Below are 56,439 nucleotides of genomic sequence, written 5' to 3'. Positions count from 1 at the left end.
CTCCAGCAGCGCCAGCCGCTCCGCGTTGTCGGCCACCGCCTCCGCGCACGCGCGCAGCACGGCCGCCCGCTGGAAGCCGGTCAGCCCGCCCCACTCGCCGTCGAACGCCGCCCGCGCCGAGCCGACCGCGGCATCCACGTCCTCGGGGCCGCCGTCGGCCAGCCGCGCCCACGGCTGCCCGGTGTACGGGTTCACCGACTCGAAGGTCCGCCCCGACAGCGCGTCGACGCTCGTGCCGTCGATGAACAGCCGGAACTCCTCGAGCGCCATCGCCGTCCCCCTAGGTCGTCCCCGTCCCGTCGTGCGAGTGCGTGTGGCCCCCGTGCGCGTGGCCCCCGGGCGCGTGGCCCCCGTGCGCATGGCCCGGCACCGGGTCACCCGCCCGCAGCGGCGCCCCGTGGTAGCGGCCCTCGTGCGCGATGATCGGCCGGCGGTCCCCGGCCAGCTCCGGGTACTTCTCCTCGAGCTTCTGCCGTGCACCCCAGTCCCGGCGCAGCTGCCCGAGGTACTCCCGGTTGCCCTCGTAGGTGCCGCGCCAGGTCTGCGGCATGAGCTCCATCGGCCGGCCGGCGTCGGCCGACCCGCCCAGCGTCACCCGCGACGGCACCTTGACCGCCTCGGCGCCGCAGGGGCAGACCGCATCGGCCCCCGACGACAAGGACGCCATGGCCTCGAAGCGGTGACCCGCCGTGCAGCGGTAGTCGTAGAGCGGCATCGCCGTCACCAGTTGGAGATCGACTTGGCGAAGATGCCGGCGATCGCGTCCTCGTCCACCGGACGCGGGCAGGTCGCCAGCAGCCGCTGCTGCTTCATCGTCCCCGGCACCAGGTCGGGGATGTCGGCCTCGGTGTAGCCCACCGCCCCGATGCCGTTCGGGATGCCGATGTCGCGCATCAGCTCGGTCAGCACCGTCGGCAGCTGCTCGCGCGGGTCGTTGAGCGTGTCCCGGTCGGGCGCCATCAGCGCCGCCGCCTTGAGGTGCCGCTCCGGCGCGGACTCGAAGCTGAACCGGAACGCCTCCGGCGCCGTCAGCGACACCGACATGCCGTGCGGCACCATCGGCTCGTCCTGCGGGTAGCCCGGCGGCCGGTAGTCCTTGACCATGCCGGCGATCGGGTAGGCGTTGGCGTGCGGGATGTGCACCCCGGAGTTGCCGAAGCCCATGCCCGCGAACGTCGCCGCCGCCATCATGTCCGACCGCGCCTGCAGGTCGTCGCCCTGGTGCACGGCCTTGCGGAACGACCGCGCCAGCAGCGTCATCGACTTCTCGCACCACAGGTCCGAGACCGGGTTCGACCCGCAGTAGGTCACCCGCTCCTCGGCCTTCTTCCGGTCGAAGCTCTCGTACCAGCGCGCGGTGTAGCTCTCCAGCGCGTGGCAGACGATGTCCATCCCCGCGGACGCGGTCACCTCCGGCGGCAGCGACAGCGACAGCAGCGGGTCGACGACGGCCAGCGTCGGGCGCAGCCGCCAGTGGCTGATCCCCGTCTTCACCTTCATCGAGAGGATGTCGAGCACGCACATCGCGGTGCTCTCCGACCCGGTCCCGGCCGTCGTGGGGACGGCGATCAGCGGCTTGAGCTGCCCCTTCGGCGCGCGGGCCTGGCCGATCGGCTTGTTGATGTAGTCCATGAGCTCACCGCCGTCGGTGGTGAGCAGGTTGACCGCCTTGGCGGTGTCGATGGCCGACCCGCCGCCGACGGCGACGAACCCGTCCCACGGCCCCTGCGCCCGCGCGTAGCCGGCCGCCTTGTCCATGCTCTCGTCGGTCGGCTCGACGTGGACGCCGTCGAAGATCTCCGAGCGGATGCCGTACTTGGTCAGCGAGTCGGCGATCCGCTGCGGCAGCCCGGCGGAGTGCACGTTCGCGTCGGTGATGATCAGCACCCGCTCGACGCCGTACTGCGAGATGTCGAAGCCGATCTCGTCCACCGCGCCCGGGCCGAACTTCAGCGGTGTCGCGCCCCAGGTGAAGATCGTCTCCTCGGTGCGCCCGGTGTCCTCGCTCATCGGTAGCTGCCCTCCGGCGCCGTCCGCAGCTCGTGGATCTGCTGGGCGTCGTGGCCGAAGACGACCGTCGCGTCGGTCTCCTCGGCGATCCCGCGGATCTTCTCCACCGAGCTGTAGAACTGCTCGAGGTTGTTCACGATCGCCGCGGGCACGGTCGGCGGGCCGTAGCTGGCGCCCATGTAGACGGCGTCGGCGGTGAAGATCATCGTGCCGGTCTCGGGCAGGTCGACCCGCATCGACATGCTGCCCGGCGTGTGCCCCGGGGTCTGGATGAACGAGACGCCCGGCAGGAAGTCCTCCGTGTCACCCGAGACCGTCTCGAAGGTCAGCCCCTCGTAGTCGGCCTTGAGGTGCGCGCCGTTGAACGGGCCGTCGAAGGCGTGGCACCACTCGAGCTCCTTGTCGCTGCAGACCAGCTTCGCGTTCGTGTCCTTGAACATCTGCGCGTTGCCCGCGTGGTCGAAGTGCAGGTGCGAGAAGACGACGTAGTCGAGGTCGCCGGGGCCGAGGCCCAGCTGCTTGAGCCGGGAGTCGAGGTACTCGTCCTCGGAGACCTTGTCGTAGGGGAAGAACTCCTGCAGACCGGTCGGCGCCCAGCGCTCCTCCCAGTCGCGCGGGCAGCTGGTGTCCCACAGCAGCCGGCCGTCGGGGGTGTCGACGAGGACGCAGTGCGTGGGGCAGTCGATCCACTCGGCCGGTTGGTCCTTCGTCGTCCTGGTCCGCATCGCCCGGCCGGGGGCCAGGAGCAGCCAGGTGAGGTCGGTGCTCATCGCGCCGCACGGCAGGATGCTGACGGTCGTTCCCGTGGCCATGGCTGCTCCCTCGTTGGAGGCGGTGGGTGGGGGCGCTACCGACGACCGGGCCGCGCACCTCCCTGTCCACGGCGGCGGGCCCGGGAGCGGAGCACGTCCCGCACCCTTCGCCTGGGGTGATCGCGGTGTCAAGCGCGACGGTTGCACCGACGTTGCATCCCGCTAGCGGCGGCGCCGTCCGACGAGGAGGTAGGCCAGCGGGACGGCGCCCAGCGAGCCGACCACGGACACGGCGGTGGCCCAGATCCACTTCCGCCCGCGGATCTCCGCCGCCGGCCGACGCCGCAGGTCTGCCAGCGCGATGATCTTCAGCCCCCACTCGACGGCGCCGCCGAGCAGGATCAGCCTGCGCGTGCGCTGGTCGAGCTCGCTCCACCGCCGTCCGGCCATCACCGGCTCCTCTCCCGCATGCTCGTGCTCTGCCCACCATGCTGGGCAGAGCACGAGCTTCCAGGGAAGGGCATCGCGCCGGCCCGGCCGGGCGGCGGAGACTGGCGGACGACGCAGCGTCGCGGACCGAGGAGCGAGCACATGAGCCTGACGGCGGCCCGGGCCGGGACCACCACCGACGACGTCCTGCGGCAGATCGAGCAGCGGGTGCTGTGGCTGGCCACGGCGATCGTCGACCACGCCAACCGCGTCCGGCCGAACCCGACCGGCCTCAAGGTCGGCGGCCACCAGGCCTCCAGCGCCTCGATGGTCACGATCATGACGTCGCTGTGGCTCGAGCAGCTGCGCGCCGACGACCGGGTCAGCGTGAAGCCGCACGCCTCGCCGGTGCTGCACGCGCTGGAGTACCTGCTCGGCCAGCTCGACCGGAAGTACCTGACCAGCCTGCGCGAGTTCGGCGGCCTGCAGTCCTACCCGTCGCGGCTCAAGGACCCGGTGCCGGCCGACTACTCGACGGGGTCGGTGGGCATCGGCGCGACGGCGCCGATCTGGGGCGCGATCGCCCGCCGGTACGTCAACACCCAGCTCGGCGCCGGCGGCACCGGCCGGCAGTGGTCGCTGGTCGGGGACGCCGAGCTCGACGAGGGCGCCGTCTGGGAGGCGGTGCTCGACCCGATGGTGGCCGAGCTCGGCGAGGTCAACTGGATCGTCGACTTCAACCGGCAGTCGCTGGACCGCGTCGTCCCGACCATGGGCACCAACCGGCTGCAGGGCATGTTCACCGCCGCCGGCTGGCAGGTGCTCACCGTCAAATACGGCCGGCTGCTCGAGGAGCTGTTCACCCGCACCGGCGGTGGCGCCCTGCGCGACCGGATCGACGCCATGTCCAACCCCGAGTACCAGCGCATGCTGCGGCGCACCGCCGAGGAGGTCCGCGCGCACCTGCCCGGCGACGGTCCTGGCGCCGCCGACATCGCCGGGCTCATCGCCGACGTCCCGGACGACGACCTCGTCGCCGCCGTCCGCAACCTCGGCGGGCACGACCTCTCCGCGCTGCGGGAGGCGTTCGCGCAGATCGACGACACCCGGCCGACCGTCGTCATCGCCTACACGCTCAAGGGCTACGGGCTGGCGATCGAGGGCCATCCGCAGAACCACTCCGCGCTGCTGACCGAGGACCAGCTCAAGGCGCTGGCCGGCGACCTCGGCGTCGACCCGGCCGACCCGTGGGCCGGGTTCGACCCGTCCAGTGATGCCGGGCAGCTGCTCGCCGAGGTGGCCGCGCGGCTCACCCGGGTGCCACCGGTCGCGGTGAAGGCACCCGAGGTGCCGACCGACCTGGGCCGGACGCCGCACGGGGTGGGGACGACGCAGGCCGCGCTCGGCCGCACGCTGCTCGACCTCAACCGCGCCGCGCCCGACGTCGGCCACCGCGTGGTGACCGTGAGCCCCGACGTGTCCTCCTCGACCAACCTCGGTGGCTGGGTGAACAAGGTGGGCGTCTGGTCCCACGAGGCGCGGCAGGACTGGTTCGCCGACGACGCCGAGACGATCCTGCACTGGCGGGAGAAGCCCTCGGGCCAGCACATCGAGCTAGGCATCGCGGAGACCAACCTGGTCGGCGCGATCGGCGAGCTCGGCGCCACCTGGTCACGGTGGGGGCAGCCGCTGCTGCCGATCGGCGTCCTCTACGACCCGTTCGTCGAGCGGGCGCTCGAGCCGTGGTCGTTCGGCATCTACGCCGGCGGGCAGTCGATCCTGGTGGGGACGCCGTCGGGCGTGACGCTGGCGCCGGAGGGCGGGGCGCACCAGTCGATCAAGACGCCCTCGATCGGGTTGGAGCAGCCGGGCTGCGTCTCCTACGAGCCGGCGTTCGCGCAGGACACCGAGTGGTGCCTGCTCGCGGCGCTCGGTCGGCTCGGGAAGCCGGGCGGCTCGTCGGCCTATCTGCGGCTGTCGACCCGGCCGGTCGACCAGTCGCTGGCGCAGATCCCGGAGGACCCGGCCGCCCGCGAGCGGCGCCGGAAGCAGGTGGTCGCCGGGGCCTGCCCCCGCTGGAGCGATCACGACGTGTCCGACCCCGGGGTCACGCTCGTCGCCATGGGTGCGGTGGTGCCGGAGGCGCTGGCTGCCGCCGAGCGGCTGGAGCGGCTCGGCTTCGCCGCCGACGTGGTCATCGTGACCTCGCCCGGGTTGCTGTTCCGGGCGCTGCAGGCCCGGCGGGGGCTGGACGACGGACCGACCTGGATCCTCGACGCCGCGTTCCCCGCCGACCGGGCGCGGCCGATGGTCACCGTCCTCGACGGCCACCCGCACACGCTGGCCTTCCTCGCCGGCGTGCGGAACGTGCCGGCCGCGCACCTCGGCGTGACGCAGTTCGGGCAGAGCGGCGACCTGGCGTCGGTGCACCGGCTGCACGGCCTGGACACCGAGACGATCGTCGGCGCCGCGCTGGACCTCGTGGACTGAGGGGCCCGGCGGGAGGAGCCTGACCGGGCATGAGCGCCCCTCCGAGCGACCTGGGCGAGCGGCTCGCCGCGCTGGCCGGCATGCGTCCCTGGTGGCCGCTGGTCGAGCCGTCACCCCGGTGGGTCCGCGTCCGCCTCGGCGGCGAGCTGGTGGCCGACTCCCGCCGCGCGCTGCTGCACGTGCAGTACGGGCCGGGGGAGGTGCCGCGCAGCTTCCTGCCGACCTACTACCTGCCGCCGGATGACGTCGCGCCCGGCGTGCTGGTCGACCGGCGGGACGACGGCGGGCTCACCACCTGGACGGTGCAGGCCGGCGGGCAGCGGGCCGAGGACGCCGCATGGGCGCACCGGGCGCCGCCCGCACCGCTGGCTGCGCTGCGCGACCTGGTCACCTTCTCCTGGGGCGGCGGCCTGACCTGGTTCGAGGAGGACGAGCCGCTGCTGGCCCACGCCCGCGACCCGCACAAGCGCGTCGACGTCGTCCCGAGCTCGCGGCACGTGCGCGTCGAGGTGGACGGCACGCTGCTGGCGCAGAGCCGCCGTCCGCTGCTGCTGTTCGAGACGTCCCTGCCGACCCGCTACTACCTGCCGCGCGACGACGTCCGGGTCGAGCTGTGGCGCAGCCCCACGCGGACGACCTGCCCGTACAAGGGCGTGGCCAGCTGGTGGTCGGTGCGCGTGGGGGACCGGGAGCTCGAGGACGTCGCGTGGAGCTATCCGACGCCGGTGCCCGAGAACCCGCGGATCGCCGGGCTGATCTGCTTCCGCAACGAGCACGTCGACCTGGTCGTCGACGGCGAGCGGCTGGCGCGGCCGCTCACCCCTTGGTCCTGACGGCCTGGTTATCGTCGGCGCTCGTGCCGGAGCTCGACCGCCTCGTCCCCGCCGCCGGGGAGCCGCTGACCCGTCCCGCCCGCTTCGTCGCGCGCACGCTCGACCGGCGCTGGCAGCTGCCGCCGGCGACCAGCGCCATCCGCGTGGTGCACGACGTCGACGTCCCGATGCGCGACGGCGCCGTCCTGCGGGCCGACGTCTACCTCCCCGACACCGACGGGCCGCACCCGACGGTGCTGCTGCGCTCGCCCTACGGCCGCACCGGCCAGCTGGCGACCAGCATGGCGACGCCGTACGCCGCCCGCGGCTACGCGGTCGCGCTGCAGAGCGTCCGCGGCACGTTCGGTTCCGGTGGCGAGTTCGAGCCGGTGGTCAACGAGGAGCACGACGGGCACGACACGGTGGCGTGGCTGCGCGAGCAGCCGTGGTTCGACGGCCGGCTGGCCACCCTCGGCCCCAGCTACCTCGCCTACACGCAGTGGGCGCTGGCTCTGGACCCGCCGCCGGAGCTCCAGGCGATGGTGCTGCACATCGGCCCGCACGACCTGGCCCAGGCCGGCATGCTCGACGGCGTCCCGCAGCTGCTCAACCTCGCCGTCTGGACCGAGCTCATCGCCCACCAGGAGCGGGTCGGCACGGTGCGCGGGATGGTCCGGCTGATGACGGCGGAGCGGCGGCTGGCCCCGCACCTGCGAGTCCTGCCGATCGAGGGCCTGGCGCAGCGGTTCGGCGGCAACCCGGCGCCCTGGTTCGACGAGTGGATCGACCACTTCGACCCGGCCGACCCGTACTGGGACCGCTACCGCGCGACCCCGGCCGTGCACTCCTCGACCGTGCCGGCGCTGCTCGTCGGCGGCTGGCAGGACTGGTTCCTCGAGCAGACGCTCTACCAGTACGCCGTCCTGCGCGACCGCGGCGTCGACGTCGCCATGACGATCGGACCGTGGGCGCACCTGACGCTCGACGCCCGGGTGGCCACCCGGGAGAGCCTCGCCTGGCTGCAGGCCCACCTCCCGGTGGGGGAGGCTCCGGCACCTGGGCGGCCCCGCGTGCGGGTCTACGTGACCGGCGAGAACCGCTGGCGCGAGCTGCCGGACTGGCCGCCGGCGACCGAGGACCGCACCTGGTACCTGGCCCCGGCCGGCGGGCTCACCGACGCTGCACCGACCCAGCCCGGCGCGGGCACGTTCGTCACGTACGACCCGATGGACCCGACGCCGTCGGTCGGCGGGCGGGTGCTCGCCCGGGGCGCCGGCCGCCGTGACAACCGGCGGCTGGAGGCGCGGCCCGACGTCCGCACGTTCACCACCGCGCCGCTGGAGGAGCCGGTCGAGCTGCTCGGCGGCGCGACCGTGCGGCTGTTCCTGTCGTCGGACAACCCGTACTCCGACGTGTTCGTGCGGCTGTGCGACGTCGACCCGCGCGGCCGGTCGGTCAACGTCACCGACCAGCTGGTGCGGCTGAACTCCGACGACGGCGCCCTCGAGCGGACCCTCGACGTGACGCTGCCCGACACGGCGCACCGCTTCCTCGCCGGGCACCGGGTGCGGCTGCAGGTCTCCGGCGGCGCGCACCCGCGCTACGCCCGCAACCTCGGCACCGGCGAGCCGATCGGCCGGGCCACCGAGGGCCGGCCGGTCACCCACCGGATCGGCCACGACGTCGCTTCGCCGTCCTCGGTCACGTTGCCGGTCGGGCGTTGATCATCGGCAGGTGGTTGCCGCCGCCGGCGTGGCGACCAGCCATCTGCCGATGATCGATCTGTCCGGCTCACGCGGTCGGAACGACGAAGGGGCAGCGCGGTCCGGGAGCCCGGGTCAGGTGCAGGTCGACCGTGGCCAGCGGCGCGTCGAGAAGTTCGGCCAGTGCCACATAAGTGGCGTCGTACGCGGTGACGCTGTCCCGAAGCTCGAGCACCCGGTCGAGGAGCGCCTCGTGGGCGTGACGGGAGACGGCGAGCGCTCGCAGGTCGGCGAGGAACGCCGCGCCGTCGGCCGCCGACAGACGTCCGGAGAGCACCCACCGCCGGATCGCTGCGGTGACCTCGACGTCGATCAGGTGCGGTGCGTGGGCGTCGTCGCGCGCCAGGAGTGCGCGAGCGCCGTCGCCCTCGTCACCGGCGACGAGGAGACCGGCGACGACGACGGACGCGTCGACGACGATCAACGCTCCGGCCGGTCGGCGTGCACGGTTCGCACCACTTCGGCCAGTGACACGTCCAGGCGCCGGGAAGCCGACCGGGCAAGGACCTCCGCAACCGGCGGGCGTGCGGCGACCCGCTCGAGTTCTCGCAGCACGTACTCCGACAGGGAGACCCCCGCCGCGGCTGCGCGGCGGCGGAGCTCGGCGTGCACGTCGTCGGGGACGTTACGGACCTGCAGCATCCTCGTCACCACCGGATCGTCGCATGTGATTCGCATGCTCTGGTCACGTCGATCGCGACCGGAGGAGGTCCCGGATGGTGACGACCTCACGGCGGCGCCGCGCCGTCAGGTACTCCGGGGAGCCGAGGGCATGGCTGCCGTACGGGTCCAGGCCGATGGCGCACAGCATCACGCTCGCGCGCTGGGACGGTGACGCGGTGGACGCCCCGAAGAACCGCATCAGCTCCTGGACCTGGAGCTTGGCAGGCCCCACGCTGTCGTTCGCCTTCGCCACGAGCCAGCAGACCGTGGCGGCCGCCGTCTCCGGCCGACCCTTGCGACGGAACACCACCGGATCGCCGGCTGCGACCGCCGCGAGCAGCCGCCGGCAGGCAGTCTGGTGTTCGACGTCGAACAACGTGTCGCAGCACCGATCGACCCAGTCCAGCACCTCCGACGAGGTCGGGTTCGCGTCGCGGAGGTCGTGCACTGGACGCCGAGCGGCGGCGGGCGTTCCTGGTGCGCTTCGGACGGCGGGACACGGGGGGACGCTAGATCGGTAGCAGGCCGGCGGCGGGAGGAAGGCACGCGCTGTGGACAGTCCCTTCGGCTGTGCACATCAGTCGCACCAGAACGGGCACGCGGACGACGTCGTTCGAGCGACGCCATCAGTCAGAGGACCTACGACCGTGTCCGCGAAGTGCCGTGCGGCCTAGCTTCAGCGGCCATCCACCACCTGGAGGTCCGCCATGGACGAGCCGTACCAGGGCGCCGACGACGTCCACGTCCTCCCCGCCAACCTCACCCTCCCGGGCATGGGCGTGCTGCCGATCAACGCCTACCTGCTGATGGCCGAGCAGCCGGTCCTCATCGACACCGGGCTGGCGATCGACGACGAGGACTTCGTCGCCGCGCTCACCTCCATCGTCGACCCGCACGACATCCGCTGGGTGTGGCTGACCCACGACGACGCCGACCACACCGGCAACCTGCAGCGGGTCATGGACCTGGCGCCGAACGCCACCCTGGTCACGCACGGCTTCGCCGCGCTGCGGATGTCGACGTGGTGGCCGGTTCCCCTGGACCGCGTGCACGCGATCCGCCCCGGCGACGAGATCTCGGCCGGCGACCGCACCCTCACCGCCGCCACGCCGCCGCTGTTCGACAACCCCATGTCGACGGGCGTGCTCGACCGGTCGACCGGCGCGCTGTTCAGCGTCGACGCCTTCGGCGCGATCCTCCCCGAGGCGACGCAGCACATCTCCGACGTGCCGCCCGAGGCCCTGGCCGGCGGCATGCTCGGCTGGGCGACGGCGGACTCGCCGTGGGCGCACCTGGTCGACCGGGTGCGCTTCGACGAGGTCCTCGGCCGGGTCCGCACCCTGGCGCCGTCGCGGATCTTCTCCTCGCACCTGCCGGCCGCGAGCGGGACGTCGCTGGAGGACTTCCTCGCCGTCCTCCAGCGGGTGCCGGACGCCGAACCGGACGTGCCGCCGGACTCCGAGCAGTTCACGCAGATGGTCGAGGCGATGACCGAGCTGCAGCGCCGGGGCGAGCCGGTCCCGACGTCCTGACCAGCGGTCAGCAGGTGGGTGCGGGCAGCCCGGTGAAGGCCCGCAGCGCTGTCAGGAACGGCTCCAGCCCGTCCGCACCGAGGACGACGGTGACGTGCTCGACCTCGCCGGGCTGCAGCCGGTCGGTCGCCTCGAGTGCGGTCGCCAGCTGCTCGGCCCGCTCCTGCTCCGCGGCCGGGTAGGTGAGGGCGGTCGGCGCTGGCGCGGCGGTCGTGACCGTGCCGACGACCAGCCCGGCCGCGGTGAGCAGCTGCGCCGTCTCCTCGCGCACCGCCGGATCGCCGATGGTGTCGACGACGTCGACGGTCAGCGGCTCGGGCGCCGGACACGTCGGGGTGGGGGTCGGCGTGGGCGACGGCGTCGGCGTCGGGGTGGGCGTCGGGGTGGGCGTCGGGGACGGCGTGGGTGAGGGAGTCGGCGTCGGGGACGGCGTTGGTGAGGGAGTCGGCGTCGGGCTCGGCGTTGGTGAGGGGGACGGCGTCGGCGTCGGAGTCGGCGTCTCCGTGGGCGTCGGCGTGGGCGTGGGAGTCGGCGTGGGAGTCGGGACCGGCCCCGGGTCAGCGGGAGCCGCGACCACCGGCGGCTCCTCGACCGGCGGCTCCTCGACCGGCGGTTCCGCTGCGGCCGGCGGGGGAGCGACCGAGACGGGCGGCAGCGGCGCCGGTGGCGGCTCCGTCGTCGGCAGGACCGGCGGCTCGCTCCCGGCGTAGGCGGCGGCCAGACCGAGCACCTTCGCCACGTAGGCGTCGGAGTGGTTGTAGGCGAACACCGCCTTGACCCGGCCCTCGGTCGACGTCAGGTCGCCGCCCGCCCGGCACAGGTACGCCGCGGCCGCGGCGGCCGCGTCGAAGATGTTGAACGGGTCCTCGGTGCCGTCGCCGTTGCCGTCGCGGCCGTACAGCGCCCACGTCGACGGGATGAACTGCATCGGCCCCACAGCGCGGTCGAGGGTGGCGTCGCCGTCGAAACGGCCGCCGTCGGTGTCGCGGATCAGCGCGACGCCGACCCCGTTGAGCGCGATGCCGACGATGGGTGGCGACGACAGCCCGTCGGTGTGCAGCTCGGCCCCGGCGAAGCGGCCGTGGTTGGACTCCACCCGCCCGATCGCGGCCAGCAGCGTCCAGTCGATGGTGCACGGGGCGCCCGCCGCGGCCTGCCGGTAGGCGCCGAGGGCGGTCGACGGGATGCCGCTGCCCGCCAGCGTGGAGGCGGTCAGGACGACGTCCTGCGGCGCCGGCTCCTCGGCGACCACGACCGGCTCGGGCGCGGGGGTCGCCGTGGCCGCTGCCGAGGTGCTGGTGGCGGAGCTGCTGGTGGCCGAGGTGCTCGTGGCGATGGCGGTCTCCCGCGACGCGGTCAGGTACGCAGAATCGGCCGGTGCCGGGGGAGCCGTGGGAGCCGCTGCGGGCGCGAGCCCCTGGGGGAGCGCGATCAGCGCGGCCACGGTCAGCCCGGCGGTCAGCACCGCCGACGCGTGCCGTACTCCCACGGGCTGCCCCTACCGCCGTCATCGGACCTGGCGGTGCCACTGAACCGCGCCCCTCCTGCCCCGCGGAAGGGGTGTCCGCGCGACGAGCGGGTGAACGGGGGTGAAAAACGAGGCCGTCGATCATCGGCAGGTGGCTGCCCGACACGCGGGAACGGGCAGCCACCCGCCGATGATCACGGGAGGAGCGTCAGACGATCCGGCGGGCGGTGTTGTAGTCCGGCATCGAGTCGACGTTCACGACGCTGACCGGCTTGCCGTAGGTGGACGAGTGCACCATCTGCCCGTTGCCGATGTAGATGCCGACGTGGCTGACCGAGCTGTAGAAGAACACCAGGTCACCGGGCTGCAGGTTGGCCCGGTCGACCGGGGCCCCCAGGGTCGACTGGGTGCGCGACGAGTGCGGCACGCTCACCCCGGCGGCCGCGTAGGCGTACTGGACCAGGCCGGAGCAGTCGAACGAGCTCGGCCCGGCGCCGCCCCAGGCGTAGGGCTTGCCCTGCTGGGCTAGCGCGGTGTCGACCGCAGTCTGCGCGGCGGCGTTGGGTGCGGCGACCGCAGCCGCGGTGGCAGTGGGAGCGGCCGGGGCCGCGGTGTTGGCCGAGGCGACGCCCGGGGTGAGGACGAGCCCCGCCGCAGCGGCGACGGCGAGGGCAGGACCGGTGAGGCGGCGTGCGAGAGACGTGTGTGCAGTCGTCATCGACGACGGGTTCTCCTTGTTCTCCGTGGCCGCCTACCGGGTTAGCTGACGGGTTCGGGCGGGAGAACCTGCCCGGCGCGACGTCGTCGTCGCGCTTCACCCCAGGACTGCGGTGGGTCCCCGGCCCGGGTGCCGGCGCGCGGCCGGCCGCCCGGTTCGGCGGCGTCCGAGCGGGTGTCCCCAGGGTTTCGGGGACGGGTGCGGCCCGGTCGGACGCGACGACGCTAGGAAGATCGCGGAGGAGGCGGCAAAGCGGGGACGACGGTGTACCCGGCGCCGGCCTGCCACCCGACACGCCTGCCCGACCACCGGCGACGCGGAAAGTCGGCCCGGGGACGCCCGGGAAAAGCGCAGGTCGGACGATCTCGGCCACGTCAGCGTGGCCGCACGCGGTGTAGGCGACCGCTGCCGGAGGGGCACCGTTTGGGGCCTGGCCGGCCGGGCACCGAAGCGTCATGACCCAGGGACCGCAGGGTGGCACCCGCAACGAGGACCAGGAGCAGGTGTCCGCCGCACCCGAGCAGTCGCCGCGCGCCGCGCAGGGCCCGATGTCGGGCGACGTCACCCGGGTGCCGGGCGACCAAGACGTCGAGGAGGGCGCCGACGCCAAGGCGCCGGGCATCTCCGACGCCACCGGCCCGACCGGCTAGAGCAACCCGTCGGGGTCGGCGAGGGCCGCACCGAGCTTCTCCTCGTCCGTTCGCGGCTTGAGCTTCTTCGTCCTGCCCTCCATCCAGGTGATGACGTCGTACACCCGGAGGGCGGTCACGTCGGTCGGCAGTCCGGCGTCTGCCCGGAGGCGCTCGAGGCGCTCGTGCAGACGACCGCCGTCCGCCTGCAGCTGTTCCCGAAGCGGCACCCACTGCGCGTCCCGGCAGTGGGTGACCTGCTCAACGATCGAGTCCTTCACGGGGATCAGCTGCGGACGCTTCCGTGCGAGCAGCTTGCTCGCGATGGTGCGCCCCACCCCCGGCAGCCCCTTCAACCGGTCGTAGAGGACCCAGGCCGGCCACCCCGGGACGATGTCCGCCGTCTCGTCGCGAAGGTCCCGGTCGATGCCCACCTCGTGCAGCAGGTCGGCGAATTCACCGCTCATCGAGCCCAAGAGCCGGTGCGCGGCCATCGGAGGGACGAACACAGAGAGGAAGCTGACCGCCACGAGGTCCTCGGCCGTGAAGCGGTAGGGGTCCTGCGGGCCGCCCCACCCGTCGAAGTACGAGCCGGTGAACCGCTGGCCGCCGTCGCGGCCGTAGTACCGCTTCAGGTGGCCGAGGGCCGTGGCGTCGTCGTCGGTCGTCAACGCCGTGGGCAGCTGATACTCGCGAGCAGCTCTCCGAGACCGCCGTGACCGTCTCACGGCGTGAGGTCCAGCGGCTCGCTCGTCGGCCGGACCGCCGGGTCCGTCCACGTCCGGATGGCGCGCGCCGTCCAGGGGACGACGTCGTCCAGACCGGCGGCCAGCGCCCGCGTGTAGCTCGGGACGTGGAGCGAGTGCTCCGCCTGGCCGCCCACCGCCAGCGTGAGCCTGATACGGGCCGACGATGCGGCGCCGAGCCGGTCGACGAGCGGGGTGCGGTAGGCCTGAGCCCAGACGAAGTAGTCGAGGCCTTGGAGGACGAACAGCGGGTCGGCGTTCTTCTCCACCTTCGTCTCCACGACCGCGATGTCGCCGTTCCCGTCGAGGCCGAGCAGGTCGATGAACCCACGGGCCCACGGCCTCGTGCTGTCCGTCGGGCGCCAGGCCGGCACCTCGCGCATGGCGTTCTGCTCGATGCCCACAACGGCCGGCACCCGGCGGATGGCCGCCTGCAGGAGGTGCTCGTCATCCCTGCGCACGAGCGGGTCCTCACCTGCGGCACGCTCCTCCACGGCGGCGTCGACCGCGGCCAGCACGTCGCCCAGCTCGGCCTGGGTCAGGGGGCCGGAGAGTTCCCAGGCGCGTGCGGCGCGCTCCTGGTCGCTGTAGTGGATGCCGGCGCGCACGCGGATCCCGGCGTCGGCGCGGGCCATGGAGAGCACGCGCTGACCCCGGTAGTGCCAGGAGCGCTCGTTCTGACGGTGGGCGGAGTCGAGCCGTGCGTCGGCGGTCAGCCGATCGACCAGATCTGCCACCCAGTCGGCGCGCTCACCGAGGTGGAGAGCCGTCGCCGCTCGCCGGAACTCCTGCTCCGGCGAGCGCCCCGCGATGGCGTCACCGATCCGGTCGACCGTCTCTCCGGGCGTCCGCTCGACGGCAGGTCCGGCGTGCCGGCCGTCGTGCAGCCAGAGCTTCGGTCGGACCGCCTCGCGCAGCCACGGGATGCGCTGCTGTGTGGCCGTGGCCATGTCGTGGGGTAGGGCGAGCAGCAGGCGTCGACCGCCCGCCCAGGCGAGGCCGTAGGCCAGGGCCAGCTCGACGCTGCGCTGCTCCTGCTCGCCGGCCACGAGCAGGTAGCGCTCGTCGTCCGCAAAGCAGGCGAACCTGGCCGAGCCGCTCTCCGTCCGGCTCAGCCGCGGGTCGATCGACGCGGCGATGTCGGCTGCGGGCCGGTCGTTGAAGGTGTCTCGCTCGAGGGCGACGGTGCTCATGGTGTTTCCGTTCAGATCAGCCAGGTGGCGACGCCGCCGTGGTGCGAGCAGGTGCCCCGCCGGTTGGCCGAGTACGAGTAGGTCCCGTCCTCGCAGATCGCGGTCGGACCACCGGTCTGCGGCACCTCGGTGGTGCCTCCGCCCCCGCCGGACGTGGAGGAACCACTGCTGGAGCCGCCGCCCGCAGCGGGCGCGGGGGCCGGTGCAGGCGCGGGTGGGGGAGCGGGCCGGGTCCAGCTGTACGCGCACGCGGCGTCGACCGTCCGGCCGGTCGCGTCGGTGAGGACGGCGTGGACGGTGAAGGAGCCGGCCGCTCGGTAGGTGTGCGAGAAGATCGCGCCGAGGTGCTGGTCGTCGTTGGTGTAGACGTCCCCGTCGCCGTAGTCGATGACGACCGTGAACGGCGCCGTCGCGGTGATCTGGTGCCCGAAGACCGGGGAGGCGTTCGTGCTGCCGGCCGGGCAGCTCATCGCCATGACCGGAGCGGGGGGCGCCGGAGCCACGGCTGCCGTGCTCGACGGCGCCGTCGTCCGGGGAGCCGGTGTGCTCCGCGGTGCGGGGGCGGACGAGGAGGGAGCCGCCGACGAGGTGGCCGACTGCTCGCTGGCGGTCGGCGTCGTCTCGGTGTCGCCGGACCCGATGCTGCCGATCAGGCCGAGCGCGAAGATGCCGCCGACCAGGCCGACGCCGAACTTCTTCTTCCTGTCCGGCCGGCCGCCGCCGGTCCGCTGGGACGTCGCCATCGCCGTTCCTCCTCGGGCGTGCCCCCGTGGCTGCCCGCGCAGAGTGTGCGGTCACTCTCACCGCAGAGCGCCGCACCGACGCCGCGGGGAACCGGAACTGTGACGGCCGTGACTCCGCCCGCCACATCCGCACCAGAGCTAGCGCATCCGGTCCAGGGCGGCGGTGAAGCTGGCGTTCCACAACCCCAGGTACGGCCAGCGGGACGCCACCCGCGCCGTCGCCTCGTCGGCCGAGAGGCCCTCGGTGCGGCGCAGCCACGCGCGCAGCACCAGCCCGGTCCGTGACGCCCCGCCGTGGCAGTGCACCAGCAGCCGCCGGCCCTCGGTGCGCAGCGCGGCCATGTCGGCCAGCACGTCCTCGAGGACCACGTCGAGCTCGGTGTTGAACTCGTCGTCGGCTAGGTAGGCCATCCGCTGGACCTGGTGCCCGAAGGGACGACCCACGCGGCACAGCGAGATCACCGCGAAGTAGGGGTCGCTGGACCGGGCGCCGTCCAGGTTGCCCGCCCAGATGCCCGGCAGCACCTCGCGCGGGCCGATCCGGGGGAGGACCCCGCCCTCGAACGGCCGGGGCTCCCGCCCGTCGAGCACCGGCGCGAGGTCCAGCAGCTCGTCCAGCCCGACCGGCCGGCCGTCGACCACGCCGTGCACCACCGACGACCAGCGCATCGGGATCCCGGCCATCCCGAACACCGCGCCGGCCAGCGCCCCCGCCGCCACCGCGTCCCCGCGGGCGTCGATCACCTGCCGCAGCACCCCGGCGAAGTCGGCGGCGGGCAGCGACACCGGCTCCCCGTCGAGCGCCCGGTACAGCCCCTCGGGCACCGGCAGCGGCCGCCGCGCCAGCAGCTCCTCGAACGCCGGCGTCAGCCGCCCGGGCGGATCGCCGGTCATCTCCGTCCGCGACCCGCGTGCCGGCACGGGGAACCGCCGGGAGAACTCACCGGCCGGCGCTCCCGCGAACGGGGCGGCCAGCGCGTCCCCGACCGCCGCGCCCACCAGTGCACCGGCCACGCGGTGCGACCGGTGCATCGGCGGCGTCACGGCCGCGACGGTACGTCAGCCGGCATCGGGGGCCCCTCGCGTTCCCGTTCAGGCCCGCGGACGCGGGCGGCCGGACCCGCGAGTCCCACCCGGCCCTGGTGGCCCGCCCGTGACCCCGTCGGCCACGGAGCGCTTCTCAGCCGTGGCACCGTGGGGTCGTGTCCACCGCAGTACCCGGCGACCGGGACCGACCGGTCGCGGCCCCGCCCCGCACCGCCGAGCACGCCCGGCTGGCCGAGTCCGCCGACATGGCCGCGCCCTGGCGCCAGTGGGGGCCGTACCTCGCCGGCCGCCAGTGGGGCACCGTCCGCGAGGACTACTCCGAGGACGGCGACGCCTGGGGCCACTTCCCCTTCGACCACGCGCACGCCCGCGCCTACCGCTGGGGCGAGGACGGCCTCGGCGGCATCTGCGACCGCTGGGGCTTCCTCAACTTCTCCGTCGCCCTCTGGAACGGCCGGGACCCGATCCTGAAGGAGCGGCTCTTCGGCCTGACCAACGCCGAGGGCAACCACGGCGAGGACGCCAAGGAGTACTGGTGGGCCGTCGACGGCACGCCCACGCACTCCTGGATGCAGTGGCTGTACCGCTACCCGCAGGCGGAGTTCCCCTACCGGCAGCTGCGCGAGGAGAACGCCAAGCGCTCGCGCCTCGAGCGCGAGTACGAGCTGGCCGACACCGGCGTGCTCGACGAGGACCGGTTCTTCGACGTCCGGGTCACCTACGCCAAGAACGCGCCGGACGACGTCTGCATCGTCGTCTCCGCCACCAACCACGGCCCCGACCCCGCGCCGCTGCACCTGCTGCCGCAGGTCTGGTTCCGCAACACCTGGTCGTGGGGCCGCGAGCACCGGCAGGGCACCCTCACCCAGCTGCTCGCCCCGACGCTCACGGCGAGCGGGCTGGAGGCCGTCGAGGCGGAGCACGGCTACCTCGGCCGGTACGTGCTCGCCGCCGAGGGCGCGCCCATGGTGCTGTGCTGCGACAACGAGACCAACGCCGTGGCGCTGTTCGGCGCCGGGCGCAACGCCAGCCGGTACCCGAAGGACGGGATCAACCGCTGCGTCGTCCACGGCGACCGGTCGGCGGTCAGCCCGTCGGACTCCGGCACCAAGGCCGCCTTCTGGTACCGGTGGGACGCCGTCGCGCCGGGGGAGACCGTGGAGGTCCGGCTGCGGCTCCGCCGGCAGGACCCGGACGACGACGTGTTCGGCGACGGCTTCGACGAGGTGCTGGCCACCCGCAGGGCCGAGGCGGACGACTTCTACGCGCACGTCATCCACGAGGGCGTGTCCGACGAGGACCGGCACGTGGCCCGCCGCGCCTACGCCGGCCTGCTGTGGACCAAGCAGCTCTACCGGCTCGACGTCTCCCAGTGGCTGGACGGCGACCCCGAGTCGCCGGCGCCGGAGTCGCGGCGCAAGCGCGGCCGGCGCAACACCGGCTGGCGGCACCTCGCCCTCGCCGACGTCATCTCCATGCCGGACGAGTGGGAGTACCCCTGGTTCGCCGCGTGGGACACCGCCTTCCACTGCATCCCCCTGGCGCACGTCGACCCCGACTTCGCCAAGGAGCAGCTGGTGCTGATGTGCCGCGAGTGGGCCATGCACCCCAACGGCCAGCTGCCGGCCTACGAGTGGGCGTTCGGCGACGTCAACCCGCCGGTGCACGCCTGGGCCGCGTGGCACGTCTACCGGATCGACGGCTACCGCGACCAGCAGTTCCTCATCCGGGTGTTCACCAAGCTGCTGATGAACTTCTCCTGGTGGGTCAACCGCAAGGACGCCGACGGCTCGAACGTCTTCGAGGGCGGCTTCCTCGGCATGGACAACATCGCGCTGTTCGACCGGTCGGCCCCGCTGCCGCCCGGCTACCGGCTGGAGCAGTCGGACGCGACCAGCTGGATGGCGTTCTACTGCCAGCAGATGTTCAAGATCGCCCTGGAGCTGTCCCGGTTCGACCAGGCGTGGGACGGGACGGCGACCAAGTTCTTCGAGCACTTCCTCTCCATCGCGCAGGCCATGAACACGTTCGGCTCGCACGAGGTGTCGCTGTGGCACGAGCAGGACGGCTTCTTCTACGACGTCCTCGTCGCGCCCGACGGCCGGGCGCAGCCGCTGCGGATCCGCTCGATGGTCGGGCTGCTGCCGATCCTCGGCGTCACCGAGGTGCCGGGCTGGATCGCCCGCGACGCCCCCGACCTGGCCAACCAGCTGCGCTGGCTGCAGCGCCGCCGGCCGCACCTGATCGGCCCGCTGCGCAGCCGGTCGGCTCCCGAGGGCCGCAAGATGGTGCTGTCGCTGGTCAGCCGCGAGCGGCTGCAGCGGATCCTGGAGCGGATGTTCGACCCGGAGGAGTTCCTCTCGCCCTACGGGATCCGCTCGCTGTCCAAGGCCACCGGCCAGGTGGTCGCCCGGTTGGGCGACCGCGAGTTCGGCATCGAGTACGAGCCGGGGGAGTCGCGCACCGGCCTGTTCGGCGGCAACTCCAACTGGCGCGGGCCGGTCTGGTTCCCGGTCAACGTGCTGCTCGCCGACAAGCTGCGCACGCTGGGCCGCTTCTACGGCGACGACTTCACCATCGAGATCCCGACCGGCTCGGGCAACCGCTGCACCCTGGTCGACGCCGCCGACCTGATCGACCACTCGCTGACCGCGCTCTTCCGGCCGGTCGAGGGCAAGCGCCCGGCCGACGGCAAGCGGATCGAGGCCGGCGACTCCCCGCTGTGGCGCGCGCACCCCACCTTCAGCGAGTACTTCGACGGCGACACCGGCGAGGGGCTGGGGGCCACGCACCAGACCGGCTGGACGGCGCTGGTCGCCCACCTGCTCAACCCGCGGCTGCCACCCGACCCGCGCTTCGCATAGGGGTTCGGCCGGTGCTCGTGCTCTGCCCAGCATGCTGGGCAGAGCACGAGCATCCGGGGACCAGGAGTGCCGGGGGGTCAGCCGGCGGGTTCCGTGACGACCGAGGGGACGCCGTCCTCCCAGGCGAGCTCGAGCACGTTCATCCCCCGGTAGGTGATACCGCCGTACCAGGAGTGGAAGACCAGCCGGTCGCCGTCGGCGGTGGCGACGACGTCCTGGCCGCCGGGGCCGATGTAGCGGCCGTCGCTGGCGTCGGTGGAGAACAGCGGCTCCTCCGACTTGGTGTACGGGCCGGTGACCGCGTCGGCCGTCGCGTAGCCGATCGCGTAGGTCTCGTCGCCGTAGCTGTTGGCCGAGTACAGCAGCACGTAGGTGCCGTCCCGGGCGACCAGCGTGGGCGCCTCGACCAGCTCGCCCTCCCACTCCAGGTCCTGCTTGACCAGCTGGACCGGCGGGCCGGCCAGGGTGAGCCCGTCGGCGCTCAGCGGCGCCAGGTAGAGCCAGGTGTCCAGGCCGCAGCAGTTGCCGTCGTTCTTCCACAGCAGGTACGGGGTGCCGTCGTCGTCGACGAAGGTGGAGGCGTCGATCGCCCCGCCCTGCTCCGCGGGGCAGACCAGCATGCTGTCGCCGACCACCTCGAACGGCCCCTCCGGCGCGGTCGACGTCGCCACCGCGATGCACTGGACCGCCGGGTCGAAGTTGGTCGTCGTCGTGTACATGACGAAGGTGTCGCCGAAGCGGCTCACCTCCGGCGCCCAGGTCTTGCCCGGGATCACCCAGGACGGCAGCGTCGGCAGCGCGTCGTCGGGCAGCGCCTCCCACGACTCGAGGTCGGTCGAGGTGGCCACCTGCACGTTCAGCGACGCGGTGTTGGTCGCGTACGCGTAGTAGGTGCCGTCCACGTCGAGGACGTCGGGATCGGGGAAGTCGTCGTCGAGCACCGGGTTGCCGTCGACCTCCGGTCCGGCCGAGGACGGCGACGCCGCCGAACCGGAGCCGCCGCTGTCGTCGGACCCGCCGCCGCAGCCGGTCAGCACCAGGAGGCCGACGGCCGCCAGGGCCAGCCGCCTCACGAGGCCGTCCCGAACCGGAACACGGTGGTCGTCGCGTACCGCTCGCCGGGGCGCAGCACCGTCGAGGGGAGCTCCGGCCGGTTGGGGGAGTCCGGCAGGTGCTGGGTCTCCAGGCACAGCCCGTCGCTCTGCCGGATCAGCCGGCCGCCCCGGCCGACCGCGCCGCCGTCGAGGAAGTTGCCCGAGTAGAACTGCACGCTCGGCTGGTCGGTCAGCACCTCCAGCACCCGCCCGGAGCCCGGGTCGGACAGCCGTGCGGCGAGCCGCAGCCCGTCCCCGTCGAGCACCCACGCGTGGTCGTAGCCCTGCGCCTTGACCAGCTGCTCGTGGGCCTCCCGCAGCCGGTCGCCGACCCGCCGCGGCGCGCGGAAGTCCAGCGGGGTGCCGTCGACCGGCTCGATGCCGGTGGGGATCAGCTCGTCGTCGACCGCGACGAACCGCGACGCCGCCAGCTCCAGCACGTGGTCCTCGACCGTGCCGCCGCGCCCCCCGAGGTTCCAGTAGGCGTGGTTGGTCAGGTTCACCACGGTCGGCCGGTCGGTGGTGGCCTCGTAGGACAGCGTCAGCCGGTCGTCGTCCAGCACGTAGGTGACGGTGGCGGTGAGCTCGCCGGGGAACCCCATGTCGCCGTCCGGGCTGGTCAGCGAGAGCGCCACCCCGCCGGGGACCTCCCGGGCCGACCACAGCTTCGAGTGGAACCCCTCGGGGCCCCCGTGCAGGCACGCCACCCCGTGGTTGGCGGGCAGCACGTGCTCGACGCCGTCGAGGGTGAACCGCGCGCCGGCGATCCGGTTGGCGTACCGGCCGGCCACCGCGCCGTGGTAGCTGCCGTCGGCCAGGTAGCCGGCGAGGTCGTCGAAGCCGAGGACGACGTCGGTGACCGTGCCGCCGGCGTCCGGCGCGCACACCGACTGCAGCACCGCGCCGTAGGTCAGGACGGCGACCTCGGCGCCGCCGGCGCGCAGCACGAACCGCTCCACCTCGCGACCGTCGGGCAGCGCGCCGAAGTGCTCGCGCTGCACCGTCACCCCTTCAGCCCGGACCGCGAGACGCCCTCGATGATGAACCGCTGCGCCCCGACGAACAGCGCCAGCACGGGCACGCTGGCGATCACCGCGCCGGCCATGAGCAGGTCGTAGCGCACGGCGTTGGCACTCTGCAGCGTCGCCAGGCCCGGCGGAAGCGTCTGCGACTCCGGGCTGAAGAGGACGTACACCGGCCAGAGGAAGTCGTTGTAGTTGGTCAGGAACGACAGCATGGCCAGGGTCACGAGCGCCGGGCGGGACAGCGGCAGCACGATCCGCCAGAAGACCTGCCACCGGTTCGCGCCGTCCAGCCGGGCGGCCTCCTCGAGTTCGACCGGCAGGCCGATGAAGAACTGCCGGAGGAAGAAGACCCCGAACGCCGAGGCCGCCGTGGGCACGATGATCGCCAGCAGCGTGTCCAGCCAGTACAGCTGCGCGACGATCAGGTAGTTCGGGATGATCAGGATGACCGGCGGCACGAACAGCGTGGCCACGATCATCCCGAAGACGATCTTCTTGCCCCGGAACTCCATCCGCGCCAGGGCGTAGGCCGCCAGCGCAGAGGTGGCCACCACGAGCAGCGCGTGCGCAGCGGCGGCGAGCATGCTGTTGGCGAACCAGCGCAGCACCGGTGTGTCACTGGCGCCCAGGACCGCCTCGTAGGCATCGGTGGTGAACGGGTTCGGGATCCAGGTCGGTGGAAGCGAGGCGGCCTCGCCCCGGGTCTTGAACGAGGTCACCAGCATGAAGACCAGCGGGCTGACGAACAGCAGTGCCAGGGCGATCATCACCACGTAGCGCAGCACCCGCCGGGTCTTGCGGCCGGCCGGCTCCGGCGGCCGGGACGGGCCCGTCGCGGCCGGTGCGGTGGTCCCCGGCGTGTGCACGGAGGTCGCCATGGGTCAGCCCCTTCCCTGCCGCAGCGCCAGCGGCGCCGCGCCCTTCGGCTTCTGCCGCTCGCGGAACAGCCAGAACACGGCGATGCTCAGCAGCACCAGGAACAGCGTGAGGACGTAGCTCATCGCCGACGCCGCGCCCATCTGGTAGTTGCGCAGCCCGGTCTCGGCGATCTGGTAGATCGCGGTCCGGGTCTCGGTGCCGGGCGCGCCACGGGTGATCAGGTACGACTGCCCGAACATGTTCGCCGAGGCGATGATCGTGACCATCGTGACGAACGACAGCACCGGACGCAGGCCCGGCAGGGTCACGTGGCGGAACTGCTGCCATCGGCTGGCGCCGTCCATCTCGGCCGCCTCGTAGAGCTCCCGGGGGATGTCCTGCAGCCCCGCCAGGTAGATGACGGCGTTGAAGCCCAGCGTCCACCACACCGTGACCCCGACCAGCGCCACCCAGGCGGGCGGCGTCGAGGTCGTCCAGGCGATGTCGTCGGGCAGGCCGAGCAGCCCGAGGTAGTAGTTGACCGGCCCGACGTTGCTGAGCAGGTAGCGCCACAGCACGGTGACGACCGCGACGCCGAGCACGTACGGGGCGAAGTAGACCGCCCGGAAGAGGTTCCGGCCGGGGAACTTCTTGTTCATCACCAGCGCGATGACCAGCGGCACCCCGAGCAGCAGGGGAACGCTGAACAGCGTGAAGATGCCGGTGGCCCGCATCGCGTTCCAGAACGGCTCGAAGGTCACCGAGCCGGGTGTGAACAGGTCGCCGTAGTTCTCGAAGCCCACGAACGGCCGGTTCGGGAGGGTGTAGTCGTAGCGGTGCAGGCTGATCCAGAACCCGTAGACGATCGGCACCAGCACGAACGTCACGAACAGGACCAGGTACGGCGCGAGGAAGAGCCAGGGTGCGGCTCCGACGCGGTTGATGCCCCGCCGCCGCGGCGCCCCGCCGCGGCGGGCGTCGGACACGCTGTCGCTGCGGGGCGCCGTGACGGTGGAGGCCATGGCTAGTCCCCGAACTGCTCGGCGTTGCGTTCCATCAGCTCGGTCGCCCGTTCTGCCGCGGAGCCGAGGGCATCGGCGGGCGCCGCCTCACCGAGGACTCCCTCCGCCACCGCGGGCTCGAGGGTCTCGGTCTGCACACCGCCGAGACCGGGCACCGGCGGCAGGAACCGCAGCGTCTCGATCTGCTCGGCGATGACCGCCTGCGGCAGGTCCTGGAACGCGCCCTCCCGCTGCGACGCCCGCGCCGGGATCTGGCCGGAACCGGCCCACTCCTCGGAGTGGTCGCTCATCCAGGCGATGAACACCTGGGCGGCCTGCGCCTTGTTCTCGTCGTCGGCCGCCTGGCGGCTGACGAAGAAGTGGTGGGAGCTGGACCACACCGCCTGCTCGTCACCGATGGTGGGCACGGGCGCGATGCCGTACGGGGTGCCGGACTCCTCGAGGTCGTTGATCTGCCAGATGCCGTCCCAGGTGATGGACGTCTGGCCGTTCTTGAAGGCGGTGTACTGGGCGTCGATGGCCACGTTCGCCGGGCTGAAGCCCTGGTCGACCATCGAGCGCTGCCATTCGAGCGCGGCCACGCCGGCCTCGGAGTCGTACTCGGCCGCAGTGCCGTCGTCGCCGTACGGCTGGCCGCCGTTCTGCCACGTGAGGGAGAGGAACATGAGGTGGGCCGGCCAGAGGGTGGGGACCCAGAACGGCTGCTGGAACCCGGCCGCCTGGAGCTTCGTCAACGCGTCCATGAACGACGCCTCGTCGGTCGGCGGCTCGGTGATGCCGGCGGCCGCGAAGTGCTCGGTGTTGTAGTACATGGCCAGCGAGTGGACGTCGAGCGGGATGCCGTAGCGCTGGCCGTCGTACTCGCCGGCCGCCCAGATGTCCTCGGTGAAGTCGTCCTCCGTCAGACCGATGCCCTCGGCGAGGTCGTCGAGCGGCACGATGATGTTGCGGGCCGCATGGGTGGACAGCTGTTCGACGTGCATGACGCCGACGTCCGGGCCCTGCCCGGCCTGCACCGCGGCCGGCACCCGCTGGTAGAAGTCGGCCCACTGGACCGTGTTCGTCTCGATCTTGATGTTCTCGTGCTCGGACTGGAACTGCTCGACGAGCTGCTCCATGTACGGACCGTCACCGCCGGTGAAGCCGTTCCAGTACGACAGCGTCACCTCCTCGCCGTCGTAGGTCTCGGTGAAATCGCCGAGGCCTTCCGCTGCCGCCCCGCCCCCGCCGGGCCCCTGGCCGCCGCCGCAGCCGGCCACCACCAGGGCGCCGGCGAATCCCGCGGCGAGCACCGCGGTCCGGGTCGTTCGTCTCATCTGTTCGCTCCTCGTCGTCGAGAACCGCTCGGTGGGGATGGGTCGGTGCTGGTCAGGAAGTCGTCGGGGTCAGTCGCAGGACGTTCCAGGAGGCCGGCGGCAGGCCGACGGTCAGCCGGCCGTCCTCGAGCCGGGCGCCCGCGCCGGTCCGGGGGACGACCCGGTCGGGGGCGTCGGCGGTGTTACGGGCGGCGAGGTCGTCGTCGGCCAGCACGGAGTGCTCGGCCACCTGCAGGGCGCCGAAACCGCGGACGTCGGCGGTCAGCGGCAGCGTCTCGGTGGTGCTGCGGTTGACCGCGAACAGGCAGAGGTCGCCGGTGTCGTCATCGAACGTGGCCGTCGCGTGCAGCGTGGGCACCTCGCCGAACCGCTCGGTCGGGTGCAGGGGGGTGTCCACGAGCAGGCGCAGCACCCGCCCGCGGGCCAGCCGCGCCGCCTGCGCGAACGGGTGGAAGATCGTCTGCCGCCACGCGCGGCCGCCGGGCTCGGTGAGGATCGGCGCGATGATGTTGACCAGCTGCGCCTGGCAGGCGATGGCCACCCGGTCGGCGTGGTTGAGCAGCGAGATGAGGTAGCTGCCGACGACGACGGCGTCGACCACCGAGTAGTTGTCCTCGATCAGCGGCCGCGCGTACTGCCAGTCGAGGTTGGTCTGCCCGACGAAGCGCTCCTGGTACCAGACGTTCCACTCGTCGAAGGCCAGCCGCAGCTTCTTGGGCGAGCGCAGCCGTGCCCCGACGTGGTCGGCGGTGGCGATGACCGCGTCGATGAACATGTCCATGTCGGTGGCGGTCGCCAGGAAGCTCGCGACGTCGTCCCCGTGCTGCTCGTAGTACGCGTGCAGCGAGATGTAGTCGACGACGCCGTAGGTGTGCTCGAGCACCGTCGCCTCCCAGGAGGCGAACGTCGGCATCCCGCTGTTGGAGCTGCCGACGGCGACCAGCTCGATCGACGGGTCGACCAGCCGCATCGCCTTGCCCGCCTCGGCGGCCACCCGGCCGTACTCGTGCGCGGTCTTCTGCCCGATCTGCCAGGGCCCGTCGAGCTCGTTGCCCAGGCACCACAGCTTGACGTCGTGCGGGTCCTTGACCCCGTGCGAGCGCCGCAGGTCCGACAGCGCCGTCCCGCCCGGGTGGTTGGTGTACTCGAGCAGGTCGCAGGCCTCGGCCACGCCGCGGGTGCCCAGGTTGACCGCCATCATCGGCTCCACGCCGGCGGTGCGGGCCCAGTGCATGAACTCGTTGAGGCCGACGCTGTTCGGCTCGATCGACCGCCAGGCCAGGTCGAGGCGCGTGGGCCGGTCCTCCACCGGGCCGACGCCGTCCTCCCACCGGTAGCTGGAGACGAAGTTGCCGCCCGGGTAGCGGACCACCGTGGGACCGAGCTCGCGGACCAGCTCGAGGACGTCGCCGCGGAAGCCGGACTCGTCGGCGGTGGGGTGGTCCGGCTCGTAGATGCCGGTGTAGACGCAGCGGCCCATGTGCTCCACGAAGGAGCCGAAGAGGCGACGGTCCACGTCGGCGAGGACGAACCGGGGGTCGAGGACGAGGGAGGCTCCGTCGTCGGTGGATCGTGCCTTCGGGGAGGTCATCTGGTGCGAACCGTCCGGGGGGAGAGAGCGGCGGTGGTCTCGGGGTCGGCGGGGTTTTGCATCGTTGTACACGGGCCGTGTGGCGACCGCCACAGCACCGTTACCGAGTGGTGACCTGACGCGAAAGGAGCCACGCGGTTCGGTTGGTCGCTACCCTTCCGCCGATGAACGGGGACCACTCGCGCGTGAGCCTCAAGCACGTCGCGGCCCGGGCCGGCGTGTCGGTCAAGACCGTCTCCAACGTCGTCAACGGCTACGTGCACGTGACCGACGAGACCCGCGCCCGGGTGCAGCAGGCGATCGACGAGCTGAACTACCGCCCCAACCTGGCGGCCCGCAACCTGCGGCAGGGCCGCTCCGACGTCATCGCGCTCGCCCTGCCCGAGATCGACGCGCCCTACTTCGCCGAGCTGGCGCGCTCGGTGATCAAGTGCGCCGAGGAGAAGGGCTGGACGGTGCTCATCGACCAGACCGACGGGCTGGTCGACCGGGAGCAGCTCGTGCTCGACGGCATCCGCGGGCGGCTCATCGACGGGCTCATCTTCAGCCCGATCGCCCTGGGCGCCGAGGAGCTGGGCCGGCGCCGGGACACCGTCCCGCTCGTCCTGCTGGGCGAGCGCGTGTACGACGGGCCGGCCGACCACGTCTCGATCGACAACGTCGCGGCCGCCCGCGTGGCCACCGAGCACCTCGTCGAGCTCGGCCGGCGGCGGATCGCCGCGATCGGCGACCAGCCGCAGCCGCAGTCGCAGACCGCGCACCTGCGGCTGCGCGGCTACCAGGAGGCCCTGGCCGGGAACGGGCTGACCGCGCCGCCGGAGCTGGTGGTCCGGGTGGACGCCTACCACCGGGCCGACGGCGCCGAGGCGGTGCGCCGCCTGATGACCCTGCCCGAGCCGCCGGACGCGCTGTTCTGCTTCAACGACCTGCTCGCCCTCGGTGCCCTGCGCGCGCTGCACGAGCTCGGCCTGCGGGTGCCGGAGGACGTCGCCGTCGTCGGCTGGGACGACGTGGAGGACAGCCGGTACAGCACGCCGACGCTGACGACGGTCAGCCCGGACAAGGCGCAGATCGCCGAGCTCGCGGTGGACTTCCTGGCGTCGCGGCTGGGCGCGGGGCGGGCGGAGCGGCCGCGCGAGGTGACCGCGCCGTTCACCCTCGCCGTCCGCGAGAGCACCGCCGGTCGCTGCTCGGTTTGACAGCCGCCCGTTACAACGTTGTGAAATGGTGGAGCGGCGTCGAACGAAGGGGTTCGCGATGACCACCACCTCAGCTCGGACCGGCTACGACCGCGCGGCGATCGAGCAGGCCCTGATGACCGACGGGATCACCGCCCTCAAGGGCGCGTTCTCGACCGAGTGGGCCGACCGCATGCGGGAGGACATCGAGGCGGCGTTCGAGGAGGCCGTCGACCGCGAGGGCGGCGCCGTCGGGCGCGGGCCGAACCGCTACTACGTCGAGATCCACCCCGAGCAGCTGCGCGGCTTCCTCGACATCGTCTCGCACCCGTGGTTCCGCACCGTCTGCGAGACCGCGCTCGGCCCCGACTACAAGGTGCTCGAGCTGGGCTTCGACATCCCCTTCGCCGGCGCGATGAACCAGCCGTGGCACCGCGACTTCCCGTCGCCGCCGGAGACCTACGAGGGCCGGCGGCTGACCTCGCTGGCGTTCAACCTCACCGCCGTCGACACCGCCGAGGACATGGGGCCGTTCGAGATCGCCCTCGGCACCCAGTTCGAGGCCGGCCTCGACTGGCACCACCAGATGTTCCCGCCGAAGAGCGAGTACCCCCGCTTCGAGTCCCTCGCCGTCCGCAAGTACCCGCAGCGCGGGGACATCTCCGCCCGCTCGGCGCTGACCGTGCACCGCGGGACGAAGAACGAGTCGCAGAAGGCGCGGCCGGTGCTGGTGGTCGGCGTGGACGCGCCGGGCGCCGGCCACGACGCGTTCCACGACATGGCGATGACCCAGGAGTACTTCGACTCGATCCCCGAGGACGTGCGCCGGCACCTGCTCGGCCGCGTGGTGGACCGGCTGGAGCCGATCGTCCAGCAGCACACCATCGAGGGTCTGGGGATGGGCGAGGCCTGAGGCCGGGCACCTCAGCGGCGGCGGCGCCTCGTCGCGGGCGGCGGGTCGTCGCCGAGCCGGCCTGCGGTCCGCGCCGCGATGCCGCGGGGCCAGCCGTCGTCGCGGGCCAGCAGCGCGAAGTTGCGGGCCACGATCGCCGAGATCTCCTCCGGCGGCAGGCCCGAGGGGAAGAGCACGCAGCGCAGCGCCAGCCCGTGCCCGGCCGCCTCGCTGGAGGCGACGGTGACCGCCAGCTTCTCCACCTGCCGCGCCGACATCTCCCGCGCGGCCGCGCGCAGCGCCGCCCGCGTCGGCTTCTCCGGCGTCAGCGGCGCCAGGGCGGGGAACCACTCGGCGTCGTAGCGCAGCAGCTGCACCAGCAGCTCCTCGTGCGCGGGGCTCCAGGTGGTCAGCGACCACTCCCGCAGCAGGGCCTCGCGCACCACCGGCCGCCGCGCCACCAGCCCGGCCAGCCCCTCGGCGTCGTCGGTCAGCCCGACCAGGGGGACGTCGTGGCCCAGCCCCAGCGCCTGCTCGACCAGCAGCCCGGCCTCGGCGCTGATCCGCGGCACCCGCCGCCCGCGGGCCAGCTCGCGGACGAACCCGGCGCACAGGTCGCCCTGGGTCAGCCCGGCGAAGTCCGTCGTCCGCCCCGGGCTGCCCTCGAACACCGCGCGGAGGACCGCGCCGGTCTCGGCCGCGCGCACGCCCGCGCGCGCCGCGGGATCGCGCGCCACCGCCGTCCGCAGCGCGGCCTCGACGGCGGGCGACTCCGCCGCGGCCACGGTGACCACCGACGCCGCCCGCGGCGACTGCAGCCACGCCCCGGCGGCCGGCGAGGCCAGGACGGCGACCAGCTGGGCGTCGGTGAGCGTGGCCGGGTCGAGCTCGCGCCACTCGTCGGCGAACAGCCAGGCGTCGAGCTCGTCGACCCGCGCCACGTCGTCGGGGCACAGGTCGCCCTTCGCGGCGGCCTCCAGCAGCGCCCGCGCGCGGGCGGCGTTCGCGGCGTCGACCGGCGGCTGCCGGTACGCCCCGACCAGCACCTGGACGGCGGCGGCGTCGCCCATCGTCTCGGCCGTCCCGACGTGCAGCGAGACGCTGTCGGCCAGCGCGCGCGGCAGCACGTCGAACACCACCGACGCCGCCGGCAGCCCCACCTGGCCGACGCCGGCCGCGAGCGCCGCGAGCACCGCGCCCACCGCCGGCACCAGCGCCTCAACCTCGTGCAGCGCCAGCACCGGCGCGAGGCGGCGGGCGCGCGGGACGGCGACCGGCGGGGCGTCGCGCGACGGCTCCGCCCCGGCGACCGAGGAGAGGAAGCCGCCGGAGCGGTGCAGCGCCAGCACGTCGCGCGGGGCCAGCGACGACCCGCCGTCCCACAGCAGCTGGACGACGTAGTTGCCGGCCCGCCCGAAGTCGTCGGACACCGCCGGCGCCTTGGAGTAGGCCAGCCGCCCGCCGGAGGCAGACAGCAGCCCGAACGCCTCGCCGTCCCCGGGCGGGCGGATCAGCGCCCCGAGCGACGAGCGCGACGTGCCCAGCGCGGCCGGCCAGTCCCGCGACATCGCGAACACCCCGAAGCCGGGCCCCTCGAGGGTCCGGCTGGCGGAGGTGTAGACGAGCTGCGGGCAGGCCGTCATGCGCGTGGCCATTCGGCCAGCGCGGACTCCAGCTCCAGCCCCTCCCGCGGGATGAACCGGTGGCGGGCGAGCAGCACCAGCAGCGGGTCGAGGACCCCGCGCGGCGCGATCGTCGGGTACCGCCCGCCGGTGGGCTCGGAGCCGGTGGCCGAGACGGCGTGCACCGTCGGGTCGGGCAGCCGGCCGAGCAGCGCCGTCAGCAGGTTGGACCCGCCGTTGGTCTCGAGGAAGTCGACCAGCCGGCCGGAGTTGACCCGAACCTCCTCGAACAACCGCGGCAGCCCGGCGGGGGAGAGCTCCGGGTCGCGCAGCGCGTCGGCGGGGAAGTCGGGCCGCCCCAGCAGCTTGTCGGCCTTGCTGAGGATCACCGAGGCCGAGACGTCGGAGAGGTAGGCGTCCTTCTTCAGCCCGCGCGCCGAGCGCAGCAGGTCGGCCAGGTTGACCAGCATCTGCGTCGGGCGGGCCAGCCCGATCGAGGACTCGCCGGGGTCGGCCGCCGACGCCAGCCCGGGGAACATGCCCGGCGACAGGACGACGACGATCGAGCTGGCGACGTAGAGGAACTTCCCGAACCGGCCGAGGTCCTCCTTGCGGTAGAGCTGCTCGCCGGAGGCGTCGAAGAAGACGACGTTGAGCGACCGCTCGGCCTCGCCGCGGGTCGACCGCCGGAACACCACCGTCAGCGGCTCCGGCGACTGGCCCTCCTCCAGCAGCAGCGGGGTGAGCGGCAGCTGCCGGTGGTCGACCAGCAGCGGTTGGCGGTAGTTCAGCTCGAACCGGTCGGCGCTCTCCTCGTCCATCTCCACGGAGATGTCCAGCGGTGCCAGCGCCCCGGCGTAGAGCTGGTCGAGCAGCACGGTGAGGTAGGTCGACTTCGACGCGCCGGTGAGCCCGACCAGCCCGACGACGACGGTCGGCCGCTCCAGGTAGTCCGGCGGCAGCCGGTGCCCGCGCGGGCAGACGGCGGTGAGCCGGCGGGCGTCGCCCATCGCCGCGCGGAACTCCGGCGACGGTCCCGGCCCGTTCGGCTCGGGGGCCTTGAACGCCTCGGTGAACCGCGACCAGCGCGTCCGCGTGGGCGGCGGCGGGGCCACCCGCTGGCCGGCCGAGTTCATCCACATCGGCTCGGTGAACCGCTCCAGGCAGCGGGGGCAGACGAAGGTCCTCGGCACGTCAGCGCACCGTCAGCAGGAAAATCGCGAGCGCGCTCAGCGCGAACAGCAGCAGCAGCACGCGCTGGCGCTGCAGGTAGCGGTGGCGCCGTGCCTCCAGCGCCTGCTGGGCCAGGGCCCGCTGGTACATGCCGGACACGAGACCTCCTCCTCAGAACACCACGTGGTACAGGCCGGCGAGCACCAGCCCGGTGACGGCGCCGAGCACCAGGACGACGGCGACGGCGATCGCGAAGCCGCTCGTGGTGTCGGCGATCGCCCGCTCCAGCCGGGAGAGGTGGTAGCGGGCGACGTCGAGCACCGAGGCGAGCGAGCGGAAGTCGCCGAAGCCGCTCTGCGGCGCCGGGATCTGCGAGGTCTGGTTCAGCCAGCGGGTGCTCGACTCCACGTCGCGGGCCAGCTCGGCCAGCGTCGGGCGGCGCTCGGGGGCGAACCGCAGCGCGTGCGTGACGCTGTCGAGCAGGTTCGACGGGACGGCGGAGAGGTCGATCCGGCCGGCCTTGAGCTCCAGCCAGTAGTCGGCGGGGGAGAGCTCGTCGTCCGGGTCGACCGGGTGCCGGCCGCCGGCGGCGTAGGCGATGACCATCGCCCAGCTGTAGACGTCGCTGGCCTCGGTCAGCGGCTGCCCCTGGAGCTGCTCGGGGCTGGCGAACAGCTTCGAGCCGAACCCGGCCATCGCCGTCGTCACCGTGCCGTCGGGCCGCTCGCCGCCGAGGTAGCGGCTGATGCCGAAGTCGACCAGGTGCACGCCGCGCTCGCTGATGATGATGTTGCCCGGCTTCACGTCGCGGTGGACGACCTTGGCCGCGTGCGCGTCGCGCAGCGCGCGCAGCAGGCCGATCGCGATCCGGCGCAGCTCCTCGGCGTTGAGCCCGCCGCGCTCGCGCTGGGCCAGGAACTCGTCGAGCGGGATGCCGCTGACGTACTCCTGCACGTAGTAGGGGCTGGCCGCCTCGAGGTCCTGGCCGACGATGCGGGCCACCCGCGGGCTCCTGATCCGGGCGGCGTTCTCGACCTCGCGGGCGAACCGGCGCCGGGTCAGCTCGCCGGCGCTGGCCGGCAGGCACTTCACGACGACCAGCGCGCCGCCCTCGTCGGTGCGCGCGACGAAGACGTCGGCGCCCTGGCCGCCGCGCGGCAGCCGGCACAGCACGGTGTACGGGCCGATCGCCGCCGGGTCGCCGGCCTCCAGCGGGTGGACCCGCCGGGTGCCGATGAGGGCGACCTCCTCGGTGGGGGGAAGTTCCTCTTCCACCACGGCGCCCTCCTCGCTGTCGGTCGCCCCCTTCACGCGCGGGAGCGGCTGCGCGGTTCCCGGACGGTACTTCGCGCGGCTGGGCGGGAGGGCCGCGGTCAATGCGGCAGGAGCTCCGTGCGCAGCTCGTGCGACTCGTCGGGGAGCCGGAACTCGTACCAGATCCGGGTGCCCCCGCCGGGCAGCGGCAGCACGGTCAGGTAGCGGGCGTCGTAGGCGGGCGCGGTGCCGAGCGGCCGCAGCCCCTCGGGCGCCGGGACGGCGAGGCCGGTCTGCTCGAACCAGTTCGCCTCGGCGGTCGGACGGCCGTCGTAGGCGACCCGGCCGTCGTCGAGGACCGCGGTCACCCGGGTGCCGCGCGCGTCCCAGCTGCCCGGCGTCGGCCGCAGCACCGTGCCGCGCCAGGTCCAGTCCAGACCGGCGGCGCTGGTGGCGTACGCGGTGGTCATGCGGTCCTCGGCGCCGGGGACGTCGAGCGGGTGGCAGCACAGCCAGGCCTCCCAGCGGCCGTCCCGCAGCCGCACGACCGGGTCCTTGACGCCCACGGTCGCCGGGTCGCCGGGGAAGGCCGGCCGCGGGGCGGCGTCGGGCAGCTCCTCCGGGGACGCCGCCTCGAGCAGGGCGACGGACCAGTGCTTGGTGCCGGGCGTCGCGGCCGACACCCACATCCGCCACCGGCCCCCGGGCGTGCGGACCAGCGCGGGGCGCTCCACCATCGCCGCGCCGAGCCGGGCCGGCTCGAGGACGGCGACGGTCGTCGGCCGGACGCCGTCGTCGCTGCGGGCGAGCACGTTCCGGTCACCTGCGTCGGAGCGCTCGCGGTAGGCGAGGACGAGCGAGCCGTCGGCGTCCCGCGCGACGGCGGCGGCGCCCGCCCACTGCTGCGGCCCGGCTCCGGGTGCCGGGACGACGGTCACGGCGGGGGTCGAGCCGGGGATCGGGAAGGTGGTCATGCCGCCACCCTGCCGAGCGGCAACGGCCCGGGACACCGGCAGGAACGCCGGTATGTCGGAACTTCCTGCCATCATGGCCGGGTGATCCGCGACGTGGTGGCGGTGGTCGGCGAGCGGGCGGCGGCCTTCGAGCTGGGCATCGCCTGCCAGGTGTTCGGCCTCGACCGTGCCGACGACGGCCTGCCGGTCTACGACTTCGCCCTCGCCGGCGCCCGCCCCGGCCCGGTGCCGACGACGTCGGGCTTCCCGCTGCACGTGCCGCACGGCCCCGACCGGCTGGCCGGCGCCGACCTGGTCGTCGTCCCGGCGTGGCCGCAGCTGACCACCCCGCCGGCGCCCGAGCTGGTCGACGCGCTGCGCGCGGCGGCCGAGCGCGGTGCCCGGCTGCTGTCCATCTGCAGCGGCGCGTTCCTCCTGGCCGCCGCCGGGCTGCTCGACGGCCGCCGCGCCGCCACCCACTGGCAGTTCGCCGACGCGCTGCGCCGCGCGCACCCGGCGGTGCGGGTCGACGCGGACGTGCTCTACGTCGAGGACGGCCCGGTGCTCAGCAGCGCGGGGGCGGCCGCCGGCATCGACGCCTGCCTGCACCTCGTCCGCCAGGAGCACGGCGCCGCGGTCGCCAACGCGCTGGCCCGGCGCATGGTGGTGCCCGCGCACCGGGCCGGCGGGCAGGCGCAGTTCGTGCAGGCCCCGGTGCCCGAGCCCGAGGACGACGGCGAGCTCGCCGGGCTGCTCGACTGGATCGACGCGCACGTCGCCGAGCCGCTGACCGTCGAGGCGCTCGCGGCGCGGGCGCTGATGTCGCCGCGCACCTTCGCCCGCCGCTTCCGGGCGGTCACCGGCACGACCCCGCACCGGCACCTGCTGCACCGGCGGCTGCGGCTGGCCGAGCAGCTGCTGGAGACCACCGACCTGCCGGTGGACGCGGTCGCCGGCCGCGTGGGCTTCGGCAGCGGCGACACGCTGCGCCACCACTTCGCCACCGGGCGGGGGATCGGCCCGGCCGAGTACCGCCGCGCCTTTCGACAGGTCGGGTGAACGCCGGTTCGCGGAACCGATGACCGGGCACAGGGCGTTGGGAGATCCGACATCCGCCGTGATCATGGGCGGGTGGCCGGCGCCGACGGCGTGTCGGTCAGCCACCTGCCGGTGATCAACGACAGCTCGAACGAGGAGAAGACGTGAAGCTGGTCCGCAGCGCCATCGTGGCGGCCGTCGCGAAGAAGGTCATCGACGAGGCCCGCAAGCCGCAGAACCAGGCGAAGATCAAGCAGTTCGTCGCCCAGATGCAGAACAAGAACGCGAAGAAGGGCAGCCGGGGCTACTGAGCGCCGTCCGCCGGCGGGGGCGGCACGACCGCGTCGAGGTCGTCCGGCGGGAAGCCCAGCGCTTCCCGCACCCGCCGGCGGGTGCGCAGCAGCTGCTCGGTCGACCACTCGTCGGCGAGCAGGCCCTCCGCGGCGGCCGCCTCGAGCAGGCCGGCGCCCAGCTCGGCCCAGCGGTGCGCCTGCCGCAGGTCGCCGGCCTCCTCGAAGTTCTCGGCCATGAACGTGTAGACGTCGGGGTCCTCCGGCCGCTCGCGCCGCAGCGCGTCGGCCAGCTGCCGGGCCTCCTCGACCTCGCCGGCCCGCAGGAGCGCGGCGTGCAGGTAGACCCGGGGATCGGGTGGCACGTGGCCGGCGGCGGCCGCGGCCCGGCGGTGCATCGCCAGCGCGCCGGCGGGATCGCCGGCCCGGTCCAGGTGCCACGCGGCCGCCGAGAGCAGCGCGGCCGGGCCGGCCTCCTCGTCGTCCTCCGGGTGCGGGGCCGCGGCCCAGCCGGCGAGGGTCTCCGCGGCCTCCCGGTGGGCCTCGGGCGTCCGCGCCACCACCTCCAGGCGCTCGATGTCGTCGGGCGTGAGCGGCTGCCGCATGTCCGAACCGTACGGAACCCGCGACCGTGGACGATGACGTGATGGAGCCGCAGACCCCCGGCGCTCCCGACGAGCGGACCGACCCGCCCGACCAGGAGCGCCTGCCGGTCCGCCGCCGCGTGCTGCCCGTCCTCGCCGCCGTCGGCCGCGGCCTGGCCCTGTGGGTGCTGCGGCTGCTCCTCCCGCTGGCCGGGGCGGCGGCGCTGCTGCACGCCTTCCCCTACCAGGCGACCGTGCAGGGCGTGCCCTTCAGCGTCGAGGGCAACCTGTTCGCCCGGCCGGGCCTCTCCGCCGACACCACGCTCGGCAGCTGGGAGTTCCCCGACCTCACCGGCGTCCCGGTCGGGGTGACGATCACCCCGCGGGACGTCGACCTGCTCGAGCTCACCCGTGCCGCCGGCGCCGACCGGGCCGGGTTCGTCGCCCGGCTGCGGGAGGACTTCACCGCGCAGGTCCCGCGGATCGCCGCCTGGCTCGTCACCGAGGTGCTCGTCGGCGTCCTGCTCGGCCTGCTGGTCGCCGCCACCGTGCACATGTCGCTGCGGTACCTGCGCGGGCGGCCGCGGCGGGAGCGCGAGCTTCGGCGGCTGGCGCTGCAGCTCGGCGGCGGGCTCGGCGTCGTCGTCCTGGTCGCGGCGTACGGCGTCCTCACCTACAACCCGCAGTGGGTCCAGCAGTCGCGGCTGACCGGCACCCTCGCCGCCGCCCAGCTGTTCCCCGACCAGCTCGCCCAGTACTACGAGGGCTCGAACAAGGCCTTCGACGTCCTCGGTTCGGTGCTCGGCATCCAGACCGAGCTGCAGCAGCAGATCGAGGACGAGCAGGCGCCCGAGACGGCGCTGCGGATCATGTTCATCTCCGACATGCACCTGTCGGCCAACTACCCGCTGGTGCAGGCCTACGCCAGCAGCTACGACGTCTCCCTGATCGTCAACACCGGCGACGAGTCGCTGTTCGGCACCGGCGTGGAGCTCACCCCCGGCTACCTCGACTCGGTGCGCGCGCTGGCCGCCCAGACCCCGATGCTCTGGATCGCCGGCAACCACGACTCGCCCGAGGTCGAGCAGACGATGCGCAGCATCCCGGGGGTGACCGTGCTGGGCAGCAAGGTCGCCACCGCCGACGGCTACGAGGTGCGGGGCAGCGTGGTCGAGGCCTTCGGGCTGACCATCGCCGGCATCCCCGACCCGCGCGTCTACGGCGGCCCCGGCGCCTTCGGCTCCGACGACCCCGACGTCACCGAGCCGCTCGAGCGGGAGGCGGTCGCCGGCGCGCTCGTCGACGTCGTCGGGTCCGAGGAGGACGGCGACGAGGGCGGGACGACGACCTCCTCCCCGGACGGTGCCGCGGAGGAACCGTTCTTCGACATCGTCGCCGTCCACGAGCCGGTGCAGGCCGACGAGGTGCGCGAGCTGCTGCCCGACGGGGTGCGGCAGACCAACGCCGGGCACGTGCACCGGCAGAACGAGCCCGGCGAGATCCAGCAGGACACCGTCATCGACCTGGTGGAGGGCTCGACCGGGGCCGGCGGGCTCAACGACATCGTGCGCGGCGACGAGCGCCCGCCGATCGAGTTCAGCATCGAGTCGGTCGCCCCCGACTGCCAGTTCACCCGCGTCGTGCGGTTCTCCATCGACTCGGCCTCCGCCGCCGGGGCCGCGCAGACCTTCGGCGACGACGTGACGACCTCGACGGTCTACTTCACGCCGCAGGAGATCGAGGAGGGCCGCACCTGCAGCCGGGAGATCGGGATCGGCGACGAGCGGCCGCTCTGAGCGATCAACGCCGGACCCGCTGTTACCGTCGCCGGCGTGCCGCGACGACCGGGAGGTCCCGCCGGCAGGCCGACGGGGCGCACGCTGTGGATCCGGCACGGGCTGCCGCACCCGGTGCTGCGCGTGGCCGTGCTCGTGGCGCTGCTCGCCGCGGTCTTCGGGATCCTGCGCGTCACCGACCAGCCGGGGCTGGCCGTCGCGCTCTACGGCCTGGTGCCCATCGTGCTGGGCGTCTACTGGTTCGCGCTGACCGGGGGGCTGCTGACCGCCGCGGTCGCGCTGGGCTGCTTCCTCGTCGACGAGTCGATGTCGCCGACGCCGTCGTTCTCCACCGCCGACGTCGTCGTGGCCACGGTCAACCGGGCGCTGGTCTTCTCCGGCGTGGCCGTGCTCGTGGCGGTGCTGCTCGAGCGGGAGCGCGGCATGGCCGCGCGGCTGCAGGCGCAGGAGGCCGAGCTCGCCGAGCTGGCCGCGCTGCGCGCGGTCCTGGTGCCCGCCGCGGTGCCGCCCCGCCCGCACCTCGACGTCGCCACCGCCTTCGCCCCGGCCGACGGGCCGGTGGCCGGGGACTTCTACCTGGTGACCGACGGGCCCGGCGGCTGCACCACCGTGGTGGTGGGGGACGTCGTCGGGCACGGCCTGGAGGCCGCCCGGGTGGCCGCCTTCGTGCGCGCGACCCTGGCCACCCTGGCGCACTTCACCGCCGATCCCGCGCAGCTGCTGCAGCTCGCCGACACGGCGCTCACCGAGCGCGGCGACCCCGAGCCGACCTTCGTGACGGCCGTGTGCGCCGTCCTCGACGGCGGGCCCGGGCACCGGCTGCGGTGGGCGGCCGCCGGCCACCCGGTGCCGTGGGCGCTGGACACCGGCGCGCCGCTGCCCGACGGCGCGCCGGGGGTGCCGCTGGGCGTCCGCACCGGCGAGCTCGGCGCGGCGACCGCGACCGCCGCGCTCGCGCCGGGCGCCGGCGTCCTGCTGTTCACCGACGGCCTGGTCGAGGGGCGGGCCGCCGGCTCCCGCGGGGCCGGGCTGTTCGGCGAGGAGCGGGCGCGGCAGGTCGTCCGCGACCACCCCGGGGCGTCGCCGCAGACGGTGGTGACGGCGCTGGTCGACTCGGTCACCGCCTTCGCCGGCGGGCACCTGGCCGACGACCTCTGCGTGGTCGCCCTCCGCTCGACGTAGGTCCTTCGGCCCCGGCGGGGTCGCCCTTGGGCCGGCGTCGCCGGGCCGCCTTCCTTCCTAGCGTCGCGGCATGCGCAGCGCACTGGTGGTCTACGAGTCCCTGTTCGGCGACGCCCGCGCGATCGCGACGGCGGTCGCGCGGGGCCTGTCGGAGACGATGCCGGCCGGTGTGGTCGCCGCCGACGCCGCCCCGGCGGAGGTGGGGCCCGAGGTGGCGCTGCTCGTCGTCGGCGGCCCGACGCACGGGTTCGGCATGCCGAAGCAGGCCACCCGCGAGGGCGCCGAGAAGCAGTACGGGGTGCACGTCGACGACCCCTCGACCGGGCTGCGGGAGTGGCTGGCGTCGGTCCGGCTGCCCGCGGGCGTCGCCGCGGTCGCCTTCGACACCCGCATGGACCACCCCAAGCTGCTGGTGACGATGGACCACGCCTCCCGGCAGGAGGAGAAGCTGCTCGAGCAGCGCGGGGCCGTGCTGCTCGCCGACGCCGAGCACTTCCGGGTCACCGACGCCCGCGGGCCGCTCGCCGAGGGCGAGGAGGCGCGGGCGCTGCGGTGGGGCGCGCAGCTCGGCCGGACGCTGAGCGAGCGGTTGACGCGGGCCTGACCTACCCCTGCCGCCACCGCAGCGGGCCGCCGCCGCGCGCGGTGCAGACCAGCGCGCGGCCCGCGGCGGTGACCGCGGTGGCGCCCTCGGTCGCGCACGGCCGACCCGGCTCGCCGGTCAGCACCACGTCGGCCACCGCGACCGCGGCCGGCTGCTGCGCGCCGGTCTGCGGGGCCTCGACCGGTGCGGGCGGCGCGGCGGGGGCCGGGCTCGTCGTCGGGGACGGCGCCGGGACGACGACCGGCAGGCCGCCGCGGCCGGTCGGCTCGGCCGGGGCGTCGGTGGCCACCCCCGGCGGCGCGGGCACGTCGCGTTCGGCGCCGGCCGGCGTGGCCGCGGTCAGGCCGCCGACGAGCGCGACCCCGAGCCCGGCGGCGGCCACGAGGCCGGCCGCCCACCGGCCGGGCCGCACGGCCTCGACGGGGGCGGGGTGCTCCGTCCAGCGCATGCACTGACGGTAAGCACGCGGTATCACACAGTCCCGGCTGCCGCGCCCCCGACCGCTCAGGTCGGGACGCGTGGGGCGCGTGGGACGACCCGCAGGTGCCTCGTCGGGCTAGAGCTCCGAGCAGGTGAGCAGGCCCGCCTCGTCCGGGGTGAGGCGGCCGGCGGCGAGCGCGGCCTCGAGCGCGGCCTCGAGCACCGGCGTGACCGTGGGCGTGCGCCGTCTGCAGCCGAACACCGCCGCGGCCTGGGTGAGCAGCTCGTCGCGTTCCATGCCCGCGGCCGCGCGGCACAGCGCCAGCATCGCGTTGCCGATTTCCTCCGGCGGCACGTGCTCCAGCGGCCGCTCCGAGCTCGCCGCCTGCCGGCGGAACACCGTGTACGCCGACCGCTCGACGCCGTCGGGCCACAACCACCCGTCGGCCAGCGCCGAGGGCGGCAGCACCGACAGGATCGCGTTCTTGCGGGCCTCGGTGACCCGGGTCAGCCCGAACGCCGCGGCGGTGAGCCGCACCAGCCGGTCGACGTGGATCGGCCCCTCGGCCTTGATGCCGGCGGTCAGCACCCGGCGCACCACCCGGGCCGACTTCGCCGCGGGCAGCTCGTCGAGCACGGTCTTCTCGCCGGCGGTCCGCGGCGTCCACGGCACGAACGCCGTCTCGCCGTCCAGGGCCGCGGAACCGGCCGGCTTCGCGGGGGCCGGCTTCGGCTTCGGCGCGGCGGCGGGTGGGGGGACGGCGACCGACGCGGTCACCGACGCCCGCAGCGCGGCCACCTGCTTGGCGGGCTCGCCCTTCGCCGGCTCCACCGGCGCGGCGGGCAGCGGGATCGCCGGCGGTGGGTCGGCGGGCAGCGGGTCGGCGGGCACGTCGGCCGGCGCGTTCTCGACGGCGTCGACCAGCCGGTCGAGCACCGCCTCCCGGTCGGCCAGCCAGGCCGGCAGCCACACCCGCTCCACCACCGGCCAGCGCAGCATGCCGCCGAGCACCTCGACCGGCAGCCCGTCGCGGTCGCCGACGGTGCGCCGCCGCGCCCACGCGGGGCCGTCGAGCAGCACGGCCATCGCCGGGGTGCCGGGATCGCCGGAGCGCGCCACCGACAGGTCGATGCGGAACTCCGAGAGCCCGACGTCGGTGCGCACCGCCAACCCACGCGCGCGCAGCGCCGCGGCGATCTCCTCGCGGTGCCGGTCGACCACCGCGGTCGAGCGGGCGTCCCGGGGCAGCACGTCGGTGCCCATCGCGGCCAGGTCGAGGTAGGCGCGGAGGTGCTTGATGCCGACCGACGAGGTCTCCTCGGCCCGCAGCTGGCCCGGCTCGAAGGAGGAGAAGACGACGACCTGCCGGCGGGCACGGGTGACCGCGACGTTGAGCCGCCGCTCGCCGCCGACCCGGTTGAGCGGGCCGAAGTTCAGCGGCAGCTGGCCCCTCTCGTTCACCGAGAACGCGGTGGAGAAGAAGACGACGTCGCGCTCGTCGCCCTGCACGTTCTCCAGGTTCTTCACGAACAGGCCCTCGCCGTCGGTGCGGTCGAGCGCCTCGGTCAGCCGGTCGTCGTCGGCGTCGCGGAGCAGCGTCTCGATGAGCGCGCGCTGCTGGGCGTTGAAGGTGACCACGCCGATCGACGGCGGGAGGTCGGGCGAGAGCGCGAAGCGCCGGCGGATCTCGGCGACGATCGCCTCGGCCTCCACCGGGTTGGTGCGCAGCAGCCGCCCGCCGCCGGAGCGGTGGAAGGTGCCGCCGACCCGCACCAGCGAGACGCCGCGGCCGTCGGGCTCGGCCGAGGGGCGCCCGTGCGTCGGGGCCGGGAAGGAGGACAGCCGGTTCTCGTAGTACTGGGCGTTGGAGAAGGCGATGAGCGACTCGTCCTGGCTGCGGTAGTGCCAGGACAGCCACTGCCGCGGCACCCGCGCCTGCACGCACTCGGAGAGGATCGACTCCTCGTCCTCCACCGCGGTGCCGCCGAAGTCGCCCGCCTCGTCCTCCGCGCCGGTGGTCGGCTCGGCGAACGACGTCGGTGGCATCTGCCGCGAGTCGCCGACGACGACCGCCGACCGGGCCCGGCCGAGCGCGCCGATCGCGTCGGCCACCCGGATCTGCGAGGCCTCGTCGAACACCACGACGTCGAACAGCCGGGTCTGCGCCGGGAAAAACCGGGCGACCGAGTCGGGGCTGACCAGCACGCACGGCATGACCGCGGTGATCAGGTCGCCGTACTCGGCCAGCAGCTGCCGCACGCCCAGGCCGCGGCGCTGCCGGGCCAGCTCGCGCTGCAGCGCGCCGACCCGGCCGGCGCCCAGCGCGGCGTCGAACGGCCGCGCCTCGATGACCGCGGCCGGCAGCGCCGAGGTCAGGTGCCGGCGGACCGCCTGCGAGGCCGCGGTGAACCGCCGGATCGCCTTCTCGTGGAGGTCGGGGTCGAAGGTGTCCAGGCCGGTCGCGTCGCGGCGCTCCTCGACCGAGGCCTCCGCGACGCCGCGGTCGAACGCGCGGACGGCGTCGTCGGCGAGCACCGTGCCGGTGACCAGCAGCCGGCGGGCCTCGATCAGCCCGGCGGTGCGCAGCGGCTCGAGGGTGTCGAGGAAGGTGACCCAGCGGCGCAGGGACATCAGGCCGGGGTGCTCGACGCCGCGCTCGGGGCGGGTCATCGTCCAGCGCAGCACGATGCCGTCGTCGCCGGTCCACTGCGACAGGGCGGGGGAGGTGCTGCGGCAGGCCTCCAACAGCCGGACGACGGCGTCGCGCAGCCGAGACACCCTGGCGGTGCCGGCCGGGTCGTCGGTCTCGCCGGAGACGATCAGCTTGCGCAGCGCGACGTGGAAGGCGCCCGACCCGTCGACGGCCACCGCGGCCCGGCGCAACCAGGCCACCTGGCGGTCGATCAGGCCGGGGTCGAGGAACGGGTTCCAGCCCTCGGGGATGCGCAGCCCGGGGATGGACGCCGCGCGCTGCGCGATCGCCGCCACCCCGTTCTGCACCCGCCACAGCCCCTCGACCAGGGCCGGCACGTCCTTGGGGCGGACCGGCGCACCCGGCTTGAGCACGGGCGCCAGCCGGTCGCGGACGGCGGTCAGCCGGCGCCGCCGGCCGAACCAGCCCGACGCCGCGGCCGTCTGCGCCTGCACGTAGATCTCCGCCAGCGGCAGGGTGAGCGCCTCCGGCGTCGCCACGTCCATGCCGGGGTGGCGGAACGCGGTGAACGCGGCGACCTCGCCCTGCACCGCCGACGTCGCCGCCGTCCACCACTCGGTGAAGGTCTCGTCGAGGACGTCGAGGCCGACGCCGGGACCGGTCAGCAGGTGGGCGACGGCGTCGAGGTCCTCGGGGGTGCGCGCGTGCCGGAGCACGTTGGCCAGGCCGGTGCCCACCGGCAGGTCGCGGACGGCGGCGTCGACCTCCTTGGCGGCGGCGTGCGCGGCCGGCAGGTCGACCAGCGGCGAGTCGACGAAGGCCCAGGGGTGCCGCGGCGACGGGCGGGTGAGGTCGGCGATGTCGGGCAGCAGCACCAGCGCCCGGCGGACCGCGGCGAAGGTCTCGTCGGAGGCGCCCGCCACGAAGGGGAGCGGGACCGGCAGCGGCTCGACACCGGCGCCGGCCGACAGCTGCGCCGTCCGGGCCGTGTAGAGCGACAGCCCGGCGGCGTTGGGGGCGTGCAGCCGGTCGGCGTAGCGGGCGAGCAGCCGGCGGGCGCTGTGCAGGTCCTCGCCGTCGGTGGCCAGGCCCTGGGCGTCGACCGCGACCGCGTGCTCCAGCGCCTCGCGGACCTGGGCCCGGACGGCGGTGGCCTTGCTGCCCTTGTCGTGCAGGTCGAGGGCGAACGGGCCCATGCCGACCGCGTCGAGCCGGCGGGCGACCACGTCGAGGGCCGCCCGCTTCTCGGCGACGAACAGCACCCGCTTGCCGTCGGCGACGGCCCGGGTGAGCAGGTTGGTGATCGTCTGCGACTTGCCGGTGCCGGGCGGGCCCTCGAGCACGAACGTGCGCCCCGCGGCGGCCTCGGCGATCGCGCGCAGCTGGCTGCCGTCGGCGGGGACCGGCAGCGACGCGGCCAGCTCGTCGAGGTCGGCGTACTCGGCGCCGCCGCGGAGCGGGTCGTCGAACGGCTCGTTCGGCTCGTGCACGAGGTGCTGGACCAGCGCGTTGTGCGCGAAGTCCGCCCAGTGCTCGTCGAGGTCCTTCCACAGCCGGTACTTGGCGAACTGCAGGATCGCCAGGTCGGCGGTCGGCTCGACGCGGTAGGGCAGCCGGTAGCCGACGAGCGCCGTCCGCATCGCCTCCAGGGCGGCGTCGAGGTCGATGCCGGCGCCGTCGGAGACCAGCTCGCCGAGCTGGGGGACGACGACGCCGTGCAGCTGGCGCAGCTTCTCCAGCAGGCAGTAGTTGGGGGTGCTGGAGCCGGCCTCGTCGAGGGTGATCCGGTAGGCGCCGGTGCGGCTGGTCGGGGTGAGGACGACGGGCACCAGCACCAGCGGCGAGCGCAGCGGGCGGCCGTCGAGCTCCCAGACCAGGCTGCCCAGCGCCAGGAAGAGGTTGTTGGCGCCGGTCTCCTCGACCACCGTCTTCGCCTTGTAGGCGAGGTTGCGCAGCTTGGAGAGGTAGCCGGCCTCGGTCACGTCGGCGTGCACCTGCCGGCGCTCGACCAGCGCCTCGGCGAGCTGCCCGTCCGGCAGGTCGCGGGCGGTGGCGGCGCCGCGCTCCTTCGCCACCGCGGCGAGCTGGTCGGACGGGAGGAGGGTGATCGGCGTCCCGTCGTGGACGAAGTTCTCGAGGATGCCGAGCGCGGCGTCGGGCACGACGAGCGGCAGGCCGGAGCGCTCCGAGTAGTTGATCAGGCGGTTGCGCAGCGAGAGGTCGAGCAGCGCGTTCTTCCACTGCTGCACCCGCGGCGGGGCGTCGGGGCGCGCGGCGCCGGCGTGCGGCCCGGCCGCCGGGGCGGCGTGCCGGTGCTCGGCGGGGCGGTACTCGACGATCTGCAGGACGCCGTCGGCGTCGCGGGCGCGGGCCGGCAGCGGCAGGATGCCGTCGCGCCGGGCCCGGTGGACGTCGGTGGCGCCCAGGACGCGGTCGAGGTCGCCGGTCAGCCAGGTGGCGTACGCCGGGCGGTGCAGGTCGGTACTCGGCTCCCCCAGGTTGGTCAGCAGCCGCGCGTCGACCAGGCCGATCAGCCCGAGGTCGACGAGGTTGACCAGCGGGGCGACGTCGGTGGTCGCGGCGCTCTCGGCGCTGCGCTCCTCCCGCCAGTAGCCGAGAAAGGCTCCACTGGCCCCCTCCCGCCCGCCGACACCCTCCGCCAGCCACAGCATCGGCCGGATCCCCGCCTGCTCCAGCGCCGCGGCGAGCAGCACGACGGTGTCCAGCGGGGTGGCGACCCGCCAGGTGAGGACGTCCCCGGGCGAGCGCACCTGCTGGCCCACCTCGACCCAGCTGGCCGGCGGCTCGCTGTGCCGGACGCCGTGATCGCGCACCGCCTCGCCGAGGGCGGCGACGATGGCGTCGACCCGCTCGGGCCCGCCGTCGTAGCCGTCGACCAGGTCGCTGCCGGTGTCGCGGTCGAGGATGGCGGCGGCCTCCTCGACCAGGCCCTGGACCGCCGGGTGGTTGGGCTGCACGTGCGCCGCGAGCATCTCCAGCGCCAGCGGCAGCGGGGTGGCCAGCCACTGCTGGGCGGCGAGCACCTGCACCGGGGTGCTGGCGTGCCCGAGCACCTGCTCGCCGGCGAGCACCTCGACGTCGATCACGCCGGGGCGCTGGCTGTCGACCTGCAGCATCGCGGCGGGGTCGAGGGTGAGCGCGACGTCCTGCAGGACCGTCGTCCGGCCCTCGTCGAGGTCGGCGGTCAGCTCGACCGCGCTGCCGATCGGGCCCTCCGGGTCGCGGACGGAGAGCCGCACCGTGGCGCCGCCCACCGCGGCGGTGGAGCTGAGCACCAGCCGGCTGACGACGGGGAGGCGGTTGTGCGCCAGCGCGTAGCTGAGCACCGGCGTGCCGGTGAGGTCGATGGACACCGACGCCGCCGGGGCGACGACGTCGCCCGGCCGGAGGTCAGCAGTGCCCATGCGATCTGTCTACCGGGTCAGGACGGACCAGTCCGCTCTCGGGTCGGATGTCCGTGACGGATGTGACCAGTGTGCCCACGGGATGCGGGGGATCACAGCGTGCACACGCTGCGGAGGGGTGCGGGGACGCGCTGTGTACGCCGATGGTGTCCACTTCGTCCTCCGCCGGTCCGCATCCGCTGTGACCGGCGTTACGGTCCGGCCGTGAGCACCGGCGGCCTGCCCACCATCTGGGACCTGCTGGCCGAGGCGGCGGCCACGCTGCCCGAGCCGTTCACCCGGGCCGCACTGATCAACTGGGTGAGCGCGCGGCGGCCCGACGTGGGCGTCGCCTCCATCGCCTCGCACATCTCCTTCGCCACCGACAACGCCACGCACGCCGGGACGACGCCGTTCGCCAGCCGGACGCCGCTGCTGCACCGGGTCGAGCGCGGGACGTACCGCCGCTACCGGCCGCCGGCGCCGGCGCGGCACGCCCCGCCGGGCCTGTCCCCGCACCCGGCCGCCGAGGCCGGCCGGGTCGTGCTCATCGGCTCCTCCGGCGCGATCGCGACCGGCGTCCAGCCGGCGGCGCGGCTGTTCGAGAGCGCCGGCTTCGCGCGGGCGCGCGCCTACGCGGAGCGGTCCGGCCACCCCTGGTTCGTGCTCAGCGCCAAGCACGGGCTGCTCGACCCCGACGACGTCGTCGGCCCGTTCGCCGTCCTCTTCGGCGACCAGTCCGTCGGCTACCGGACGGCGTGGGCGGAGTGGGTGGTCGCCCAGCTCGCCGACCGCATCCGGCTGCCCGGGATGACCGTCGAGGTGCACGGCGGCGTCGACTTCGCCCAACCGCTGCGCAACCCGCTCGCCCGGCGCGGGGCCGCGCTGGAGATCCCGCTGCCGGACATGTGGCTGGGGCTCGACGAGCCCGGGTCGCCGGCGTCGCCGCTCGGCCGCCTGCGCGGGCTGGTGCACCGCCGCCGGGCCTGAACCCCGTGCTCAGGGGCGGCCGGCGTGCGGGACCTCGACCTCCGTCGTCACCAGGACCGCCTCGCGGACCGGCGCCCGGGTGTGCTCGAAGAAGTCGGGCGCGGCGGCGGCGAGCAGCGTGCGGCCGTCCTCCCCGCCGAGCATGCAGGCGAACACGCCCATGCCGTCGGGGCCGGGGATCTCGTCGACGACCGCGCCGCCGGGGGCCACGCGGCAGACCCGGCCGTGGAAGCCGTCGGCGACCCAGACGTGCCCCTCGGCGTCGAGGGTGCAGCCGTCCGGGCCGAGGACGATCTGCGGCGCCAGTTCCTCGATGCTCGAGCCGGTGGGCAGCGGCCCGAACTGCGCCCAGATCCGCCGGTTCGTCAGCGACCCGTCGGCCGCGACGTCGAACGCGGTGAACCGGTTGCCCCACGTCTCGCCCACGATCAAGGTCCCGTCGGGGGTGATGACCGCGCCGTTCGGGAAGTGCAGGTCCTCGGCGACCACGGTGACCCGCCCGTCGGGGTCGACCCGCTTGAGCGTGGTCGGGACGATCGCGCCGCCGCCCATGAGGTCGAAGCCGAAGTCGCCGACGAACACGTGGCCGGCGTCGTCGACCACGCAGTCGTTGAGCGGGCCGCCGCAGTGCTCGCTCAGGTCGGCCAGCGTGGACAGCTCGCCGCCGGCCAGGCGCAGCAGCAGGCGGTCCTTCATCGAGACGACGACCATCGAGCCGTCGGGCAGCCAGCCGAGGCCGGAGGGCTGCTGCTCGACCTCGGCGACGACCGTGCCGGTGCCGTCCGGCGCGACCCGGGTGACCCGGTGCGTGTAGAAGTCCGACACGAACCAGGCGCCCTCGTGCCAGCGCGGGCCCTCGAAGTACGAGCCGCCGGTGAACAGGGTGCGCCAGGACCTCGTCGTCATGCGCGGAGGCTAGATCAGCCGAGGCGGACGCCGAACCGCTCCGCCGCGGCCACGACCTCGGACAGGGGCGCCGCGCCGGTGAACAGCCGCGCCTCGTCCCACGGGTGGCTGTGCGCGGGCGGACCGTCGCGGTCCGGGTCCGGATCGGGCGGAGACTAGCGGCCCGCGAGCTCCGCGACGGCCTCGGTGAGCACGGTGAGCGCCGGTTCGTAGTCCTCCGGAGCGGTGTACTCGTCGGGCGCGTGGCTCACGCCGGCGCGGCTCGGGACGAACAGCATCGCCGCCGGCACGTGCGCCGCCAGCACCATCGCGTCGTGCCCGGCGCCGCTGACCAGCTCGACCACCTCGGCGCCGGCGGCGGCCACCTGCCGGACCAGCAGGTCACGGAGTCCGGGGTCCAGGTCGGCGGCGGGGTGCTCGAAGGTGGGGACGACGTCGGCGGAGAGCCCCTCGGCCTCCGCGGCGTCCTCGACGCAGCGCCGGACCAGCTCGTCGCCCCGCTCCATCGCCACCGCCGACGGGCCGCGGACGTCGACGGTGAACCGGGCGACGCCGGGGATGACGTTGGCCCCGCCGGGCTCCACCTCGATCCGGCCGACGTTGACGGTCATGCCCTCCTCGGCGCGGATCGCGTCGCGCAGGGTGAGCAGCGTGCGGGCGGCGCCGGCCAGCGCGTCGGCGCGGGCGTCCATCGGCGTCGTCCCGGCGTGGTTGGCGGTGCCGCGCAGGGTGACGACGTAGCCGGCCATGCCGACGATCGCCGAGACGACGGCGACCCGGTGGCCGGCCCGCTCCATCCGCGGGCCCTGCTCGATGTGCAGCTCCAGGTAGGAGCCGACCCGGTCGACGGCGGCGGCGCGGGGCAGGTCGGCCGGGTCGCTGCCGGCCGCCCGCATCGCGTCGCGCAGCACCACGCCGTCGGCGTCCGCGCGGTCGAGGAAGTGCGTCACGTCCTCGCCGCAGAACGCGTGGCTGCCGAACATCGACGCGTCGTACCGGGTGCCCTCCTCGTCGTTGAAGGCGACCAGCCAGACCGGACGGCGCGGCGCGAAGCCGCGCTCGCGCAGCCGGTGCAGCGCCTCCAGGCCCGCGAGGACGCCGAACGCGCCGTCGTAGCGGCCGCCGTCGGGCACGGTGTCGAGGTGCGAGCCGACGACCACCGCCGGCGCGTCCGGCTCGGTGCCCGCCCACCGGCAGACGACGTTGCCCGCGGGGTCGACCGCCGCCTCCAGGCCGAGGTCGCCGGCCCGCGCGACCAGCCAGGCGTTCGCCTCGGCGAGGTCTGGTGACCACGAGACCCGCGTGACGCCCCCGGAGGGCCGCCCGCCGATCGCGCCCAGCTCGTCGACCCAGGCCGCCAGTCGCTCGCTCATGCCGCCGCCCTACCCCCGAGGCGCGGACGCTAGTGCTCTGCCCACCATGCTGGGCAGAGCACTAGCACGCGGGGCGGAGAGTGGCCTTCCGCCGCACACGCCGATGAGGCCGCGGGCGCTGGGCCGTCCTACTGGTGAGGCCCGCGACGACGCCGGGCCCGTCCGCGCAGGAGGCCACCATGAGCACCGACACCATCTCCCTCGAGAGCACCAGCGCCCGGGACGCGGCACTGCGCACGCTCGACCGCCTCGTCGGCACCTGGGCGGTCACCGGTCCCGACGGGCTGACCGGCGAGGTCCGCTACGAGTGGACCGACGGCGGGGCTTCCTCGTCCAGCACGTGGACCTGCACTCGGCCGACGGCGACACCCGCGGCGTCGAGTACATCGGCTACGACGAGGCCGACGGCGAACTGCGCTCGCACTTCTTCGGGACCGGCGGCGAGATCCTCGAGTACACCTACCGGGTCGAGGGCGACCTGCTGCGCATCTGGTTCGGCGGGACGGACTCCCCGGCCCGCTTCGAGGGCCGCTTCAGCGCCGACGGCACGACCAACGCCGGCGCCTGGCAGTGGCCCGGCGGCGGCTACGCCTCCACCATGACCCGCCGGCTGAGCGGTCACGCGCCGGTGTAGCGCTGCTCCAGCTCCTGCACCTCGGGCAGGCCGATCAGGTCGGTGAACTCGCCGAACGAGGGCAGCCCGTCGAGCGGGGGCACGCCGTCGGCCTCGAGCGAGGCCAGCAGCGCGCGGATCCCGGCGGTCGCGGCCAGCAGCGTGCCGATCGGGTAGATGACCAGCTCGAAGCCCAGTTCGGCGATGCGGGACAGCGGCAGCGGGGGAGTGCGCCCGCCCTCGGCCCAGTTGAACACCAGCGGCGCCACGCCGCGCAGCTCCGCCGCCACCCGGGCGATGTCGTCCTCCGAGGTCGGCGCCTCGACGAACAGCAGGTCGGCGCCGGCGTCGGCGAACGCCTTCGCCCGGCCGATCGCCTCGTCCAGGCCCGCGACCGCGACCGCGTCGGTGCGGGCGATGACCACCAGGTCGGGGTCGTGCCGCGCCTCGACGGCCGCGCGGATCTTCCCGACCATCTCGTCGAGCCCGATCAGCGCCTTGCCGCTCATGTGCCCGCACTTCTTGGGCATCACCTGGTCCTCGAGCTGGACCCCGACCACCCCGGCCTGCTCGTACAGCTGGACGGTGCGCAGCACGTTGAGCGCGTTGCCGTAGCCGGTGTCGGCGTCGGCGATCACCGGCACGTCGACGGCGGCCACGATCCGGCGGGCGTTGTCCACCATCTCGCTGCCCGAGAGCAGCCCGACGTCGGGGCGGCCGATCAGCGACGCCGTCGTCCCGAAGCCGGTCATGTAGACGACGTCGAAGCCCGCCTGCTCCACCAGCCGGGCCGACAGGGCGTCGTAGGCGCCCGGCGCCATGAGCGGTCCCGGGCGGGACAGCAGCTCCCGCAGCCGGGCCCGAGGGTTGCGGCCCGTGCTCAGCAGGTTCCCCACAGCCGCCTCCTTGTATGCAGTTCCGCGGATTTCACACAGTGCCATTGCTTCCCGTGACCCGACAGCCCTAGGTTTGCACACAATCTGCCGAGGGGTGTGACGGGTGACACGGTCGTTGACGTCTGCCGAGCGGACGCTCGCGACGCTGCGCGAGCTCATCCTGGACGGCGACCTGCGCCCCGGCACGCGGCTCGGCGAGGTCGAGCTCGCCGAGCGCCTCGGCGTCAGCCGCACCCCGGTCCGCGAGGCGCTCACCCGCCTCGCCGCCGAGGGCCTGGTCGACCTCGCCCGCAACCGCGGCGCCCGCGTCGCCACCTGGACCGTCGCCGAGCTCGAGGGCGTGTTCGACCTGCGCGCCTCGCTGGAGCCGCGGCTCACCGGCTTCGCCGTCACCCGGGCCACCCCGCAGGACGTCGACGACCTCGAGGAGCTGGCGCAGCGGATGCTCGTCGTCGGCCTCCCCGGCCCCGGGCAGGACCTCGACGCCCTGGTCCCGCTCAACCGCGCCTTCCACGACCGCCTGGTCGCGCTCGCCGACCACCCGGCGCTGGCCACCGCGCTGGCCGCGGCCATCCACCCGCCGATCGTGCTGCGCAACTTCCACACCTACGACGAGGCGTCGCTGCGCCGCAGCCTCGCCCACCACGCCGAGATCGTGGCCGCGGTCCGCGCCGGGGACGCCGAGTGGGCCCGGGCGGTCATGACCGCGCACATCTCCAACGCCCGGGCCGTCATGGTCCGCGCGGCCCGTGAGCAAGCCCGAGAAGAGGAGGCCTCATGAGCTACCGGCTCGGTGTCGACGTCGGCGGCACCTTCACCGACGTGCTGCTGGTCGAGGAGGGCAGCGGCGCCACCTGGCGGGCGAAGACCGCCTCCACCCCCGCCGACCAGGCCGTCGGCGTCCTGACCGGCATCGGCAAGGTCTGCGCCGAGGCCGGGATCGAGCTCGCCGAGGTCGCCCAGGTGCTGCACGGCACCACGGTCGCCACCAACGCGATCCTCGAGGGCAAGGGCGCCACCGTCGGCCTGGTGACGACCAAGGGCTTCCGGCAGGTGCTGCAGATCGCCCGCTCGTTCGTCCCCGGCGGGCTGGCCGGCTGGATCATCTGGCCCAAGCCCGAACCGCTGGCCGACCTGGAGAACACCGTGGAGGTCGACGAGCGCATCGCCAGCGACGGCAGCGTCGTCCGGCCCCTCGACGAGGTGGACGTCCGCGCCCAGCTGACCGCGCTGCAGGGGCGGGGCGTCCAGGCGCTCGCGGTCAGCCTGATCAACTCCTTCGCCGACCCGGCGCACGAGCGGCGGATCGGCGAGCTCGCCGCCGAGCTGCTCCCCGGCGTCCCGGTGTCGCTGTCCTCCGACGTGCTCCCCGAGCTGCGCGAGTACGAGCGCACCCTCACCACCGTCGCCAACGGCTACGTCCAGCCGCAGGTGAAGAAGTACGTGCAGAACCTCTCCGACCGGCTCACCGAGGGCGGCGTCGGCGGCGAGCTGGCCATCCTGCGCAGCGACGGCGGGCTGCAGTCGGCCGGCGCGGCCGTCGCCGCCCCGGTGACCATGCTGCTGTCCGGCCCGGCCGGCGGGGTCACCGGCGCGGTCTGGGTAGCCGAGCAGTGCGGCTACTCCGACCTGATCACCTTCGACATGGGCGGCACCTCGACCGACGTCGCGCTGGTGCAGGGCCTCAAGCCCCGCATCGGCCGCGAGACCAAGGTCGGCGACCTGACGGTGCGGGCCTCCAGCGTCGACGTCCGCACGGTCGGCGCCGGCGGCGGGTCGATCGCGCACGTGCCCGAGCTGACCAAGGCGCTGCGGGTCGGCCCGCAGTCGGCCGGCGCCGACCCAGGCCCGGCGGCCTACGGCAAGGGCGGGGTCGAGCCGACGGTCACCGACGCCAACGTCGTCCTCGGCTACCTGCCGCCGTCCTTGGCCGGTGGCGAGATCACCCTGGACGCCGAGGCGGCCCGGGCCGCGGTGGGCAAGATCGCCGAGGCGATGGGGCTGGAATCACCGGAGGCCGCGGCCGCCGGGATCGTCGACATCGTCAACGAGAACATGCTCGGCGGGCTGCGGCTGGTCTCGGTGCAGCAGGGCTTCGACCCGCGCGACTTCGCGCTCGTCGCCTTCGGCGGCGCCGGCCCGCTGCACGCCAACGCGCTGGGCCGGCTCACCGGCGCCTGGCCGGTCATCGTGCCGCCGTCCCCGGGCGTGCTGTGCGCCCTCGGCGACGCCACCACCAGCCTGCGCGACGAGACCGCGCGCACCGTGCTGCGCCGCTTCGCCGAGCTGTCGGGCGCGGAGTTCGCGCAGGTCCTGCGCGAGCTCGCCGACGACGCCGGGCAGCGGCTGACGCAGCAGGGCCTGGACCCGGCCGAGCAGACGGTCCGGTACTCCGTCGACGTCCGCTACCACGGGCAGGGCTTCGAGATCCCGGTCGACGTCGACCCCGCGTGGCTCGACGAACCCGACGCCGCCATGGAACGGCTGGCGAGCACCTTCGACGCCGAGCACAACCGGCTGTTCAGCTTCCTGCTCGAGGTCGACCACGAGCTGGTCAACGCCCGCGCGACCATCACCGGCCCCCGGCCCGACGTCGCGCCCGTCCACCTCGAGCAGGGCGACGGCGACCCGTCGGCCGCGCTGGTGACCAGCCACCCCGTCCACGTCGGCGGCGAGCAGGTCTCCGCCGACGTCTACGACCGGGCGAAGCTGCGCGCCGGCGACGTCGTCCGCGGCCCGGCGATCGTCACCGAGATGGACTCGACCACCCTCGTCCTGCCCGGGCACGCGGCCACCGTGCACGCCTCGGGCTCGCTCCTCATCAACCCGGAGGCGTGAGGCATGGCCCGCATCATCGAGACCGCGACCGGCGACGTGGCGAAGGTCGACGTCGACCCGGTCACCCTCGACCTCATCGAGAACGGGCTGCGCAACGCCCGCTACGAGATGGACGAGGTGCTGTTCCGCACGGCGCTCTCGCCCGGCATCCGCGAGCAGCACGACGAGTTCCCGCTGATCGGCGACCCCAGCGGGAAGATGGTGGTCGGCCAGTTCGGGCTGTCCATCCCCGATTTCCTCGAGGGCTTCGACGACACCATCGAGGAGGGCGACGTCCTGCTGACGTCGGACCCGTACTCGTGCGGCGCGGCGATCAGCCACGCCAACGACTGGCTGCTGGTGCTGCCGATCTTCCACGAGGGCCGGGTGGTCGGCTGGGCGTCGATGTTCGGGCACATGAGCGACGTCGGCGGCAAGACGCCGTCGTCCATGCCCACCGACGCGCAGACGATCTACGAGGAGGGCGTGGTCATCCCGCCCTTCAAGCTCTACCGCAAGGGCCAGCTCAACGACGACGCGCTGCGGATCATCCTCAACCAGGTCCGCAAGCCCGACTGGAACCGCGCCGACCTCAACGGCCTGGTCGCCGCCTGCCGGACGGCGTCGCGGCGGGTCGTCGAGATGTGCGAGCGGTTCGGCACCGCCACCTACCTGTCGGCGCTCGACGCCCTGCTGCAGCGCAACTACGACGCGATGAAGGTGCTGCTGCAGATGGTGTTCGAGGAGGGCCGCACCCTCTCGTTCACCGACTACATCTGCGACGACGGCGTGGGCAACGGCCCGTACGAGCTCACGCTGTCGCTGACCCGCACCGGCGACAAGGTGCACCTGGACTTCACCGGGTCCTCGCCGCAGGCCGCCGGCCCGATCAACTACTACATCAACGAGAACCTGACGCGGATGTTCTTCGGGATCTACATGATCACCGTGGCCGATCCGCAGATCCTCTGGAACGACGGCTTCTACCCGCTGGTCGACGTCACGATCCCCGACGGCTCGTACTGGAAGCCGAAGTTCCCGGCCGCGCTCAACGGCCGCAACCACGGCATCGGGCGGGTGTTCGACCTCTTCGGCGGGCTGCTCGGGCAGACCAACCCCGCGCTGCTCAACGCCGCCGGGTTCTCCTCCTCGCCGCACTTCATGTACTCCGGCCACTACTCGCAGGGCGAGCGGAAGGGGGAGTGGTTCCAGCTGTACTCGATCGGCTTCGGCGGCATCCCCGGCCGGCCGCTCGGCGACGGCCCCGACGGCCACTCGCTGTGGCCGTCGTTCGTGAACATCCCCTGCGAGTACCTCGAGTCCTACTACCCGTTGCGCATCGAGAAGTGGGAGACCGTCGCCGACACCGGCGGCCCCGGCCTGCACCGCGGCGGCAACGGCGTCGACGTCGCCTACGTCTTCGAGGAGCCCGGCGAGATCGCCATCCACGACGACCGCTGGCTGACCTACCCGTGGGGCGTCAACGGCGGGCACCCCGGCGCCCGCGGCACCAAGTGGATCGACCGCGCCGACGGCACCCGCGAGGTGCTGCCGAGCAAGATCCACGGCGTGCGGGTCTTCCCGGGCGACGTCCTGCACTTCGTCACCTGGGGCGGCGGGGGGTGGGGCGACCCGCTGGAGCGCGACCCCGCGCTGGTGGCTCAGGAGGTGCGCCGCGGGCTGGTCACCGCCGAGGGCGCCCGCCGGTACGGCGTGGTCGTCAGCGCCGACGGCACGGTGGACGACGGGGCGACGACGGCGCTGCGCGAGCGGCTGCGCGCCGACCGGCCGGCCGACCTGCCGGTGTTCGACATGGGGCCGCCGATCGACGAGCTGCTGGCCCGCTGCGAGGAGGAGACCGGGCTGCCCGCGCCGAAGCGCCCGGTGTGGGTCTGACGGCGTGCTCGGGAGGGTGGGCGCATGACGCTCGGTCCGCACGGCACCGCGTTCTCCGGCAGGGTCGGCTGGGGGGCGCGGCCGGCGGTGCTGGTCATCGACCTGTGCCGCGCCTACACCGAGCCGGGCGGGCCGTTCGAGCTGCCCGACCCGGCACCCGCGGTGGCCGCGGCCTCGGCGCTGGTCGACGCCGCCCGGGCCGGCGGGCACCCGGTGCTGTGGTCCGCCGTCCGCTACGCCACCGGCCTGGCCGACGGCGGGCTGTTCGTGCAGAAGGTGCCGGCGCTGGCCTGCTTCGCCGAGGGGGCGCCCGGCGGCTGGGGCGAGCTGACGCTGAAGCCCGAGCCGTGGGAGCCGGTGGTGGTCAAGCAGTACGCCTCGGCGTTCTTCGGCACCCCGCTGGCCTCGACGCTGCGCACCCTCGGCGTCGACACGCTGGTGCTGGCCGGCGTCTCCACGTCGGGCTGCGTGCGGGCCACCGCGATGGACGCGCTGAACTCCGGCTTCCGGCCGCTGGTGGTGCGCGAGGCGTGCGCCGACCGGTCGCCGGCGCTGCACGAGAACAACCTCGCCGACGTCGACGCCAAGTACGCCGACGTCATCGCCCTGGACGAGGCGCTCACGCACCTCTGACACAGTGGGGCCGTGCCGAGGACGAGCGCGGGCGTGCTGCTGTACCGGCGGGCCGGGGACGGCGTCGAGGTGCTGATCGGGCACATGGGCGGGCCGTTCTGGGCCAAGAAGGACGCCGGCGGCTGGTCGATCCCGAAGGGCGAGTACGGCGACGGCGAGGACCCGTTCGCCGTCGCGCAGCGGGAGTTCGAGGAGGAGCTCGGCTCGCCGGTGCCCGCGACCGACTTCGCGCCGCTCGGCGAGGTCAAGGCGAGCGGCAAGACGCTCACCGTCTGGGCGGCCGAGGGCGACCTCGACGCGAGCGCCTGCGTGAGCAACACGTTCACCGTCGAGTGGCCGCCGCGCTCGGGCCGCGTGCAGGAGTTCCCCGAGATCGACCGGGCCGCGTGGGTGACCGTCGACGTCGCCCGGGAGAAGCTGGTGAAGGGGCAGCTGCCGTTCCTCGACCGCCTCCTCGACACCGTCCGGTAGACCGCTTTCCGCGCCGAAAGCGGAACCGCTTTCGG

At 74.1% G+C, this 56,439-nt stretch carries 51 protein-coding genes and 1 riboswitch (1 of these 52 only partly in view); of the genes, 20 read left to right on the top strand and 31 right to left on the bottom strand.

All coding sequences use genetic code 11. The annotated features are described in order from the left end of the window. The 5 genes from ACI797_RS20110 to ACI797_RS20090 form a co-directional block, all read right to left on the bottom strand. A protein-coding gene (locus ACI797_RS20110) for an aldehyde dehydrogenase (RefSeq protein WP_456860743.1) crosses the window boundary here: on the bottom strand, nucleotides 1-270 show its 5' end (the start). 1,200 nt of this gene lie to the left of the window's left edge; 270 of the gene's 1,470 nt are visible here — the first part of the coding sequence; its start codon is at nucleotides 268-270; the stop codon falls past the left edge of the window. A gap of 10 nt (nucleotides 271-280) precedes the next feature. Further along, entirely contained in the window at nucleotides 281-715 is a 435-nt protein-coding gene (locus ACI797_RS20105) for a zinc ribbon domain-containing protein (RefSeq protein WP_456860741.1), read from the bottom strand. A 5-nt stretch (nucleotides 716-720) separates the two neighbouring features. Continuing rightward, complete coding sequence (locus ACI797_RS20100) at nucleotides 721-2,010, bottom strand: hydroxyacid-oxoacid transhydrogenase (RefSeq protein ID WP_456860739.1); 1,290 nt, start codon at nucleotides 2,008-2,010, stop codon at nucleotides 721-723. Further along, a complete protein-coding gene (locus ACI797_RS20095; protein ID WP_456860737.1) occupies nucleotides 2,007-2,822 on the bottom strand; it encodes an N-acyl homoserine lactonase family protein in 816 nt (271 codons plus the stop codon). Before ACI797_RS20095 ends, ACI797_RS20100 begins: the two co-directional genes overlap by 4 nt. 162 nt (nucleotides 2,823-2,984) lie before the next feature. Continuing rightward, nucleotides 2,985-3,212 (bottom strand): hypothetical protein, encoded by a 228-nt coding sequence (locus ACI797_RS20090; protein WP_456860736.1) that lies wholly within the window; start codon nucleotides 3,210-3,212, stop codon nucleotides 2,985-2,987. A gap of 141 nt (nucleotides 3,213-3,353) precedes the next feature. On the opposite strand from ACI797_RS20090, the gene ACI797_RS20085 reads away from it, so the two are divergent. From ACI797_RS20085 to ACI797_RS20075, 3 genes are read left to right on the top strand one after another with little or no spacing between them, the layout of a single operon-like run. Then, nucleotides 3,354-5,681, top strand: a complete 2,328-nt coding sequence (locus tag ACI797_RS20085) for a transketolase-like TK C-terminal-containing protein (protein WP_456860734.1) — start codon at nucleotides 3,354-3,356, stop codon at nucleotides 5,679-5,681. Nucleotides 5,682-5,710: 29 nt separating this feature from the next. Beyond that, a complete protein-coding gene (locus ACI797_RS20080; RefSeq protein ID WP_456860732.1) occupies nucleotides 5,711-6,514 on the top strand; it encodes a DUF427 domain-containing protein in 804 nt (267 codons plus the stop codon). 23 nt (nucleotides 6,515-6,537) lie between these two features. Further along, nucleotides 6,538-8,217: a CocE/NonD family hydrolase gene (locus tag ACI797_RS20075; protein WP_456860731.1), complete on the top strand. Its 1,680-nt coding sequence runs from the start codon at nucleotides 6,538-6,540 to the stop codon at nucleotides 8,215-8,217. Between the two features lie 67 nt (nucleotides 8,218-8,284). Here the strand turns inward: ACI797_RS20075 and ACI797_RS20070 are convergent, their stop codons facing one another. From ACI797_RS20070 to ACI797_RS20060, 3 genes are read right to left on the bottom strand one after another with little or no spacing between them, the layout of a single operon-like run. Next, the gene (locus ACI797_RS20070) at nucleotides 8,285-8,680 is read right to left on the bottom strand and encodes a type II toxin-antitoxin system VapC family toxin (protein ID WP_456860729.1); all 396 of its coding nucleotides are present in this window, start codon (nucleotides 8,678-8,680) and stop codon (nucleotides 8,285-8,287) included. Then, a complete protein-coding gene (locus tag ACI797_RS20065; protein WP_456860774.1) occupies nucleotides 8,677-8,898 on the bottom strand; it encodes a FitA-like ribbon-helix-helix domain-containing protein in 222 nt (73 codons plus the stop codon). The genes ACI797_RS20070 and ACI797_RS20065 overlap by 4 nt, the downstream gene beginning before the upstream one ends. A gap of 43 nt (nucleotides 8,899-8,941) precedes the next feature. Beyond that, a complete protein-coding gene (locus ACI797_RS20060) occupies nucleotides 8,942-9,328 on the bottom strand; it encodes a DUF6398 domain-containing protein (RefSeq protein WP_456860727.1) in 387 nt (128 codons plus the stop codon). Between the two features lie 298 nt (nucleotides 9,329-9,626). Between ACI797_RS20060 and ACI797_RS20055 the strand changes: the two genes are divergently transcribed. After that, nucleotides 9,627-10,451 carry an oxygen-binding di-iron domain-containing protein gene (locus ACI797_RS20055; protein ID WP_456860725.1) on the top strand — a complete coding sequence of 275 codons (825 nt, stop codon included), beginning with the start codon at nucleotides 9,627-9,629 and terminating at the stop codon, nucleotides 10,449-10,451. A 7-nt stretch (nucleotides 10,452-10,458) separates the two neighbouring features. Here ACI797_RS20055 and ACI797_RS20050 read toward each other — a convergent pair whose 3' ends face one another. Together ACI797_RS20050 and ACI797_RS20045 are read right to left on the bottom strand one after the other, a co-directional pair. Continuing rightward, entirely contained in the window at nucleotides 10,459-11,940 is a 1,482-nt protein-coding gene (locus ACI797_RS20050; protein WP_456860723.1) for a lytic murein transglycosylase, read from the bottom strand. Between the two features lie 187 nt (nucleotides 11,941-12,127). After that, nucleotides 12,128-12,637, bottom strand: a complete 510-nt coding sequence (locus tag ACI797_RS20045; RefSeq protein ID WP_456860721.1) for a C40 family peptidase — start codon at nucleotides 12,635-12,637, stop codon at nucleotides 12,128-12,130. A gap of 35 nt (nucleotides 12,638-12,672) precedes the next feature. Beyond that, a riboswitch (cyclic di-AMP (ydaO/yuaA leader) is annotated at nucleotides 12,673-12,762 on the bottom strand. A gap of 330 nt (nucleotides 12,763-13,092) precedes the next feature. Here ACI797_RS20045 and ACI797_RS20040 point away from each other — a divergent pair. Further along, the gene (locus ACI797_RS20040) at nucleotides 13,093-13,287 is read left to right on the top strand and encodes a hypothetical protein (RefSeq protein ID WP_456538780.1); all 195 of its coding nucleotides are present in this window, start codon (nucleotides 13,093-13,095) and stop codon (nucleotides 13,285-13,287) included. Here ACI797_RS20040 and ACI797_RS20035 read toward each other — a convergent pair. The 4 genes from ACI797_RS20035 to ACI797_RS20020 all read right to left on the bottom strand — a co-directional run bounded on the left by ACI797_RS20035 (nucleotide 13,284) and on the right by ACI797_RS20020 (nucleotide 16,992). Beyond that, complete coding sequence (locus ACI797_RS20035) at nucleotides 13,284-13,937, bottom strand: DUF6308 family protein (protein WP_456860719.1); 654 nt, start codon at nucleotides 13,935-13,937, stop codon at nucleotides 13,284-13,286. The genes ACI797_RS20040 and ACI797_RS20035 overlap by 4 nt on opposite strands. 53 nt (nucleotides 13,938-13,990) lie before the next feature. Next, a complete protein-coding gene (locus ACI797_RS20030; RefSeq protein WP_456860717.1) occupies nucleotides 13,991-15,205 on the bottom strand; it encodes a hypothetical protein in 1,215 nt (404 codons plus the stop codon). 11 nt (nucleotides 15,206-15,216) lie between these two features. Continuing rightward, a complete protein-coding gene (locus ACI797_RS20025; RefSeq protein ID WP_456860714.1) occupies nucleotides 15,217-15,948 on the bottom strand; it encodes a DUF3761 domain-containing protein in 732 nt (243 codons plus the stop codon). Nucleotides 15,949-16,086: 138 nt separating this feature from the next. Continuing rightward, a complete protein-coding gene (locus ACI797_RS20020; protein ID WP_456860712.1) occupies nucleotides 16,087-16,992 on the bottom strand; it encodes a protein-tyrosine phosphatase family protein in 906 nt (301 codons plus the stop codon). Between the two features lie 158 nt (nucleotides 16,993-17,150). Here ACI797_RS20020 and ACI797_RS20015 point away from each other — a divergent pair, with 158 nt between their 5' ends. Next, the gene (locus ACI797_RS20015) at nucleotides 17,151-19,859 is read left to right on the top strand and encodes an MGH1-like glycoside hydrolase domain-containing protein (protein WP_456860710.1); all 2,709 of its coding nucleotides are present in this window, start codon (nucleotides 17,151-17,153) and stop codon (nucleotides 19,857-19,859) included. A 77-nt stretch (nucleotides 19,860-19,936) separates the two neighbouring features. Here ACI797_RS20015 and ACI797_RS20010 read toward each other — a convergent pair whose 3' ends face one another. From ACI797_RS20010 to arfA, 6 genes are read right to left on the bottom strand one after another with little or no spacing between them, the layout of a single operon-like run. Beyond that, nucleotides 19,937-20,932, bottom strand: coding sequence for a glycoside hydrolase family 43 protein (locus ACI797_RS20010; RefSeq protein WP_456860708.1), 996 nt, complete (start codon nucleotides 20,930-20,932; stop codon nucleotides 19,937-19,939). Next, a complete protein-coding gene (locus ACI797_RS20005) occupies nucleotides 20,929-21,960 on the bottom strand; it encodes an aldose epimerase family protein (protein ID WP_456860706.1) in 1,032 nt (343 codons plus the stop codon). The genes ACI797_RS20010 and ACI797_RS20005 overlap by 4 nt, the downstream gene beginning before the upstream one ends. Continuing rightward, nucleotides 21,957-22,856 (bottom strand): carbohydrate ABC transporter permease, encoded by a 900-nt coding sequence (locus ACI797_RS20000; protein ID WP_456860704.1) that lies wholly within the window; start codon nucleotides 22,854-22,856, stop codon nucleotides 21,957-21,959. Before ACI797_RS20000 ends, ACI797_RS20005 begins: the two co-directional genes overlap by 4 nt. Nucleotides 22,857-22,859: 3 nt before the next feature. Continuing rightward, nucleotides 22,860-23,858 (bottom strand): carbohydrate ABC transporter permease, encoded by a 999-nt coding sequence (locus ACI797_RS19995; protein WP_456860702.1) that lies wholly within the window; start codon nucleotides 23,856-23,858, stop codon nucleotides 22,860-22,862. Between the two features lie 2 nt (nucleotides 23,859-23,860). Further along, nucleotides 23,861-25,174: an ABC transporter substrate-binding protein gene (locus tag ACI797_RS19990; protein ID WP_456860700.1), complete on the bottom strand. Its 1,314-nt coding sequence runs from the start codon at nucleotides 25,172-25,174 to the stop codon at nucleotides 23,861-23,863. Nucleotides 25,175-25,226: 52 nt separating this feature from the next. After that, entirely contained in the window at nucleotides 25,227-26,765 is a 1,539-nt protein-coding gene (gene arfA / locus ACI797_RS19985; protein ID WP_456860698.1) for an arabinosylfuranosidase ArfA, read from the bottom strand. A gap of 164 nt (nucleotides 26,766-26,929) precedes the next feature. Here arfA and ACI797_RS19980 point away from each other — a divergent pair, with 164 nt between their 5' ends. Both ACI797_RS19980 and ACI797_RS19975 read left to right on the top strand, forming a co-directional pair. Next, nucleotides 26,930-27,964: a LacI family DNA-binding transcriptional regulator gene (locus tag ACI797_RS19980; protein ID WP_456860696.1), complete on the top strand. Its 1,035-nt coding sequence runs from the start codon at nucleotides 26,930-26,932 to the stop codon at nucleotides 27,962-27,964. Between the two features lie 58 nt (nucleotides 27,965-28,022). Next, the gene (locus ACI797_RS19975) at nucleotides 28,023-28,856 is read left to right on the top strand and encodes a phytanoyl-CoA dioxygenase family protein (RefSeq protein ID WP_456860694.1); all 834 of its coding nucleotides are present in this window, start codon (nucleotides 28,023-28,025) and stop codon (nucleotides 28,854-28,856) included. Between the two features lie 11 nt (nucleotides 28,857-28,867). Here the strand turns inward: ACI797_RS19975 and ACI797_RS19970 are convergent, their stop codons facing one another. The 5 genes from ACI797_RS19970 to ACI797_RS19950 all read right to left on the bottom strand — a co-directional run bounded on the left by ACI797_RS19970 (nucleotide 28,868) and on the right by ACI797_RS19950 (nucleotide 33,858). Further along, a complete protein-coding gene (locus tag ACI797_RS19970; protein WP_456860692.1) occupies nucleotides 28,868-30,490 on the bottom strand; it encodes a hypothetical protein in 1,623 nt (540 codons plus the stop codon). Continuing rightward, nucleotides 30,475-31,650, bottom strand: a complete 1,176-nt coding sequence (locus ACI797_RS19965; protein WP_456860690.1) for a hypothetical protein — start codon at nucleotides 31,648-31,650, stop codon at nucleotides 30,475-30,477. The genes ACI797_RS19970 and ACI797_RS19965 overlap by 16 nt, the downstream gene beginning before the upstream one ends. A gap of 1 nt (nucleotide 31,651) precedes the next feature. Further along, entirely contained in the window at nucleotides 31,652-31,789 is a 138-nt protein-coding gene (locus ACI797_RS19960) for a hypothetical protein (protein ID WP_456860688.1), read from the bottom strand. Nucleotides 31,790-31,801: 12 nt separating this feature from the next. After that, nucleotides 31,802-32,908 (bottom strand): serine/threonine-protein kinase, encoded by a 1,107-nt coding sequence (locus ACI797_RS19955; RefSeq protein WP_456860686.1) that lies wholly within the window; start codon nucleotides 32,906-32,908, stop codon nucleotides 31,802-31,804. 95 nt (nucleotides 32,909-33,003) lie between these two features. Further along, complete coding sequence (locus ACI797_RS19950; protein WP_456860684.1) at nucleotides 33,004-33,858, bottom strand: hypothetical protein; 855 nt, start codon at nucleotides 33,856-33,858, stop codon at nucleotides 33,004-33,006. An 81-nt stretch (nucleotides 33,859-33,939) separates the two neighbouring features. On the opposite strand from ACI797_RS19950, the gene ACI797_RS19945 reads away from it, so the two are divergent. Continuing rightward, nucleotides 33,940-34,896, top strand: a complete 957-nt coding sequence (locus ACI797_RS19945; protein ID WP_456860682.1) for a helix-turn-helix domain-containing protein — start codon at nucleotides 33,940-33,942, stop codon at nucleotides 34,894-34,896. Nucleotides 34,897-35,039: 143 nt separating this feature from the next. Continuing rightward, nucleotides 35,040-35,186: a hypothetical protein gene (locus ACI797_RS19940; RefSeq protein WP_456538761.1), complete on the top strand. Its 147-nt coding sequence runs from the start codon at nucleotides 35,040-35,042 to the stop codon at nucleotides 35,184-35,186. Here ACI797_RS19940 and ACI797_RS19935 read toward each other — a convergent pair. Then, on the bottom strand, nucleotides 35,180-35,770 hold the full coding sequence (locus ACI797_RS19935; protein WP_456860679.1) for a tetratricopeptide repeat protein: 591 nt from the start codon (nucleotides 35,768-35,770) through the stop codon (nucleotides 35,180-35,182). The genes ACI797_RS19940 and ACI797_RS19935 overlap by 7 nt on opposite strands. Before the next feature lie 41 nt (nucleotides 35,771-35,811). Between ACI797_RS19935 and ACI797_RS19930 the strand changes: the two genes are divergently transcribed. From ACI797_RS19930 to ACI797_RS19920, 3 genes are all read left to right on the top strand, one after another. Further along, nucleotides 35,812-37,545 (top strand): metallophosphoesterase family protein, encoded by a 1,734-nt coding sequence (locus ACI797_RS19930; RefSeq protein WP_456860677.1) that lies wholly within the window; start codon nucleotides 35,812-35,814, stop codon nucleotides 37,543-37,545. Between the two features lie 36 nt (nucleotides 37,546-37,581). After that, a complete protein-coding gene (locus ACI797_RS19925) occupies nucleotides 37,582-38,727 on the top strand; it encodes a PP2C family protein-serine/threonine phosphatase (protein WP_456860675.1) in 1,146 nt (381 codons plus the stop codon). A 70-nt stretch (nucleotides 38,728-38,797) separates the two neighbouring features. Next, entirely contained in the window at nucleotides 38,798-39,331 is a 534-nt protein-coding gene (locus ACI797_RS19920) for a hypothetical protein (RefSeq protein ID WP_456860673.1), read from the top strand. Between the two features lies 1 nt (nucleotide 39,332). Here the strand turns inward: ACI797_RS19920 and ACI797_RS19915 are convergent, their stop codons facing one another. Together ACI797_RS19915 and ACI797_RS19910 are read right to left on the bottom strand one after the other, a co-directional pair. After that, complete coding sequence (locus ACI797_RS19915; protein WP_456860671.1) at nucleotides 39,333-39,779, bottom strand: hypothetical protein; 447 nt, start codon at nucleotides 39,777-39,779, stop codon at nucleotides 39,333-39,335. A gap of 108 nt (nucleotides 39,780-39,887) precedes the next feature. Next, nucleotides 39,888-45,830, bottom strand: a complete 5,943-nt coding sequence (locus tag ACI797_RS19910; RefSeq protein ID WP_456860670.1) for a DUF4011 domain-containing protein — start codon at nucleotides 45,828-45,830, stop codon at nucleotides 39,888-39,890. Between the two features lie 204 nt (nucleotides 45,831-46,034). Here ACI797_RS19910 and ACI797_RS19905 point away from each other — a divergent pair, with 204 nt between their 5' ends. Next, on the top strand, nucleotides 46,035-46,799 hold the full coding sequence (locus tag ACI797_RS19905) for a DUF6884 domain-containing protein (protein WP_456860668.1): 765 nt from the start codon (nucleotides 46,035-46,037) through the stop codon (nucleotides 46,797-46,799). Nucleotides 46,800-46,808: 9 nt separating this feature from the next. Here ACI797_RS19905 and ACI797_RS19900 read toward each other — a convergent pair whose 3' ends face one another. Together ACI797_RS19900 and ACI797_RS19895 are read right to left on the bottom strand one after the other, a co-directional pair. Then, nucleotides 46,809-47,705 (bottom strand): SMP-30/gluconolactonase/LRE family protein, encoded by an 897-nt coding sequence (locus ACI797_RS19900; protein WP_456860666.1) that lies wholly within the window; start codon nucleotides 47,703-47,705, stop codon nucleotides 46,809-46,811. A 155-nt stretch (nucleotides 47,706-47,860) separates the two neighbouring features. Continuing rightward, nucleotides 47,861-49,078, bottom strand: a complete 1,218-nt coding sequence (locus tag ACI797_RS19895) for a hydantoinase/carbamoylase family amidase (RefSeq protein ID WP_456860664.1) — start codon at nucleotides 49,076-49,078, stop codon at nucleotides 47,861-47,863. A gap of 307 nt (nucleotides 49,079-49,385) precedes the next feature. Here ACI797_RS19895 and ACI797_RS19890 point away from each other — a divergent pair, with 307 nt between their 5' ends. Next, a complete protein-coding gene (locus ACI797_RS19890; protein ID WP_456860662.1) occupies nucleotides 49,386-49,712 on the top strand; it encodes a hypothetical protein in 327 nt (108 codons plus the stop codon). Here the strand turns inward: ACI797_RS19890 and ACI797_RS19885 are convergent. After that, nucleotides 49,697-50,587: an isocitrate lyase/PEP mutase family protein gene (locus ACI797_RS19885; RefSeq protein WP_456860660.1), complete on the bottom strand. Its 891-nt coding sequence runs from the start codon at nucleotides 50,585-50,587 to the stop codon at nucleotides 49,697-49,699. The genes ACI797_RS19890 and ACI797_RS19885 overlap by 16 nt on opposite strands. Nucleotides 50,588-50,690: 103 nt before the next feature. Here ACI797_RS19885 and ACI797_RS19880 point away from each other — a divergent pair, with 103 nt between their 5' ends. Genes ACI797_RS19880 through ACI797_RS19860 form a run of 5 tightly spaced genes read left to right on the top strand, consistent with a single transcriptional unit; the run spans nucleotide 50,691 to nucleotide 56,404 of the window. After that, complete coding sequence (locus ACI797_RS19880; RefSeq protein ID WP_456860658.1) at nucleotides 50,691-51,368, top strand: GntR family transcriptional regulator; 678 nt, start codon at nucleotides 50,691-50,693, stop codon at nucleotides 51,366-51,368. Then, a complete protein-coding gene (locus ACI797_RS19875; RefSeq protein WP_456860656.1) occupies nucleotides 51,365-53,425 on the top strand; it encodes a hydantoinase/oxoprolinase family protein in 2,061 nt (686 codons plus the stop codon). The genes ACI797_RS19880 and ACI797_RS19875 overlap by 4 nt, the downstream gene beginning before the upstream one ends. A 3-nt stretch (nucleotides 53,426-53,428) precedes the next feature. Continuing rightward, a complete protein-coding gene (locus tag ACI797_RS19870; RefSeq protein ID WP_456860653.1) occupies nucleotides 53,429-55,300 on the top strand; it encodes a hydantoinase B/oxoprolinase family protein in 1,872 nt (623 codons plus the stop codon). 24 nt (nucleotides 55,301-55,324) lie between these two features. Continuing rightward, complete coding sequence (locus ACI797_RS19865) at nucleotides 55,325-55,933, top strand: isochorismatase family protein (RefSeq protein ID WP_456860651.1); 609 nt, start codon at nucleotides 55,325-55,327, stop codon at nucleotides 55,931-55,933. 12 nt (nucleotides 55,934-55,945) lie between these two features. Beyond that, nucleotides 55,946-56,404 (top strand): NUDIX domain-containing protein, encoded by a 459-nt coding sequence (locus ACI797_RS19860; protein ID WP_456860649.1) that lies wholly within the window; start codon nucleotides 55,946-55,948, stop codon nucleotides 56,402-56,404. Nucleotides 56,405-56,439 lie beyond the last annotated feature (35 nt).

This window comes from Geodermatophilus sp. SYSU D00691 (genome assembly GCF_054050275.1).
The sequence above is the reverse complement of the archived record's forward strand: the minus strand, read 5'-3'. Positions and strand labels throughout refer to the sequence as shown.

Excerpts from the sequence above, each read along its gene's own strand:
- ACI797_RS20105 (WP_456860741.1), bottom strand. The coding sequence starts at position 715 with ATGCCGCTCTACGACTACCGCTGCACGGCGGGTCACCGCTTCGAGGCC.
- ACI797_RS20100 (WP_456860739.1), bottom strand. The coding sequence starts at position 2,010 with ATGAGCGAGGACACCGGGCGCACCGAGGAGACGATCTTCACCTGGGGC.
- ACI797_RS20095 (WP_456860737.1), bottom strand. The coding sequence starts at position 2,822 with ATGGCCACGGGAACGACCGTCAGCATCCTGCCGTGCGGCGCGATGAGC.
- ACI797_RS20090 (WP_456860736.1), bottom strand. The coding sequence starts at position 3,212 with ATGGCCGGACGGCGGTGGAGCGAGCTCGACCAGCGCACGCGCAGGCTG.
- ACI797_RS20085 (WP_456860734.1), top strand. The coding sequence starts at position 3,354 with ATGAGCCTGACGGCGGCCCGGGCCGGGACCACCACCGACGACGTCCTG.
- ACI797_RS20080 (WP_456860732.1), top strand. The coding sequence starts at position 5,711 with ATGAGCGCCCCTCCGAGCGACCTGGGCGAGCGGCTCGCCGCGCTGGCC.
- ACI797_RS20065 (WP_456860774.1), bottom strand. The coding sequence starts at position 8,898 with ATGCTGCAGGTCCGTAACGTCCCCGACGACGTGCACGCCGAGCTCCGC.
- ACI797_RS20055 (WP_456860725.1), top strand. The coding sequence starts at position 9,627 with ATGGACGAGCCGTACCAGGGCGCCGACGACGTCCACGTCCTCCCCGCC.
- ACI797_RS20045 (WP_456860721.1), bottom strand. The coding sequence starts at position 12,637 with ATGACGACTGCACACACGTCTCTCGCACGCCGCCTCACCGGTCCTGCC.
- ACI797_RS20040 (WP_456538780.1), top strand. The coding sequence starts at position 13,093 with ATGACCCAGGGACCGCAGGGTGGCACCCGCAACGAGGACCAGGAGCAG.
- ACI797_RS20030 (WP_456860717.1), bottom strand. The coding sequence starts at position 15,205 with ATGAGCACCGTCGCCCTCGAGCGAGACACCTTCAACGACCGGCCCGCA.
- ACI797_RS20025 (WP_456860714.1), bottom strand. The coding sequence starts at position 15,948 with ATGGCGACGTCCCAGCGGACCGGCGGCGGCCGGCCGGACAGGAAGAAG.
- ACI797_RS20000 (WP_456860704.1), bottom strand. The coding sequence starts at position 22,856 with ATGGCGACCTCCGTGCACACGCCGGGGACCACCGCACCGGCCGCGACG.
- ACI797_RS19995 (WP_456860702.1), bottom strand. The coding sequence starts at position 23,858 with ATGGCCTCCACCGTCACGGCGCCCCGCAGCGACAGCGTGTCCGACGCC.
- ACI797_RS19990 (WP_456860700.1), bottom strand. The coding sequence starts at position 25,174 with ATGAGACGAACGACCCGGACCGCGGTGCTCGCCGCGGGATTCGCCGGC.
- arfA (WP_456860698.1), bottom strand. The coding sequence starts at position 26,765 with ATGACCTCCCCGAAGGCACGATCCACCGACGACGGAGCCTCCCTCGTC.
- ACI797_RS19980 (WP_456860696.1), top strand. The coding sequence starts at position 26,930 with ATGAACGGGGACCACTCGCGCGTGAGCCTCAAGCACGTCGCGGCCCGG.
- ACI797_RS19975 (WP_456860694.1), top strand. The coding sequence starts at position 28,023 with ATGACCACCACCTCAGCTCGGACCGGCTACGACCGCGCGGCGATCGAG.
- ACI797_RS19970 (WP_456860692.1), bottom strand. The coding sequence starts at position 30,490 with ATGGCCACGCGCATGACGGCCTGCCCGCAGCTCGTCTACACCTCCGCC.
- ACI797_RS19950 (WP_456860684.1), bottom strand. The coding sequence starts at position 33,858 with ATGACCACCTTCCCGATCCCCGGCTCGACCCCCGCCGTGACCGTCGTC.
- ACI797_RS19935 (WP_456860679.1), bottom strand. The coding sequence starts at position 35,770 with ATGCGGCAGCCGCTCACGCCCGACGACATCGAGCGCCTGGAGGTGGTG.
- ACI797_RS19930 (WP_456860677.1), top strand. The coding sequence starts at position 35,812 with ATGGAGCCGCAGACCCCCGGCGCTCCCGACGAGCGGACCGACCCGCCC.
- ACI797_RS19920 (WP_456860673.1), top strand. The coding sequence starts at position 38,798 with ATGCGCAGCGCACTGGTGGTCTACGAGTCCCTGTTCGGCGACGCCCGC.
- ACI797_RS19915 (WP_456860671.1), bottom strand. The coding sequence starts at position 39,779 with ATGCGCTGGACGGAGCACCCCGCCCCCGTCGAGGCCGTGCGGCCCGGC.
- ACI797_RS19910 (WP_456860670.1), bottom strand. The coding sequence starts at position 45,830 with ATGGGCACTGCTGACCTCCGGCCGGGCGACGTCGTCGCCCCGGCGGCG.
- ACI797_RS19900 (WP_456860666.1), bottom strand. The coding sequence starts at position 47,705 with ATGACGACGAGGTCCTGGCGCACCCTGTTCACCGGCGGCTCGTACTTC.
- ACI797_RS19895 (WP_456860664.1), bottom strand. The coding sequence starts at position 49,078 with ATGAGCGAGCGACTGGCGGCCTGGGTCGACGAGCTGGGCGCGATCGGC.
- ACI797_RS19875 (WP_456860656.1), top strand. The coding sequence starts at position 51,365 with ATGAGCTACCGGCTCGGTGTCGACGTCGGCGGCACCTTCACCGACGTG.
- ACI797_RS19870 (WP_456860653.1), top strand. The coding sequence starts at position 53,429 with ATGGCCCGCATCATCGAGACCGCGACCGGCGACGTGGCGAAGGTCGAC.
- ACI797_RS19865 (WP_456860651.1), top strand. The coding sequence starts at position 55,325 with ATGACGCTCGGTCCGCACGGCACCGCGTTCTCCGGCAGGGTCGGCTGG.